The sequence below is a fragment of the Pseudomonas alkylphenolica genome, from assembly GCF_016009175.1.
In the GTDB taxonomy this organism is placed as follows: Bacteria; Pseudomonadota; Gammaproteobacteria; order Pseudomonadales; family Pseudomonadaceae; genus Aquipseudomonas; species Aquipseudomonas alkylphenolica_B.
Genome location: NZ_JADUCM010000004.1, coordinates 1 through 57,671, shown reverse-complemented (window position 1 = coordinate 57,671; position 57,671 = coordinate 1). Strand labels below are relative to the sequence as shown.

Sequence of the window (57,671 nt, the reverse complement as noted above, 5' to 3'; positions counted from 1 at the left end):
CGTCTTCTCACTGAAGACCCCCAGGCCTTTGAGCACCTCGGCGTACATCTGGGTGAACAACTTGATCGCCTCTTGCACGACCTTCATCAGCGGCTTGCTCACCTCACCCATGATCGATACCCCCGAGGCGTGCTCGACCAGCTTGTCGGTAGCCATCACGGCCAGACCTACCAGAGCGACGGCGACACCGGTCATGACTCCGGCCGAAGCTGCGGTGACCACTGCACCGACGATAGTTGCGGCAATGGCGATCAGCGGACCCAGCAATTTGCTCAGGCAATTGCCGGTTTTCTGCGCGGCTTCTGCCTTGCGCAACTCCTCGAGGTATTTTTCAGATTCAAGTTTCATGTGTTCCTGGATCTGCTTTTGCAGCTGCAGAAACAGCTCTTGGCTGAACCGCTCCATTTCCTCAGCGGACTCACCCAGCAGTTCGATGATCTGCAAGCGCATGAGCAACGCCTGGCCAGACGTGTTGAGCAAGCGCTGGGCAGCGCTTTTGACGACGTCCCCGGTGATCCCGGCCTGTTGCACCTGGGCGATTTTCTCTTGCGCCCTGATGGCAGCCTGGTCGGCGACCGCCACTAATTGGCGATGCTGCGCGAGCGTGGTCTGCAAGAGCCCCTCACCCGCTTGCAGCTGGCCCAGCAGCGACTGCATAAGTGCCCGCTCGGCCTCATGTTCAGGTGTTCCCGGCGCCAGGCCGGCCAGCCGTTCTTCGCTGGCCTGCACCTTCTGCCGGGTGTGTTCGACTCGCTCATGGGCCTGGGCCACCTGTTGCTGGCTGACCTGCACATCAGTTTCAGCCGCTTCCAGCGCTTCAACCGCCGCTGCAAAGTCAGCGGAAAGTTGTGCATACCCTTGCGCAGCGGTGCTGTACTTGCTCAGCTGCAGCTCCAGCCGTTGCTTGAGCTTGTAATTCTCAGACTCGCCCAGTAACTCGCTGATCGCCGCCATCAGCTCGATGTAGCTTGCCTGGCTACCAGGCTGCTGTGCTGCAGGCGGCGTCAACTGCGGGCGACCAGCGATCGACCGGCCGCTGCCGGCATGACTGACCGAAGCCAAGGCCTTTGCGGCGATATGCGCATATTCAAGCGTACGCGCTGCCGCGCTGGCAGCGCTGGCATAGACGGATGAGATATCGGCGACGCGACTCAAGGGGTTTATGAACACTTGTTACTACTCCTTTTCATTGGCACGCAGGGCATCCAGCGCTTCGAGCCCGGCTTGCGCTTGTGTCTTCAACTGAGGGTCGTCGCTGTCTTTGAGCACATATTCGAAGCACAACCGGGCTTTACCCGGCTTGCCCAGCGCCAACTGGCACTGGCCACTGTGAAACAACGGGCGGTAGTCCTTGCGACCCTGGGCAAAGGCAACGGCATACAGATCAACGGCCTTGGCGTAATCGCGTTTGAGTTGGTGCACCGCTGCCAGGCCCATCCAGTACTGCGAGTTGTAGAAGTCGTAGATACACAGAAAATGGAAAAGCCTCTGCGCATCGTCAAGACGGCCCTGCTCGTAGAACTGGTAGGCAAAGGCGTAGAGGTTGTCCATCTGCGCATCGTCCAGGCCATGCAGGTCTTTGAGACTGGCACCAGCCATCACCGCCTCCACCACCCCGACAGCAGTGGCCTCATCCAGTGTGTTATCGCCTTTCATCGAAACCTCCTCGAACCTGACCCTTGCATTGGGCCAGAACGTTGCACGGGTCGCTGCCAGATAACGCTCATTTCATGGGCTCAAGCCTGCTCGACCTGCTCGAGCCAGACCAATAGACGCAGCACCTGCTCGACCTCCTGAACTTGCAGGAAGCTGTAACGCCGATGGGTTTTGAAAATACGCCGGGCCAGATTGATGTCGGTAATCACCGGCACCCCGACTTCTTCAGCGTAAGTCCGCACCGCCAGGGCCCGCTGATTGGTCTCGATCAGCGAAATGAACGGCAGCAGGCTGACCTCTGGGCGAAAGTAGATGCCGATGGCGATATGGGTCGGGTTGGCGAGGATCATCCGTGAATTGCGGATGTCGGAACGAACCTGTTCGTTGAGCAGTTCCTGGTGCAGCTGACGACGTTTGCCCTTGATGTGTGGATCGCCGTCCTGCTCCTTGTGTTCGCGCTTGACTGAATGCCGGTCCATCTTCATCTCGCGCATGAACAGCCAGTACTCGAGCAGGGCATCGAGCACCACCACGAGCACGATACAACCCAGGATGGTCAGGAACAGGGCCAACAGCAGTTCGCCCCAGATCGCCAGCAACGCCAGCGGTGAGGCATGCAACTGGGCGAACAACAACGCCCGGTATTGCCACCAGACAATGCACAGGGCAAGGGCAAAGCAGCCCAGGTACAGCAGCGCTTTGAGCGTGTCCTTGACGGTTCGCACACTGAACAGTTTCTTGAAGCCGTTGATCGGGTTCAAGGCGCCCAGATTGAGTTTCAGGGCTTCGCTGGCCAGGCGAAAACCGCTTTGCAGCAGGGCTGGTATGGCACCACCAAGGATGCAAACCACGACCACAGGCACAATCAGTTCCAAAGCCAGGCGCAGCAGGCTGGCCGAGTAGCGCGCCAGATCATCCTCAAGGCCCCCGGCCAGGATACGCCGATACACCTCCATGATTTCCAGCAGCCTGGTGTCATTGAGCATGGCCGCAAGCCCCAGCAACATCATGCAGCTGGTCAGCACGTCACGCGCCTTGAAGGTCTGGCCTTTACGTGCGGCATCGCGCAGGCGCTTTGCGGTGGGCTTCTCGGTTTTCGAAGCGCTGGCCGACATCAGCGCAACGCCTCTGTCTGCAGGTACTGCGGCAGGTACCGGGGCGCATCTGCCATCCCCATGACCTCCGCGGGCACATGCGAGCCGAAGTACAGAAGCAGTACCACCAGGGCGACCAGGCTCTTGATCGTCAGCGAAACAGAGAACGCGTTCATCTGTTGGGCATAACGCGACAGCAGTCCGAGCAGGGCTTCGCTGAGCAGCATGGCTGCGACCACCGGCGCGCTGATCGCCAGGGTCTTGGCGACGATGGCATCCAGCAGCGCAGCCATCGCCGGCAAGGAAAATCCGCAGGCCCTCCCGGGATCACAGAGCTGGTAACTCAGGGTGATAGCGTCGAGCATCAGCAACAGCCCGCCCCCTTCAAGGTAGAGCACGGCGGCAAACAGCTGAAGGAAGGTTGCCAGCTCCGAGTTGTCGACACCGTTGGCCGGATCGAGGACGTTGCTGAGCATGGCCCCGCGCTGGTTGTCGATCAGGTTGCCCATGGCATGCAGGACCCAGAACGGCCAGCACAACAGGCAGCCCAGCAGCGTACCGATGCCCGCTTCGCATAGCAGCAGGCCGAGAAACGCCAGGCTGTCGAGCGCGGGCAATTGCTCACCGATCAGCGGTGTCAACGCCAGGGCCAGAAGAAACAACACGGCCTGGCGAGGTGCCCCGGTCAATACGCCACTGTTGAGAAAGGGCAACATGAAGAACAGCGGCGCCAGCCGCGCCACGCCCAGTAGCGCCGTCGCCATCAGGCCATACAGTTCAAAAAACAGCCCGGCGCCCATCAGCGCAACGCCAGCTGCAATACTTCGCGACTGAAGCCCAGCAACACCTCACCGTACCAGCCGGACAGCAAGAACAGGCAGATCGAAACCGCCAGCAGCTTGAAGCCGAACGGCAACGTCTGCTCCTGCAGTTGGGTGACGGTCTGGAACAGACCCACCAGCAACCCCACGACCGTGGCCACCACCACGGGCCAGGCCACCAACAACAGGATCAGGTACAGGGCCTTGTTGCCCGCGTACACCAGCTCACCCATTTTCAACCTGCCGACTCACCACCAGGTACTGTTCGACCAGCCCGGTGGAAAGCAGGGACCAGCCATCGAGGGCAACGAACAGCACCAGCTTGATCGGCACCGAAATGATCACCGGGCTCATCATCATCATGCCCAACGCCAGCAACAGGCTTGAGATCACCAGATCGACTATCACAAACGGCAGGTACAGGTAAAAACCGATCCTGAATGCGCTCTTGATTTCACTCAAGGCATACGCGGGCAGCAGGGCGAACAGCGACGGCTCAGACTGCTCGTCGTGCCATTCGTCCGCACCGTGCTGATCACTGTGCTGGGCTCGCTCGAAAAACTGCGCAAGCTCAGGATCCGTGTATTGACGCAGGTAACGCTTGTAGCTGCCCAGACCGTTCTCGGCAAAATCCACCACCGCCTCGATGTCGTCAAACGCGACCTGGTGCTCCTTGTAATAGCTGTAACCCTGCTGCACCACCGGGGTCATGACAAAGATCGCGAGCATCAGCGCGATCGCATTGAGGCTCATGTTCGACGGCACCTGCTGCAGGCCCAGGGCGTTGCGCACGATGACAAAGACAATGGAGAACTTCAGGTAACAGGTTCCGGCAGCCACTACAAACGGCAACAGCGAAGCGAAGGCCAGCAGGGCGATCATCGAGACATCATTCATCGCCGGGCATGTCCCTTACCTGATGCAGCTCAAGCGCCAGTTGCTCGCCCGCGCGCACCAGTTCGCCACAGCCCAGCCACTGACCGTTGGCACGTACCTGAACCTGCTGCAGTGCCTGCGCATCAAGATTCAGCAGGCCGGCTTCCAGGCTGGCGGCAAGCTCGGCCAAACTCAGGTCGAGGGCGGGTAGCGAGAACTCCAGGGTCACGGGCAATGCCGCCAGCTTCGTGGGTTCGGGTGCCTGCTCAGGCTCCATGGGCGGGACGGTAGTCATGTGTATTCCTTGCTCGATAAAACTGAATTCGCCAGCAAAACGGCCGTTCAAACGCCAATGCGGGGTAAAGTCGAGAATGCGCAGCAGATCATCCCTGGCAGGCGGTAGCCGGGGCCGCCACCGACTGAAGCCGAGCAACAGCTCAAGGCCCGCCGGAAGATCTGAACAACGCCCGAGTTTCGGCGCCGGCAATTGCAGCGCAGCGGGCAGCTCGGTCAGCCAGAGGGGGCCGGTGCCGGTGTCAACCATGAGCAACGGCCAAGGCGGAATTGCCCTGCCCGTCACCCGCTCGACGGCTTCCAGTTGGTCGTACGCCAGCACCGGTAACGGTGCAGGTACTGGCTGTGGCATTACCTCGAACAGTTGCCGGATATGTTCAGCGCAAGGTGGACGCACCAACAGGCCGGATAGCTGCGGCAGACGACCGTTGAGCCAGGCATGGGCCTCAACCAGGCCCGACCACTTACCTAAAGGGGAACGGGCTCGAAACGCCAGGTATTCAACATCCTCTGAAGGCTTGCTCATTTGCAGCTGCGCGTCATGGCGCAGCAGTCGTCGCTGCAACTCCGCTTGCGGATGTAGCTGACGCAGGGTAAGCGGGCTCAACGCGACTGCTCCGGCTCGTCTTCAGGCTCGTCGGCATGCGCCCGCCTATGCGCCTGATCGCGATCATCGGCACGCTCGGACAAGCGCCAGGCGGGTTGGTCCAGGCGCGAAAACGGCTCGCGCAGTTGCTCAAGCAGCACGCTCTTGTCGGGGGTAACCAGCATGCCCTGGGTGCTTTCGTTGCCCGTGATCAGCAGGGTGCCGCTGATTCGTCCGTTATCGAATGGCACCCGCAAGCCCTCACCAGGCGGGTTGGCCGGCGCCGAATCGATCGGCACCCGCGGCGTCGCAGGCAAGTATGGCGTGCGCATCGGCGACGGCTCGGCAGCAACCAATGCCGGCCGGGCAGACGCCACACGCTCCATGACCAGACTGGCCTCTGCCGGGACGTGTTCAGTGTACCGCTGATCGCCAGCTACCCCCTCCTGGACCGAATGCGCAGCGGCTGCTGGTGCTTGCGCCAGGTCGACAGCGGCCGCTGCCGGCAACCGTTGGGTACTCAAATGCGGCTGCGGGACCCGCAGGGTGCCGCTGATTCGTCCGTTATCGAATGCCACCCGCAAGCCCTCCCCAGGCGGGTTGGCTGGCGCCGAATCTATCGCCATCTGCAGCGTGGCAGGCAAGGATGGCGCGCGCATCGGCGACGGCTCGGCAGCAACCAATGCCGACCGGGCAGATGCCGCATGCACCATGACGAGACAGGCCTCTGCCGGTAAGTGTTCACTCTCGGCCTCGGTCACGCCAGTTGCCAGTTGAGTCAAGGGCGCCGCTCCAGGTGGCAGGGCTGGCGGCATGCGCCGCTGATCGCCAACTATCCTCTCCTGGGCCGAATGCGCAGTGGCGGTTGGTGCTTGCGCCAGCTCGACAGCAGGCGTTGCCGGTGACCTTTTGATATTCAAATGCGGCTGCGGGACCCATGGCGTCAGCGCCTGCAAAACGCCCTGGGGCAATTCCATCGTTTCAAGTGGCGGCAACAGCTCATCCATCGCCGGTGCAGGCTGATCCAGGGGTGTAACTCCGCCATGCCCGACCGATACTGTCATTCGTTCCATAACCTAGCCTTGAGCCTCTGCTCATCCAGTTCGTCGTCTTCACGGCGTTGACACTGCCACTGCCATTGCCGGTGCATCTGCTGCAGATACCGTTGATGTTTGTCATGACGACGCCGCAAGGCGCTCAATTTTTGCTGTTGATTGACCTGGTCCTGCTGCAGTTGCCGCTGCTGGAGGCTGATCTGCTCCAGCTCCAGGGTCCACACCTGGGCCTGGCGACGAAACATGGCCTGGCGACGCAACAGATCGAGCAGCTGGCTGTGGCTGAGTCGCTGCCCATTCTCCTCTTGCCGTAACGCGTGCAGCGCTGCCTGTCGCTCCTGCAGCTCGCCAGCCTGCTCCTTGAGTACCCGCGCCTGATGCACGGTGCTCGCCAGGTGCTGCTGTACCGCCTGCAAGCGCCCTTCCCCCAGCTGCAGCCACGCCTGCCACTCAGACGAGCAACGCATGCAGTGCCTGCTCGGCATCTTCGGCCGTGACTGCCTGTTCGGTACCCTGGCGCAGCCATTGATGCAAAGCATCGCGGCACGCCAGGGCCTGATCATTGAGCGGGTCGATACCACTCTGGTACTCACCCAGCTCCAGCAGCAGGCGCATGCCCTGAAGCCTGGCCAGACGCTCACGGGCCTGGTTGGCCAGGGCAATGCTCGCCGTACTGCACACCTGGTGGGCAACCCGACTGGTACTGCGCAACACATCGATGGCAGGGAAATGGCCTTTGGCTGCCAGTTCGCGGCTCAGGTAGATATGCCCATCGAGGATCGAGCGAATCTCTTCGGCCAACGGGTCAGGTTCGTCGTCAGACTCCAGCAGCACCGTATAGAACGCCGAGATACTGCCGGTGACCGTTGCTCCCGGACGCTCCAGCAAGCGCGGCAGGGCCTCGAACAGCGAAGCCGGATAACCGCGTCGCACCGGCGCCTCACCCGCAGCCAAGGCCAGGTCCCGGCGAGCCCGGGCATAACGGCTCAAGGAATCGATCAGCAGTACCACATGCTGGCCGCGATCACGAAAGTACTCCGCCACGCTAGTGGCGACCAACGCAGCATTGCAACGGTCCACCGCCGGGCTGTCGGAACTGGCCTGCACCACCACAGTACGGGCACTGCGCGGCGAACCACGCAGACGCTCGATGAACTCGGCTACTTCGCGGCCACGCTCACCGATCAGGCCGACAACGAACACATCCGCCTCGGTGTGTTCCACCAGCATGTCGAGCAATGAGGTTTTACCGGTACCGGCGGCGGCAAAGATACCGAGCCGCTGGCCAACGCCGCAGGTCAGCAAGGTATCGATAGTACGGATGCCGGTGCCCAGCCGCCGTCTGACAGGTCGACGCTGACTGTAGTGTGGCGGCGGGTTGTCCAGACCATAAGGAACGCTCGCCCGGCCATGGGCCGGCGCCAAACGCTCGACCACCTGACCACGGGCGTCGAGCACTGCACCGAGCAGGTCATCGCTGCAGTGCAGGCGCAAGGGGGCTCCGGTGGCCACAACCAGCGACTGACGCGACAAACCCTGCGGCTCACCCAACAGGCTAAGCAATGCCACCTCGGCGTTAAAGCCAACGACCTGCGCCCAGGCTTGCGGCCCGGGATCGCGCCAGTGCTGGAAGACCTCGCACAGTTCACCGATGGCCACGCCAGCCAGCGGCACTTCCAGCAGGGGCCCGAGCGAACGGCGCGGGTGCGCGCCTTGACGTGACAATTGCATCAGGTTCATCGCCGCACCGCAGTATATTCAATAGCTGCCATTGCCGTTCCTAGAGTGTCTTGATCACGTTGACTGAAATGTTCTCGGCGACCTCGGCGAACGACATCACGTCCAGCTCCCTGAAGCGGCCATCGATCAACTTTTTCATGTAGCGCCGGACATCCACCGAGCACAGCAGCACCAGGTCCTTGTGCGGGATGTACAGATCGCTCAGACCTGCGCCGACACGATCGAGCAACGCCTCGACCTGGGCTGCTTCGAGGTTGACGAAGTTACCCGCGGATGTCTGGCGCACGGCCGAACGCACCACCTCCTCGAACTCGGCACCGAGCAACAGCACGTTGAGCGTGTCCTGCCGGGCGAACTTGTTGCTGATGTAGCGCGCCAGAGCACCGCGCACATGCTCGACCAAGGCCAGGGTGTCTTTCTCCCGGGACGCCCAATGCGCCAGGGTTTCCATCACCAGTTTCATGTTGCGCACCGAAATACGCTCACTGATCAGCCTTTGCAGCACTTCACTGATCTTCTGCACGGTGACATAGCGATAGACCTCTTTGAGCAGGTCGGGATACTGCCTTTCCAGCTCATCGAGCAGTGTCTTGGTTTCCTGCACACCGAAAAATTCCTGGATATTGCGCGCCAGCACCACCGCCAGGCTGTGGTAGAGCTCCTGCTGGGCCGCCCGTAGCGGATAGCCGAGCGCGGCGATAGCCTGGCTCTGACTGTCGCTGACCCACAGGCTCTCGACTTTGTTGCTGTCGCGCCCGCGCCTGATCTCGACCCCTGAGTCCTGCAATTGCTCACCGAAATCGAGCAGGCGGTGGTGCTCGAAGAACAGGTCGAACTGATCGGCTCGCACCTCATTGATCAGGATCGTGACCTGGTGTTCGGGCAATGTCTGGGCCGCACGCAGATGCGGCTGGGAGATGCGCAAACCATAATCGATGAAAAACTGGCTGCGCAGGCGTTCGGCAAAGCGTGCCTGCTGTAATTCACCCAGCCGGTTCGGCGGCACCAATAGCAACAGGGGCAGGGTTTCGGTGCTCAGGCTGTCGATATCGACCAAGGTTTCTACCGGCCTTTGTTCACGACCTGCTTCCAGGCTCGCACCCTCGCCCCGCTCCGCCTGCTCAGGCCGCCGTCGGCGCCAGAGCACTGCGGCCATGACGCTGCTGATGAACACGAACACCAGCAGCGGAAAGCCCGGTAGCAATCCCACACCCAACGCCAGCAATGCGCACACCCCGAGCACGAATGGGTTGCCCAGTACCTGGCTGAGCATGTTGCGCCCCAGGTTCTGCTCGTCGCCATTGACCCGGGTGACGATGAAGCCTGCGCCAATGGCAATCAACAGCGCGGGAATCTGCGCGACCAGACCGTCACCGATCGTCAACAGGGTAAAGGTCGACAGCGCAGTGGACATATCCATACCCAACTGGCCGACACCGACGGCCATGCCACCGATAAAGTTGACGAAGATGATCACAATGCCTGCAATGGCATCGCCCTTGATGAACTTCATGGCACCATCGAATGAACCGTACAGCTGGCTCTCACGCTCAAGCTCACTGCGCCTGGTCCGGGCCTGGGCCGCATCAATGGCACCCGCCTTGAGGTCGCCATCGATGCTCATTTGCTTCCCGGGCATGCCATCCAGGGAAAACCGCGCGGCGACTTCCGCCACCCGCTCCGAGCCCTTGGTAATGACAATGAACTGAACGATGGTGACGATCGAGAAAATCACGAAGCCCACTACCAGGTTCTCGCCGATCACGAACTCACCGAAAGAGGCAATGATCTCGCCGGCGTCGGCCTGGGTCAGAATCAGCCGGCTGGTGCTGATCGACAGCGCCAGGCGAAACAGTGTGGTCAACAGCAACAGCGCCGGAAAAGTCGAATAACTGAGGATTCGCTCGATATAGAACGAGCCCATGAATATCAACAACGACAGGACGATGTTCAGGCCGATCAGAAAATCCACCAGCATTGTCGGCAAGGGGATGATCAACATGGCGATGATCATCACCATCAACGCCAGAATGAGCAGTTCCGGGCGTGCGGCGCACCTGGCCAGCCATAGATTCAGCAGGGTCATGGCATCATCCTTGTTGCGCCTTATGCAGTCCGTACAGGCGACGCTGCAACAAGACCTCAATGGCAAAACTGCTGTCGGCCAACTGGGTGAAGCGCTCTGCCAGGTACAACAGGGCATGATCCTCGGCGAACAGTTGTTCCGGCAACGCCAGGCATGCCCGGCGCAAGTGCTGCAGCAGGCTGGCGCGCCCCCGTGCATCGACCTGCAGCAGGATCGGACCGACCGCCTCCTGCAACAGGTCATCCAGCGCGTGGGGATAACGCAGTATCCCGAGCAGTAGCACCAGGCAGTCCAGTTCGCTGACGTCGAAATGCCCGACCAGGGTGCCGACGAACAAGCGGTCGGCCGAACGCAGCCTTTTCAACTGACCAAGCAGGATCAGCAACGGGCCGAATTCATGCAGACTGCAACTGGGATCCTGACCCTGGATATCAGTGAGCAGGCTCTCTTCCAGAAAACCCAGAACGCAGTGACGGTGCTCGGGACCATACAGCGCGATCCACTGTTCGTAGTGGTCCGCAGCGCCGCGCTCGGACTCGAGGAAGTCGCGGTAGTTGTCCCGCAGCACGCTGGCGCGCACAGCCATGCGCTGACCATACAGCCTGGCCTTGAGTGCACTGTTGATGCCTGCTTGCAGGCGTTTGGGGTTGGCGCGCTCGCGCAGCGCCTGCTCCAGCTGAAGCAGGCGCTTGCGGGTTTCACTGTGCAAATCGCTCTGACGCAACAACAACGTCAGGATCAACGCCAGATCGCTGTCATCGGCAAACAACTGCGATACCTGTTGCAACAGCATCGTCAGCGGCAGTCGCCGGTCCGCCGTCAGGGCCAGGACCTGCCGGGCCTTGGGCGGTGCGTCGTCTTCGAGGACCCGTTCGAACAAATCGCTGGCCGACTCGCTTTTGAGCTCGAACTGACGGCGGCGAAACTGCGCCATGACCTGGGCCAGGTCGTCGCTGCTCTGTACCGCGTGCTGCAACAGGTTGCTGCCCGGGTCCCGGTTGTCTTCCTGGTTGTCAATCGCCGGCGCCTGGCGTTCGGCCGCCAGCTCACGGCTTAGCCGTGCCTGTGCGGCGCGCCCACCCAGGCTGCCCATTCCAGGGATCACAGCGACACCGCACGCATGAAAGCGTTGCGCAGGCGCTCATGCTGCTGGTCTTCGAAAAGTTCCGATTTCAGACCCTGCGGATCGAAGGCCAGAGCCTCGCCAATTTCCCGCGGCTGGATGAGAAACACCCGCACTGTGTTGGACGAACGCTCCAGTCGGTAGCTGAACAAACGACCGATCCAGGGCAAGGCGCCGAGCCCCGGGACTCTGCCGATCTGCTCGGCGTTCTCATCTCGGCTGAAGCCACCGACCAACAGGCTCTTGCCCTGCGGGACCCGGGCGACCGTGCTGATGCGGGTACGGCCGACTGTCGGCAATATCGAGGGATACTCGTCACTGCGTGGCTCAAGCTCGTTGCCATCTTCGATGTTCAGCGACATCTCGATTTCGTCGCCCAAGGCAAAGCGTGGCAATACGCTGACCAGGGTGCCATAGGTGACGTGCTGCAGATCGACGCTGCGCTCACCCACCAAGGGGGCATAAAACGTGCGGTTGTTGTCGAAGATCGCCGGAACGTTTTCCTGAGTGAGAATCACCGGCCGCGCCACCACATTGGCCAGATCGCTGCGGGCCAGCGCCGACACCCGGGCGATGAACGACAGGCCATCGAGCGTGGTGGCCGAGCCGCCGTTGAGTGCAACGGAAAGCTGCCTGCCGATGTTGACCTGGCCTTGCCAGTCGATGCCCAGGTGCTCCAGCGCCTCTTTTTGCAGGTCGATAATCCACAGCGACAACTCGACATGGCGCTTGGGTGTGTCCAGAGCGGCGACCAGGTTCTCGATAAAGCGCACTTGCTCGGGCAGGCCCTTGACCAGCAAGCTGTTGGTGTCCGGATAGGCGACCACACGAATATTTGCCGCAGCTGCCTGCTCCGGCGCCAGCCGGGCGTTCTCCCAAGCCTCTTCAATCAGGTTGTCATCCAGCGTCGACACCAGCAGGCCCGGAACCGCGTCGCCCTGACCCGGCTCGCTACGCACGTCGACCCGGGCCTTTTCGCCTTGCAGCAGACCTTCGATAACGCTGGCGATACCCGGGATGTTGACGGTCTGCTCGCGCAGTTCATAACGTCGGTCTCCAACAAAGGTATTGATCAGGCGAATGACCCCCACCTGCTGGCGGCCCAACGTGATCTGTGACGGCTCCCGATCGACCATGGTCGCCAGTCGCTGTACCAGATCGACATACATCGGCGGCCCGGAAACATAGAAGGTGCGCCGGCCATCGCCCCGCAACGGATAGCGTGGGTCAAACAGGCCGGAGCGACGCAGAAACGCCTGCACGCCTTCGACGCTGGTGTTCTGTAGCGAGACCATCACACTCTTGAGCTCGGCACTGTCGTAGAGATAGATCGCCTGGCCGTCGCTGTACCAGATCAGGCCCATTTGCCGGACGACCCGATCGAACACCTGTTGCGCCGAAGTCATGGCAAAGTCACCGGAAATACGCTTGCCCGCGGCCATCTTGCTGACAATGATCGGCTTGCCCAGGGGCTCGGACAGGGCAACGAAAAACCCGCGCAGGCCCTCTTCCTTCGCCCGGTAGCTGTCAGCCACCGAGTGGATGCTGTGCGACAGACTGAGCAACACGGTGCACCAGCAGATCAGCCTGCGCACATCGGTGCGCTTTCCCAGGCCAATCATGAGCGCATGACGCCGGTAATGTTACCCAGCTGGCTTGGCGCCACGCCCAGTAACTCGCGCACATCCCGCGAGAGGTGCGAGGAAGAACAATATCCCTGGTTTTGCGCGACCTCGGTCAACGAGCGCCCTTCACGAATAACCTCCAGTAACGCCCGCGCCACCCGCCAATCGCGCAGTGCCGGCTTGGTCGCACCGCCCAGTGCCTGACGGCAGAGCCTGCGAAAATGCGAGACTGACACCCCGTAGCGTCGCGCCAGCATTTGCAAGCTGTCCTGCCTGCCGCCCTGCTCAAGCAGATAATGGACCAGCCGGTATTCCTCGCTGCTGCGCAAGGCAACGGCGAACCGCTCATAGTCGGCATTTGCGCCCAGTGCCTGGTGGATGTACCAGGGCTCCAGCCGTTGCGCATCGCGGGCCATGGCCCGTGGCACTGACAAGCTCGCCACAGGGAGCGCGGCATCCTGCACCCTGGGCACGTCCCAGCCCTGGTCAATGAACACTTGCAACCTGATCAGTGACGGGCAGCGGATCGCACGAAGATTTGTTGGCATTCGGTTCAATTGACGACGGTCGGTGATCGCCAGCAACCCCTCCCACCCTGCTGGCAGGCTTGGCGCAGCTGCAAACTGCTGCCCGTGCTCCGGGCGACTGCCGACAGTCACGTGCCAGACGCCGTCGGCCAAGTACGCGGTCGATAAAGTGTCGGGGAGCGGGTGAGACACCAGGGCCTCCTTGAGCGTCGGCTTATGAGAAGGAGGCCAGCGTGCACCAGCCCTGCCCTGCAATCCTGATGAAAAACTGATGAGCACTGGCACAAGCCTTGCTCCAGTACCCGAACACGCCCACAGGAGAACCTCACAGATGCCGAGCGCCGATCCGCTGGCCTGGGTCCATGGCAGCGACGCACCGGAAAAACCGCTGCTGGAGCTGGGCTTCATGGCCCTTACCGATTGCGCACCACTGGTGGTCGCGGCCACCCAGGGATTTGCCCAACCCTACGGCCTGAGCCTGAACCTGCGACGTCAGAGCTCCTGGGCAGGCCTGCGCGACAAACTGTTGAGTGGCGAACTGGACGCTGCCCACAGCCTGTACGGTCTGATCTACGCGCTGCAACTGGGCATCGGCGGAGCCGGCGCTACTGACATGGCGGTGCTGATGGGCCTGAACCAGAACGGCCAGGGCATCAACCTGTCTTCGGCGTTGCAGCGCAAAGGCGTGACCAGTTCCGAAGCGCTGGAGCGCTTTGTGCACCAAAGCAGGACAAAACTGACTTTTGCCCAGACCTTCCCGACTGGCACCCACGCCATGTGGCTGTACTACTGGCTCGCCAGCCAGGGCATCCACCCGCTGCACGATGTCAACAGCGTGGTGGTGCCCCCCGCGCAGATGCTCGCGCACCTGCAGGCCGGGCGTATCGACGGCTTTTGTGTCGGCGAGCCCTGGTCGGCCGATGCCGTCGCGCAGGGTCAGGGTTTCACCCTGGCCACCAGCCAGTCGGTCTGGCCCGACCACCCGGAAAAAGTCCTCGGTTGCACCCGTGTCTTTGTCGAGCAGTACCCCAACACGGCCCGGGCACTGATCCAGGCGATCCTGGCCGCCAGCCGCTTCATCGAGCAAAGCCCGGAAAACCGTCACAGCACCGCTCAGTTGCTGAGCGGCAAAACGTACCTGGACACCCCGGTGAGCTGCATCGAACCGCGCCTGCTTGGCAACTATCAGGACGGGCTTGGCAATCAATGGCACGACCCCCACGCCCTGCGTCTGCACGATGAGGGCCGCGCCAATCTGCCTTATCTCTCCGACGGCATGTGGTTCATGACCCAGTTCCGCCGCTGGGGCTTGCTGCAAAGCGATCCCGACTACCTCGCCGTGGCGAGCCAGGTGCAACAACTGGCGCTGTACCGCGACGCAGCCAGCGCCATGGGCGTGCCCTGCAGTGAGCAAAACATGCGCCGCAGCCAGCTGATCGACGGCAGTTGGTGGGACGGCAGCGACCCGGCGGGCTATGCACGCAGCTTTACCCTTCACGCGCTGGCCGAAACGCCTGCTGCCCTCGCCCGCCGCTGACAAGGGAGCGCCACCATGCTGCGAATCCTGTTGATCGACGACACCGAGAAAAAAGTCGGGCGCCTCAAAGCCGCACTGACCGAAGCGGGCTTTGACGTCATTGAGGTTTGCGGGCTAACCATCGATCTGCCTGAACGCGTCGAAACGGTGCGCCCTGACGTGGTACTGATCGATACCGAGTCACCGGGCCGGGATGTGATGGAACAAGTCATCCTGGTCAGCCGTGACCAGCCGCGACCTATCGTCATGTTCACCGACGAGCATGACCCTGGGGTTATGCGCCAGGCCATCCAGGCCGGCGTCAGCGCCTACATCGTCGAAGGCATCCATGCCGCGCGGCTGCAGCCGATCCTCGATGTGGCCATGGCCCGCTTCGAGAGCGACCAGGCGCTCAAGGCCCAATTACAGGCCCGCGACCAGCAATTGGCCGAACGCAAGCGCATTGAACTGGCCAAGGGCCTGCTCATGAAAATGAAGGACTGCAACGAAGAGCAGGCCTACACCCTGATGCGCCGCCAGGCCATGAGCAAGCAGCAGAAGCTGATCCAGGTGGCCGAACAGATCATCGCCATGAGCGACTTGCTGGGCTGAATGCAACGCCCTGCCTCACGGCCGGGCAGTATCAGCCTTGCGGTGTTGATGCCGCACTCAATTGCTGCGCCAGCCGAACAATCTCATGATTGACACGGAGTTTATTGCACACGACTTCATTAAATTCCCAGGTTTTTTCAAATGCTAATGCAAGCGGGCTGCCTTGGCTCGTATCGCCAAATACGGACTGCATGTTAATGTCCGCAAGCGTCGGCATAAACTTCTGCAGTTCTTCGACGTGATACCCGGCCATCACTTCTTCGAGATTATGGCCGCCCGTGAGAAAAACCAGCCCAGCGCTCAAGACACCAAACAGTTTATTCTCCTCTATACCTGAACTACCCAACTCCAACAGCAACCGAAATTGCATAAATGCAAAACCAGAAGTCGAATTGACGAAAGATTGAACCTCTGAGGCCGCAACCGCGGTCGGCCAGCCAGCTGACAAATTGGGTATGCTGCGATCTGTCGTTTTCAACAAGGGTTGGGAAAACATTAAATCACTATAAGGTGCCGTCCTGTTAATGGTCCCCGGATAAAGCGACTCGGACCATTCGTTAATCGACTCCTGGCGCCCACGAAATTCATTTGAAAATGTTTTGGCTTGCCAGTACAGGCCTTGAAATGCTGTTCGATCCGCTGCGTGGGCAGCACTGAAGACAATGTTGCTCACGTCCCGTAAAAAGCGCTGAACCCGATCATCATCCAGCGTTTCCTGTTGCCCCAGGTCAATCCTGTAACCGCCGGCTTCAAGGTGTCGAATAACCGCAGCGTGCTCGGCCAATGAGCCACATAATGCGTGGTGACGCTCACCCCGGGCTGCCATTTCAATCAGTTTTTCCTTCTGTTCATATTGAAGCAACAGGTCCTCGTCGATATCACCGAAGCTACGCATATCACCAATTAATTTCACGGCTTTCTGTAATGCCTCGATACGCGCTGATATTAACTCAACCTGACATTCAGGTACCGGGTTATCGCCACCTGCCGCTTCCCGGGCAGCAATCAAACCCTCCAATTTAGTCTCAAGATGCTCCTTGGAAATATACAGGTCTCTCACGTACTCCCTGGTCGCCCGAGCCAGACCAGCGATCTGGGAGTTTAACCCATCGTTGAGTGCGGCCTGTCGAAGGTACTCAGCCGACAAAGTTGTTTCAAAAAAGCGCCTTACCGGATCTTTGTATTGACTATGCTGGCTGGCATCAAGTTTTGAAATATCCACGCCCTGGTTAACTAGATAGTCACTCACCGTACACTCAGGCGTGCTTCCCAACAGGTACAAGCTCATGACCTGAATCCAGTTTTCCTTTCCCGGCGCTGTCAATGTTAGCAGCGCCTGTCCTTTAGTCAGCCCTTCAACCCGACAGGCATTTTCGGTGCTTGCACTACTTACTGCGTGGCCGCAAAGAGATGGCACAATTTGCATATTCCTCACCCTTACTCTGATACAGGGAGCTGCCTGATGCAGCTGACCTGTGACCCTGCATTTCCCATCGCCAACAATCATGATGAAAACCTGATGATGGAGTGAACATTCTGGTCCGGCATTTGCAGGAGAATATTCAACGGTAGCCAACGGCGGTTGCCCCTCCACGACAAAGACGTCGCCCCCTCACTCGCACACGCGGGTCGGGAGGCGACGTCTTTTTCGTTTCAGCCCCTGTTCAACGAGGTGTTCGATGAATACGAGTTTCTGGAAGTCCGGGCATGTCCCCACGCTGTTCGCCGCCTTTCTGTATTTCGACCTGAGCTTCATGGTCTGGTACCTGCTCGGCCCCATGGCGGTGCAAATTGCCACCGACTTGCAACTGACCACCCAACAGCGCGGCCTGATGGTCGCCACACCGATCCTGGCAGGCGCCATCCTGCGGTTTGTCATGGGTATCCTGGTGGATCGCCTGTCACCGAAAACCGCCGGCCTGATCGGCCAGGTGATCGTCATCGCCGCCCTGTTCTGCGCCTGGAACCTGGGCATCCACAGTTATGAGCAGGTGTTGCTGCTGGGCGTATTCCTCGGCGTCGCCGGCGCCTCGTTTGCCGTCTCACTGCCGCTGGCCTCGCAGTGGTACCCCGCCCAGCATCAAGGCAAGGCCATGGGCATTGCCGGCGCCGGCAACTCCGGTACGGTGTTTGCCGCGTTGCTGGCGCCTGTACTGGCAGCAAGTTTTGGCTGGAATACGGTTTTCGGCTTCGCCGTGATACCGCTGACCCTGACCCTGGTGCTGTTCGCCCTGATGGCGCGCAACGCCCCCGAACGCCCCAAGCCCAAGGCCATGGCCGACTACCTCAAAGCCCTGGGCGACCGTGACAGCTGGTGGTTCATGTTTTTCTACAGCGTCACCTTCGGCGGTTTCATAGGCCTTGCCAGCGCCCTGCCCGGCTACTTCAACGACCAGTACGGCCTGAGCCCGGTCACTGCCGGCTACTACACCGCCGCCTGCGTCTTCGGCGGCAGCCTGATGCGCCCCTTGGGCGGCGCCCTGGCCGATCGCTTTGGCGGCACCCGCACCTTGCTGGCGATGTACTCCGTGGCCGCGATCTGTATTGCCGCCGTGGGCTTCAACTTGCCCAGCTCGGTCGCCGCCCTGGCCTTGTTCGTCAGCGCCATGTTGGGCCTGGGTGCAGGTAACGGCGCGGTGTTCCAGCTGGTGCCACAACGCTTTCGTCAGGAAATAGGGGTGATGACCGGCCTGATCGGCATGGCCGGCGGTATTGGCGGGTTTCTGCTTGCAGCCGGTCTTGGTGCAATCAAACAGCACAGCGGCGACTATCAACTGGGCCTGTGGCTGTTCGCCAGCCTCGGCGTGCTGGCCTGGTTCGGCCTGCATGGCGTAAAACAACGCTGGCGCACCACCTGGGGTTCTGCTGCCGTAACTGCAGCACGGGTCTGAGGCGCCGCCATGAGCCTGCAACTGAGCTACGCCCAGGCCAGCGCCACCGGCCCCCGGGAAGAGAACCAGGACGCGCTGCGCCTGGTCACTCCCAACCCGGAACTGGCCGCCAGCAAAGGCTACCTGTTTGCCCTCGCCGACGGTGTCAGCCAGTGTGCCGACGGCGGCCTGGCGGCACGCACCAGCCTGCAGGCCTTGGCACTGGACTACTACGCCACGCCGCCCACCTGGGGCGTGGCGCAGGCTTTGGATCGTCTGCTGCTGGCCCAGAACCGCTGGTTGCGCGCCAATGGCGGCGGCCAGCCGTTGCTCACGACCCTCAGCGCGCTGGTGCTACGAGGGCGGCGCTTCACCCTGGCACATGTTGGTGACTGCCGGATCTACCGCTGGGGCGCAGGGCAACTGCAGCGTATCAGCGAGGACCATGTCTGGGACCAACCCGGTATGCAGCACGTTTTGAAACGCGCCCTGGGCCTGGACCAGCACCTGCAGGTCGACTACCTGGAGGGCGAACTGCACCCCGGCGAGTGCTTTGTGCTGCTGAGCGACGGTGTCTGGGCCAGCCTCAGCGAATCACAGATCAGGGCCGTGCTGCGCGAGCAGATCGACCTGCAGGACGCTGCCCAGACCCTGGTCAGCTCGGCGCATTACAGCGGTAGCCAGGACAACGCCAGCGCCCTGCTGGTGCGCGTCGATCAGCTGGGTGAAAGCAACCTGGGTGACTCACTGGCGCAGCTTCAGCAATGGCCATTGCCTGCGCCACTGCGCAGTGGCCAGGCAATCGATGGCCTGACGGTCGAGCAGACGCTCTGCCAGAGCCGGCAGTCCCTGCTGTACCGCGTTCACGACCACGAACAGCAGGCCTGGCTCCTCAAAACCCTGCCTCAAGCGCGCAAGGATGAAGCAGGTGCATTGCAAAGCTTGCTGCTTGAAGAATGGTTCTTGCGTCGCGTAGCCGGACGCTACTTCCCCGAAGTGCATCCGGCCGGCCAGCGCCAGCACTTGTATTACCTCATGCGTGAATACCCGGGCCAGACACTGGCCCAGTTGTTCACCCGTGACGGCCCGCTTGCCCTGTCGCAGTGGCAAGCACTCGCCCAACAACTGTTGCAGGCGGTCGGGCAGTTGCACCGGCGCAATATCCTGCACCGCGACATAAAGCCCGAAAACCTGCACCTGGGCGACGACGGTCAGCTGCGCGTGCTGGATTTTGGTCTGGCGTTTTGTCCGGGCCTTTCCGAGGACCGCACCCATGAACTACCGGGCACACCCTCCTTCATTGCCCCGGAAGCCTTTGAGGGCGAGCCGCCCAGCCCACAACAGGATCTCTACAGCGTCGGCGTCACCCTCTTCCACCTGCTGACCGGGCACTACCCCTATGGCGAAATCGAAGCTTTTCAGCGCCCCCGCTTTGCCCAGCCCACCAGTACCGCGCGCTATCGCCCGGACGTGCCCGAATGGCTGGAGCACAACCTCAACCAGGCACTGGCCGCCAACCCGCAACAACGCTTTGAAACCGCCGAGCAATGGCTGTTGCTGCTTGAGCAAGGCGAACGCCAGCACCTGAGCGTGCGGCCGCGGCCGTTGCTTGAACGTGAACCGCTGAAAGTCTGGCGCGGCCTTGCATTGCTCTCTTTGCTACTCAACCTGATCCTGCTGATCTGCCTGCTAAACGGCTGACAGCCCCCTGCCGATGAGGAATACCCGATGAACGCGAAAGTCTGGCTGATTGGTGCAGGACCTGGAGACCCAGAACTGCTGACTCTCAAGGCCGCGCGCGCCCTCAGTGAGGCCGATGTGGTGCTGATAGATGACCTGGTCAACCCCGAAGTACTGGTGCACTGCCCCGCAGCGCGGGTGATAGCCGTTGGCAAGCGCGGCGGTTGCCGCTCTACCCCGCAGGCCTTCATCCAGCGCCTGATGCTGCGCTATGCCCGCCAGGGGCGCTGTGTGGCACGCCTCAAAGGCGGTGACCCGTGCATTTTCGGCCGTGGTGGCGAAGAAGCCGCGTGGCTGCAGGCGCACGGAATCGAAACGGAACTGGTCAATGGCATAACCGCCGGCCTGGCGGGCGCAACCCAATGTGGTATTTCTCTGACCTTGCGCGGAGTCAGCCGCGGCGTAACGCTGGTGACGGCACACACGCAGGATGACAGCCCGCTGAACTGGCAGGCGCTGGCACAAGGCGGCACCACCCTGGTGGTGTACATGGGGGTCAGTAAACTGGCGGAGATTCAGCAAGGCTTGCTGGAAGGAGGCTTACCGGCACAGACACCGATTGCCATGATTGAAAACGCGTCCTTGCCGCAGCAGCGCGAACAGCGTTGTACCCTGGGGCAACTGACCGATGCGGCCAATCGCTTCAAACTGAACAGCCCGGCGATTCTGGTGATCGGCGAAGTGGCGTCGCACGACGCTGCAGCGCTGATCCAGCTCAGCGCCTGAATCGCAGGCAAAGAAAAGCCCGGCCTAAGCCGGGCTTTTCAGTAGTGCCTGGACCAATTACTTGGCTTGGGCTTCTACTTGTGCTTCTACGCGACGGTTAACAGCGCGACCAGCGTCGGTGGCGTTGTCGGCAACCGGACGGGTTTCACCGTAGCCAACCGACTCAACACGGCTCGATTCTACGCCGTACTGGTTGGTCAGAACCTGCTTAACGGCGTTTGCACGACGCTCAGACAGCTTCTGGTTGTAAGCGTCAGGACCGACGGAGTCAGTGTGACCTTCAACAGTGGTGGTGGTCTGTGGGTACTGCTTCATGAAGTCAGCCAGGTTCTTGATGTCACCGTAGCTGTTTGGCTTGACGACCGACTTGTCGAAGTCGAACTTGACGTCCAGCTCAACACGTACGACTTCGGCAACAGCCGGGCAGCCGTCAGCGTCAACGGTAACGTTGGCTGGGGTGTCAGGGCACTTGTCAACGTTGTCGCAAACGCCGTCGTTGTCGCTGTCGGAGCAGACTTCAGCAACTGGAGCAGGAGCAGCTACTTTGCCGCCGCTACCACCGAAGTTCAGACCCAGACCCAGGGATGGGCCCCACTCGGTGTTGCCGTTGTCGATGTTGTACATGGCTTCAACGCCAGCACGGGCGAAGAACATGTCGGTGATGTACCACTTGGCGCCAGCGCCAACGTTGGCGAAGGTGGAGTGGTCACGACCGTTGTTGAAGCTCTGGCCCAGGCTCTCGTGAGCAAAACCTGCGGAAACGTAAGGACGTACTGCGTCGCCTACGGTGCCCAGGTGGTAGGTAGCGTCGAGTTTAGCTTTCGAGCCTTTGATGTCCTTGTTGAAGACATCGCCACGAACGTTGTGAGTTTCGTTGTAGCCCAGGTCCAGGGACAGGTCGTCGGTCAGGAAGTAACCGAGGCGAACACCAGGGTTGGTGCCGTCGTTCTTGAAATTGCGCTCGCTATCGTAGTACTGCTTGGTGACGTTGCCTTCAATTTCGACCGCGCCTTGGCCTTGTGCCAGAGCGCCGAAGGAAGTTGCGGCTACAAGAGAACCAATGGCCAAGCCCAAGGTGTTTTTCAATTTCATCCGTTAAATCCCCATCTGGTGATAGTTAAGCAGTCCCACCAACATCCGGGGGACAACTCGACGGCAAGTTTAGCAGAACTTGCCGGTACGTTAGAGATATTTGCGCGCTACTAAGTTTCAGCAAGGCCCGCAAATTTCTCACGTAGCTTGTCTAGCGCACGTTTATACCGCATTTTCGTTGCGCTAAGGCCCATATGCATGATATCGGCGATCTCCTGAAATTCCAGCTCTGCGACAAATCGTAGCACCAGAATTTCACGGTCAATCGGATTTACATGCACTAGCCACTTGTCCAGCCCGCCTTTCTCTTCCGCTTTCGGTGCCTTTTCTTCAGAGGCCTCCTCAAGGGGATCCAGACTCAACGCGTCCATTAGACGGCGTTTACGTCGCTCCTTGCGGTACTGGGTGATGCATTCGTTATAGGTGATGCTGTAAAGCCAAGTCTTGAATTTCGACTTGCCCTCGAAATTCTTCAGGCCATAGAGCACCTTGAGCATCACCTCCTGACAGACATCGTCAGCGTCCCGATCGTTCCCCAGATAACGTGCGCACACATTAAAAAGAGTTCGCTGGTAGCGGCGCATGAGCTCCTCATACGCGCGAGTAACATGAAACAGCTCCTCATGCGAACGCGCCACCAACTCCTCATCAGTGAGCTCGCGGGGGTCGTAACGCATGGGCAGCGAGTGAACTTTATTCAAAACGAATCTGGCCGACAGTCAGGTCAATGTCGCCGCTTACCCCTGCCTGGGGTAATTTCGCGGCGGCATACATTAGCAGGATTACCCGGTTAGCGGCTATTGACTCGCTGCTCCAGGAGAATCCGGTTGGACAACGAAACCAGCTCGCCGTCATCGGTCAGCAGGGTCGTCTTGACCGTGCCGATCTCCTCGATTTGACCTTCGACCTCTCCAACCTGCACCTGTTGGCCCACCTGATAGAGCTCTCGCACATAGATCCCGGCCAGAATCTGACCGGCAATTTCACGGCTACCGAGGCCCATCGCCAAGGCAACGGCCAGACCAACGGTAATCAATCCGATGACGATAACGTGGTTCAGCAGGTCGGTTTTGACCTCAAGCTGGCTGATTGCCACTGAAATGCTGATGATGATCACCAGACCCTGGGCAATGCGCCCGACACCGGCTGCATACTCCAGACCGATGCCTTCGGCCGCACCGCGCACCAGGCCGTTGACCAGCTGCGCCAGCAATACACCGGCCAGCAGTACCAGCGCCGCACCAAATACCTTGGGCAGGTACAGGGCCAGCATGTCCAGGGTTGCCGACACCCGCTCAAGGCCAAGCGATTCAGCCGCCGAGACCAGGAAGATCAACAGCACGAACCAGTAAACGATCTTGCCGATCAGGGTCGAGATGGGGACCTGGATGCCGACCCGGTCAAGCATCTTGGTCAGCCCGGTGCCGCCCATCAAGCGGTCCAGCCCAAGCTTGGCCAACAACTTGGACAACAGGGTGTCGAGCAACTTGGCCACGACAAAACCGAGCAGCACCACAACCAGCGCGCCGAACAGGTTGGGGATAAAGTTCGCCACTTTGGTCCACAACGCAGTCATTGCGGTGAGCAAGCTCTGCGTCCAGAGATTAAGTTCCATAGTCAATCGGCCTTATCAGCTTTACGAGCGGTAGCATTACGCCGGACCGGCGCAACATGCGCCGAGCCATTATTGACAGCGATCATCAACGCCTGGCTCCAGCGGCCAAGCAGGCTGAACAGATCGCCCGCGCCGACCTGGCGGTTGGCGGTTTTCAGCACCCGCCCAAGGCAGGCATCGTCGTCGCGGTCCTGGCCGGACGGCGAGGCCTTGAGCAGGTCTCGCAGGGATTCTTCAAACGGATCGTGCATAGGCACCTCGCGCAATATCAGTCAAAGACGAGGTCGTTACGGCGCGGGTCACATGAACCGGGCGGACAGTTGGTGACTGAATGTTCACAACGTGCACCCCGTCACACCCAGCGCAGGCGGCGAAACAGCCACCACTGCCCGAGCGCCAGGCCCAGTACCAGCAGGCTGGCGAACAGGAAACCATAGGGGCTGTCCGACCCGGGAATCCCCCCCACATTGATACCCAGCAAGCCGGTGACAAAGCTCATCGGCAGGAATATGCAGGTGATGATGCCGAACCGGTACATGGTCCGGTTCATCCGCTCGGCACGCCGGCGGTCTTCACTTTCGAGCACCAGCGCCGCACGCTCACGGGTCAGTTCCAGCTCTTCGAGGTAGCGGATCAGGCTGTTGTTCAGCTCGTTCCAGTAGTCGCCATCGTCTGCGGCGAACCAGCTCCACTTGTTGCGTGCCAGTTGCGCATACAGCTCGCGTTGCGGTGCGAGAAAGCGGCGCAGGCCTGCTGCTCGCCGGCGAATCTGCTGCAGTGAGCCCTGTTCGGGTGCATACCGTTTGTCGGCCTCGAGCTTTTCTTCTTCCAGATCGACCACTTCCGAGAGGTCGCTGACCAACGCCTGGACCTTCTCGGTCAACAGTTGCGCCATGCTCAACAACAGCTCGGAGGCCGTTTTCGGTCCGCGTCCCTCAGCCAGTTGCTGCAGCAACTCGTCACTGGCGCGCAACGGCCGCAAACGCAGGGAAATCACCTGTTGAGCACGGGCGAAAATGCGCACCGACACCATGTCTTCGGGCTCGGCCCCCGGGTTGAGGTTGACCCCACGCAAGAACAGCAGCATCTGCTCGTCAGGCAAGGCCAACAGCCGCGGGCGGGTGTTTTCTTCCAGGAGCAGGTCGCAGGCAAATTCGCTCAGGCCACTGTCCTGACGCAACCAGGTACGGGTTTGCGGATGACTGCGATCCCAGTGCAACCAGAGGCTCTGCTCCGGTTGCAGCTGCAGGTCGTCCAGTTCAGTTCGAGCGATCGAGCGTGCACCGCCTTTGCCATCGAGCACCAGGGCATGCACCAGCCCCCACTGCGCGTTTTCTTCCTCGAACATTCCTGCTCCACTTAGCGGTTTCAGTGCTTATTCCGGCATTTTAAGCGGGCTTGGCGAAACAATCACACCGTTGTTGTCAGCGTAGATGTACTCGCCCGGGCGGAACGTCACCCCGGCAAAGGTCACGACCACATCAAGGTCACCAATGCCGCGCTTGTCGGTCTTCATCGGGTGACTGGCCAGGGCCTGAACACCAACGTCGGTTTGCGCCAGGACATCGACGTCACGCACGCAACCGTAGATCACCAGGCCTTCCCAGCCATTCTTGGCGGCCTTCTCGGCCAGCATGTCACCCAGCAGCGCGCGGCGCAGCGAGCCGCCACCGTCAACCACCAGCACTTTGCCCTTGCCGTCCAGATCAACCTGCTCCTTGACCAGCGAGTTGTCCTCGAAGCACTTGATGGTGACAATTTGCCCACCAAAAGAATCGCGGCCACCAAAGTTGCTGAACATTGGCTCCACCACCTGCACCAGGTCCGGGTAGGCGTCGCACAAATCGGGCGTGAGATAATGCATGGGTAACTCCTGTCGATTGCCAAGACATTGGATGTGAAGTCGCAGTGCCATTGAAGAGACGAGGTGCAGCGATGCGGCTTTACCCCCAAGGCTACACCGTCGACACCGACCCGGTCACCCGCTGTCGTGCCGATTGCCTTACGGTCAGCGAACGATACGCCAACCAATACCCCTTAAATGACCGAAACCGAAACAATCGTCATATCTTAGCGATAACTGGGTGCTGGCGAAACGCCTTCGGGCGTCTCTTCACGCAGCGGCGCCAGCGGGTTGAGCAGCCAGCGCTCGACCAGCGGCCAGACCTGCACCTGCGCCGGCTTGCTGACGAGCATGTCGACATGACCGAAGTTGTCGAAACCCTCCTCGCGCCCCAGCCGGATAAACTGCTTTTGCTCACTGCCCAACTGCTCGAACAGCTTGCGGCATGCCCACACCGGGTCCTGGTGATCCCCCGCCGCAGCCACAGCCAGCACCGGCACATCAATCTCGGCCAGCCCTGCCCACCAGTCGCGATCCTTGTCGCCAAAGCGGCCGAACAGGCCAAACCAGCGCATGCTTTCCAGGGCCAGGCCTATCGGCTCGTCCTCGGGGCCGCGCTTGAGCCGGGTACCCGACAGTTGCGCAAAGCGCTTGAGCAGCAAGCGCCCGCCCCACTCCACCGGCGGAATTTTCAACGGCCAGTAGGTGCGGCTGACCTGCGTGCCGAAAAACGCCGCACTGGCCACCAGATCGGTCGCCAGGTATTCGCCGCCCAATGCCGCCGCCAGTGTTGTGCCCCCCAGCGAATGGCCGACCCAGTGCGCGGCGCGACCGCATTTTTCACTGACAAAAGCACCAATCACAGGCAGGTCGTAGCGGGCATAATCGGCAACGCGATTGCTGCGGTAGTCGCGGTTGCGCGGTGACAGGCCGTGACCGCGCATTTCCGGGATCCACACATCGAAACCGGCGCGTGCCAGATAAGCGCCCAGGCCGATGCCACGGGGCGAATACCAGAAGCGCCGGTTGGAAAAGCTGCCGTGCAGCAGAATGACCGGGGTGCCGCGCACTTCGGCCTGATCAGCCATGCCCAAGCGGGTAACCGCCAGTTCAACCGTGCGATCCGGGCTGTTTCCGGCTTTGATCCGGTACACATCCTCGCTCAGATCACCCCGGCGCTCAGCACTGAGCAAGGCCACGGGAAATAGAGTACTGCTGCTTTGCATAGGGTTCTTGCACGAAAAAGGGCGGGAACCATCACTGGTACACGCCCTGGAAAACGGTCGGAACCTTCACCGCGCCCGAGGCGGGTGAAGGTTCCGGTTCAGCGTATCAGTTCGCAGCCTCGCCTTCGGCGAGGAAGAACCAGGTCTCGAGTACCGAGTCCGGGTTCAGCGAAACGCTTTCGATACCCTGCTCCATCAGCCACTTGGCCAGGTCCGGGTGGTCGGATGGCCCCTGACCACAGATACCGATGTACTTGCCCGCCTTGTTGCAAGCCTGGATGGCATTGGCGAGCAGCTTCTTGACTGCAGGGTTACGCTCGTCGAACAGGTGAGCGATGATCCCCGAGTCGCGGTCCAGGCCCAGGGTCAGCTGGGTCAGGTCGTTGGAGCCGATGGAGAAACCATCGAAGTACTCGAGGAACTCTTCGGCCAGGATGGCGTTGGATGGCAGTTCGCACATCATGATCACGCGCAGGCCGTTGTCGCCGCGCGCCAGACCGTTTTCGGCCAGCAGGTCGACCACCTGGCTGGCTTCGCCCAGGGTACGCACGAACGGCACCATGATCTCGACGTTGGTCAGGCCCATTTCGTTACGCACGCGCTTGAGTGCGCGGCACTCAAGCTCGAAGCAGTCACGGAAGGTTTCGCTGATGTAACGCGAAGCACCACGGAAGCCCAGCATCGGGTTTTCTTCTTCCGGCTCGTAGAGCTTGCCGCCGATCAGGTTGGCGTATTCGTTGGACTTGAAGTCCGACAGACGCACAATCACCTTTTTCGGCCAGAACGCTGCGGCCAGGGTGCTGATACCCTCGACCAGCTTCTCGACATAGAAGCCCACCGGGTCGTTGTAACCGGCGATGCGCTTGTCGACGCTCTCTTTGAGCTCCTGCGGCAGGCCCGCGTAGTTCAGCAGTGCCTTGGGGTGCACACCGATCATGCGGTTGATGATGAACTCCAGGCGCGCCAGGCCGACACCGGCGTTGGGCAGCTGGGCGAAATCAAAGGCACGGTCGGGGTTACCGACGTTCATCATGATCTTGAACGGCAGATCGGGCATGGCGTCGACAGAGTTCTGCTTGACGTCGAAGCCCAGTTCGCCTTCGAAGATGAAGCCAGTGTCGCCTTCGGCGCAGGAAACGGTCACGCCCTGGCCATCCTTGAGCAACTGGGTGGCGTTGCCGCAACCGACCACTGCCGGGATACCCAGCTCACGGGCAATGATCGCCGCGTGGCAGGTACGTCCGCCACGGTTGGTGACGATGGCGCTGGCGCGCTTCATCACCGGTTCCCAGTCCGGATCGGTCATGTCCGATACCAGCACGTCACCGGCCTGGACCTTGTCCATCTCCGAGACGTCCTTGATGATCCGCACCTTGCCGGCGCCGATGCGCTGGCCAATGGCACGGCCTTCAACCAGAACGGTACCGGTTTCCTTGAGCAGGTAACGCTCCATGACGTTGGCCTGGGCGCGGCTCTTCACGGTTTCAGGACGGGCCTGAACGATGTACAGCTTGCCGTCGTCGCCGTCTTTGGCCCATTCGATGTCCATCGGGCACTTGTAGTGCTTCTCGATGATCATCGCCTGCTTGGCCAGCTCGCTGACTTCGGCGTCGCTCAGGCAGAAGCGTGCGCGGTCGGCCTTGTCGACATCAACGGTCTTGACCGAACGACCGGCCTTGGCTTCTTCGCCATAGATCATCTTGATCGCTTTGCTGCCCAGGTTACGGCGCAGGATGGCCGGACGGCCCGCCTCCAGCGTGCCCTTGTGGACATAGAATTCGTCCGGGTTGACCGCGCCCTGAACGACGGTTTCGCCCAGGCCGTAGGCGCCGGTGATGAACACGACATCACGGAAGCCCGACTCGGTGTCGAGAGTGAACATCACGCCGGCTGTTCCGGTTTCCGAACGCACCATGCGCTGCACACCGGCAGACAGGGCCACCAGCTTGTGGTCGAAGCCCTGGTGCACACGGTAGGAAATGGCGCGATCGTTGAACAGAGAGGCAAACACTTCCTTGGCGGCACGGATGACGTTGTCGACACCGCGAATGTTCAGGAAGGTTTCCTGCTGGCCGGCAAACGAGGCGTCTGGCAGGTCTTCGGCGGTGGCCGAAGAACGTACGGCGACGGCCATGTTCGGGTTGCCTTGGGACATTTCAGCAAACGCGGTACGGATTTCGCTGTTCAGCCGCTCGGGGAACTCGGCTTCCATGATCCATTGACGGATTTGCGCACCGGTACGGGCCAGGGCGTTGACGTCATCGACATCCAGTGCGTCGAGCGCAGCATGAATCTGCGCGTTCAGGCCACTCTGTTCGAGGAAGTCACGGTACGCCTGAGCCGTAGTGGCAAAGCCGCCGGGGACCGATACTCCGGCACCTGCGAGGTTACTGATCATCTCGCCCAGGGATGCGTTCTTGCCCCCCACATGCTCCACATCATGGACGCCGAGCTTATCGAGGGAAACTACGTACTCTACCAAGGTGATCTCTCCACTAACTGTGTTGGAAAAGCTCAGGTCGCCCGCCTGCCTGCTCTGGCTTGACCGGGCGCTTGTGGCCTGGACCTGGAAAATAAGTGAGAATGCCGACAACCAGCGTTCGGCAAACCGAACCTATCATAAACAAGATTTGTCACCAGCTTAAGGCCCAAGGCGCAAATGAAACGATCTGCTTTCTTTATCTCCGATGGCACGGGCATCACCGCCGAGACGCTGGGACAGAGTCTGCTGGCCCAATTCGATAGCATTCCGTTCAATAAATTCACGCGTCCGTATATCGACAGCGTGGAAAAAGCGCGGGCCATGGTACAACAGATCAATAGCGCAGCTGAACGCGATGGCATGCGCCCGATCATCTTCGACACCATCGTCAACCAGGATATCCGTGAGGTGCTGGCCACCTCCAACGGCTTCATGATCGACATTTTCTCGACCTTCCTGGCGCCGCTGGAGCAGGAGCTGACCGCCCACTCGTCGTATTCGGTGGGCAAGTCCCACTCCATTGGCGGCAATTCCAACTACATGGAGCGTATCGAGGCGGTCAACTTCGCGCTGGACAACGACGATGGCGCCCGCACCCACTACTACGACAAGGCCGACCTGATCCTGGTCGGTGTGTCACGTTGCGGTAAAACCCCGACCTGCCTGTACATGGCCATGCAATTCGGCATTCGCGCAGCCAACTACCCGCTGACCGAAGACGACATGGAACGCCTGCAACTGCCCGCCGTACTGAAAAAGCACCACAACAAGCTGTTCGGCCTGACGATTGATCCGGACCGCCTGACGGCCATCCGTCATGAGCGAAAGCCCAACAGCCGCTATTCGAGCTTTGCCCAGTGCGAATTCGAGGTGCGCGAGGTGGAGAACCTGTTCCGTCGCGAGAACATTCCCAACATCAACTCCACACATTTCTCGGTGGAAGAGATCTCGGCGAAGATTCTTGTCGAGAAGGGTGTAGAACGCAGGTTCAAGTAACCCCCTACAAGGTCAAAAAAAGCCCCGGCAATTGCCGGGGCTTTTCATTTCAGCTCAGACTCAAGACGGCACCACCGCCGCCTGACCGCTCAGGGCCAGATCCACCAGCTCACGGTTCGCCACCGCATACATGGCGTAATCGTTACCGGTCGCGGCACGCAGTTCGTCGAGCATCGCACGCCAGCGCTCGACCATCACACGGTGCTGCTCCAGCCACAACGCCACCCGCGCATCCATGTCGTCGGGGGCATTGGCCATCTGCAGTACCGAGATGGTGATCGCCCGCTGCTGCAGGTCGATGTCATCGCGGAAGGCCTCGCGCGCCAGCGCCTGCCAGTTGCTTTCCACCGACAGGTTGCTGATTTCCTGCAGGTACCAGGTCAGGTCCAGGGCACTGCCGACCGCAAAGAAGGCCTTGGCCACTTCCGCCGGATCCCGGCCAGTGACATCGGAGGCTTCGATGATCGGCAACAAGGTGTACAAGTGCGTGGTGCCTGCAACCATGCGCGCCAGCAGCTCCGGCACACCCGCTTCAACGAAGCTTTGGTAACGGGTCATCCAGCGCTCGCGGGTCGGCCCTTCCAGCAGCTCATCAAGCTTGAGCCCCAATTGCGCGATCTTCGGCCCGAAATGCGCAACATCACGCCCGGCATCCTGCTCATTGCGACGGCTGCGCAGGAACCAGCGCGTAGCCCGACGCCCCAGGCGCATCAGCTCATCCATCAGGGTCAGCTGGATGTCGGCCGAGACCTGGTAATCCAGGGCTTCGATCTGACGGAACCAGTGCGGCAGGTGGAAGATGTCACGCACGATCACGTAGGCACCGGCGACATTCGCCGGGCTCATGCCGGTGGACTCTTTCAGGCGCTGAACAAAGGTGATGCCCATGTTGTTGACCAGATCGTTGGCGATCTGGGTGCTGACGATCTCGCGCTTCAGGCGATGGCGACGCATGGCCTCGGCGAATTTGCTCACCAGCGACGGCGGGAAGGCCGTTTCCATGTCACGGGTCAGGTAGTCGTCATCCGGCACCAGCGACTTGAGCAACTGCTCCTTGAGGTCGATCTTGCTGTAGGAGATCAACACCGACAGCTCGGCACGGGTCAGCCCCTGATTGGCGGCCAGACGCTCCACCAACTGCTCTTCGGTGGGCAGGAATTCGATGGCCCGGTCCAGCTTGCCACGGCTTTCGAGGTCAGCCATCAGGCGCTTGTATTCGGCGATCCGCTCACGGGCACGACGCGCCGCCAACGACAGCGCCTGGGTCTGCTTGTAGTTGTTGCCCAGCACCAGGCCAGCAACTTCATCGGTCATGCTGCCCAGCAGCTGGTTACGCTGCTTTTCGGTCATGTCGCCAGCCTGCACCACTTCGTTGAGCAGGATTTTGATATTGACCTCGTGATCGGAGCAGTCCACACCACCGGCGTTGTCGATGAAGTCGGTGTTGGTGGCACCGCCATTGAGGCCGAATTCGACGCGCCCCAACTGGGTCATGCCGAGGTTGCCGCCCTCGCCCACCACTTTGCAGCGCAACTCGTTGCCGTCTACGCGCAGCGCATCGTTGGCCTTGTCGCCGACATCGGCGTGGCTTTCCTCGCTGGACTTGACGTAGGTGCCGATGCCGCCGTTCCACAGCAGGTCAACCGGCGCCTTGAGCAAGGCGTTGAGCAGCTCGGTCGGGGTCAGCTTGTCGGCGTCGATGGCGAAGCGTTCTTTCATCTGCGGCGTGATCGCGATGCTCTTCGCGCTACGCGGGAAAATCCCGCCACCTTCGGACATGATGCTGGTGTCGTAATCGCTCCAGGCCGAACGCGGCAGGTCGAACAGGCGCTTGCGCTCGGCGAAGCTGCTGGCGGGCTCCGGATTCGGATCGATGAAGATGTGCAGGTGGTTGAACGCGGCCACCAGTTGCAGCTTCTCGGACATCAGCAAGCCGTTACCGAACACGTCGCCGGCCATGTCGCCGACGCCAACCACAGTAATCGGGTCTTCCTGGACGTTGATGCCGCGCTCACGGAAGTGACGCTGTACGCCCACCCAGGCACCGCGGGCCGTAATGCCCATCTTCTTGTGGTCGTAACCGGCCGAACCACCGGAGGCAAAGGCATCCCCCAGCCAGAAGCCGTAATCGATGGCAATGCCGTTGGCGATGTCGGAGAAGGTCGCCGTGCCCTTGTCGGCCGCAACGACCAGGTACGGGTCGTCATCGTCGTGACGCACGACGTTGGCCGGCGGCACCAGGGCGCCGTCCTTGAGGTTGTCGGTGATGTCCAGCAGTCCGGAAATGAAGATCCGGTAGCAGGCGATGCCTTCAGCCTGAATATCATCGCGGCTGCCACCCAGCGGCAGACGACGCGGCAGGAAGCCACCTTTGGCACCCACCGGGACAATGACCGAGTTCTTCACCTGTTGGGCTTTTACCAGACCCAGCACTTCGGTGCGGAAGTCTTCTTCACGGTCCGACCAGCGCAGACCGCCACGGGCCACGTTGCCGAAACGCAGGTGCACGCCTTCGACCCGCGGCGAGTAAACGAAGATCTCGAACTTGGGCACCGGCTTGGGCAGCTCGGGAATCAGTTTGGGGTTGAACTTGAAGCTGAAGTACGACTTGGCCTGGCCCTGGGCGTCGGTTTGATAGAAGTTGGTCCGCAGGGTCGCCTTGATCAGGTCCAGATAGCGACGCAGGATGCGGTCTTCGTTGAGTACCTGAACATCATCGAGCGCGGTGAGAATCGCTTGTTCCAGGCGCAGTTGCTTGTCGTCCAGGTCTTCACTGGAGAGCTTGCGCGCCAGGTAGAAGCGGGTCTTGAACAACCGGGTCAGCTCGCGGGCAATGTCGGTATGGTTGTTCAGGGTGCTGGCGATGTAACCCAGGTCAAAGCCCAGACGGATCTGCTTGAGGTAGCGTGCATAGGCTCGCAGCAAGGCGACATCGCGCCATGGCAAACCGGCAGTCAGCACCAGGCGGTTGAATGCGTCGTTTTCCGCATCGCCCTTGACGATGTGGACAAAGGCATCCTGCAGGGTGTCGTTGAGCTGCTGGATATCCAGGTTCAGGCCTTCGCTGTAGGTGAAGGCAAAGTCATGAATCCAGAATTCGCGGCCGTTGGCGTGGCGCAGGCGATACGGGAACTCACCGAGCACGCGCAGGCCGAGGTTTTCCAGGATCGGCAAGACGTCCGAGAGCGCCAGCGGCGTATCAGCGTGGTAGAGCTTGCAGTGCAACTGCTGTTTGCCGGCCTGGGTCAGCGGCTGGTAGAAGCTCATCACCAGCGGCTTGCGATCGGACAAGGTCAGCACATGCTGCATGTCGACCACCGCCGAGTGCGCAGCAAAGCGTTCGCGGTAGCCAGCAGGGAAGCCTTTCGGGAAGTCGGCGAGGATATTGGTGCCCTGGGCTTCGCCGAAGCTTTCGACGGTCAGGGTGGCGTAATCGTCCTGCCACGAACGGCAGGCCTGGATGACTTCGTTTTCCAGCTGCAGCGGGTCGATATCGATGCGGTTTTTCGGGTCGACGCGCAGAATCAGCTGCACGCGCGCCAGCACCGACTCGGAGAAGAAGGTCCAGAACTCGCAATCGCTGGCTTTCAGGCGATCCATCAGCACCTGCTGGATCTTCTGCCGCACTTCGGTGGAGTAGATGTCACGCGGCACGTAGGCCAGGCAGTAGCAGAAGCGACCGTAGGGGTCTTTGCGCAGGAACACGCGGATCTTGTTGCGCTCCTGGATCTGCACGATCGACATGACAGTGGTGAACATCTCATCCACTGGGGTCTGGAACAGATCATCGCGCGGCAGGACTTCTAGGACTTGCGCCAGTTCTTTGCCCAAATGGGCTTTCGGATCAAAACCGGAGCGGCGCTCGACTTCGGCCACCTTGCCACGGATGTAGGGGATGTTGCGCACGCTTTCGCCGTACACCGACGAGGTGTACAGGCCCATGAAGCGGCATTCCTTGATGACCTTGCCGTCGGCATCCAGCTGGCGGATCGACACATAGTCCGGGTAGGCCGGACGGTGCACGCGGCTCGGGTAAGCGGCCTTGGCGAACGACAGCAGCAGCGGCTCGTTGAGGTAATTGACCGCGTAATCTTCGATGCGCAGGTCTTCGGCGGTGAGGCCGGCGCGCAGCAAGCGGGTCAGCCCCAGGAACGACTGCTCGTCATAAACCAGCTGGCCGCCCTCGGCATCCGCCTGGACCACAAATTCTTCATAACCGAGGAAGGTGAAGTGGTTGCCCACCAGCCATTGCAGGAAGTCCTTGACCTCGGATTTCTCCGCCTGAGCCGGGGCATAAGCGGTTTGCTCGACCAGCGTCAGCAGATCGCGCAGCTTGGCTTTCATCGGCTCGAAATCGGCAACCGCAACGCGCACTTCGGCCAGCACCTGTTCCAGCTCGCGGGTCAGCACATTGAGCTCGGCAGCGTTTGCACAGCGGTCGATTTCCAGGTACATCAGCGATTCTTGCGAAACGCCCTCGCCGTGAGTGCCCTTGGGCAGGATTTCCAGCAGCTCCCCCTTGGCCCCGCGACGCACGCTCAGTACGGTGGTTTGCAGGGTATGGATGCTGTAGCCGCGGCGGTTCAGCTCGGTACGTACCGAATCGACCAGAAACGGCAGGTCATGGTGCAGGACTTCCACAGCCGTGTGGGTCGACTGCCAGCCATGACGCTCGTAATCGGGGTTGTAGACATGGACCTGCGGCTGGGCAGGGTCGAAACGCTCGATAATCCGCCAGGCAGACAGGGTGCAACCGGCCAGGTCGGAAAGGCGGCGCTGGGTCAATTCGTCAAGAGAGATGATGCCGAAGAACTGTTCGGCGAACAGCGCCACTTGTGGCAGTGCCTGTTCGCTGATGTGCTGCGCCAGGGCCGCTTGCAGTTGATGCTGGAAGTCGGCTTTGCTGGCTGCGGTGAAAAACGCCATCTGTGGTACTCCGCTTGGGCTTTGTTTTTGAGTGAAGCGTCGCGCGCGTCCGCCATCTACGGATCAACGATAGCCAACCCGTAGCAGGAGGACAGTAAAACCACCAGGAACGGGTGCAAAACGCGACTCATGAGTCACATACCCCGTCCCCAAGATGGGCATCTGCAAAAACGACTGCGCCGCACGGCGCTGTGTCTTTACGGGTGACCATCGACAGCGCAGCTTAACGAGACCCCGCCCGCCCCTGCTTGCGGTGCTGCGACATATTCGGTCATTGAGGTGCAGGTCCTCGTTTATCCAGGCGCCGAAGACTGGCAGAATCGTGTTTCAACTTATTTATCGAGCCGCTCATGCAACTGACCACCGCCCTGCTCTTCGCCACCCCCTGCGATGATGAAGAAGACAACATGGCCACCTTGTGCTGCCACAGCGACAAGGGCCAGATGTTCCTCATGACCCGCTACCCGGACGAAGATCGCGTGGACATCACCCTCGACGACCATTACGCCCCCGTCGAAGGATTGAAGGTCACCCTGAGCAAAACCCGCTTGCTGGTCGAGGTGGCGCCACTGGATGCCGACGCGCTGGGTGGCGACGATCACCTGGAAATCATCCTGAGCAGCGACGGCACCGACTTTGCCGAGGTCGAAGAAACCCTGCAGAACATCCTCAAGGGCACGGGTACCTACGTCAGCGAGCTGTAGACGTGTTGGCGGTTTCTTGACAAGAGGCCGCCTCGAAGGCATTGTCTGACAACCTGATTAATGAGCAATACCCCATGCTTGAGCTTCAGCGCCCTGACACGCTGGTCGAACGCGTCGTCGGTGCCATCCGTGCAGAGATCGATTCCGGACGCCTGGCGGCCGAATCGCGCCTGCCCACTGAACAGCAACTGGCCGAACAGCTGAACGTCAGCCGTTCGGTGGTGCGCGAGGCAGTGGCCCAGCTCAAGGCCGATGGTGTGTTGATTGCCCGCCGCGGCCTGGGTTCATACATTTCCCAGACGCCGACCGGCACCGTGTTTCGCTTTCCCCAGGGACAGGGCCGGCGCCCGGACCTGGTGCAGATGTTCGAAGTGCGCCTGTGGATCGAAACCCAGGCTGCCTCGGTGGCCGCCCAGCGCCGCGACGCCGCGGACCTGGCACGGATGAACAAGGCCCTGCAGGAGATGCTCGACAAGCGCAGTGATTTTGCTGCTGCGGCGGCTGCCGATGTCGAGTTCCACCGTGCCATCGCCGACGCCAGCAAAAACGATTACTTCGTGGCCTTTCACGACTTCCTGCGTGGTCAACTGGCCGCTGCGCGCAAGACCGCCTGGGAAAACTCCGCCGCGCACTCGGTGGGCGGCTCGGCGGATGCCAACCGCGAGCACCAGGCGCTGTACCAGGCCATCGCCGATGGCGATCGCCACGCTGCCGCCGCTTGCGCCGAGGCACACCTGCGCGCATCGGCCAAACGCCTGAAACTGGAATTGCCAAGCATCGATTGAACCCTTGATGTGCACGTATTAGCGGGCGCTTGTATAGAGCGCCCTTTTGTTTGACCTACTTAGTCTGACAACCTGATAAGCAGACTCTCTGATAAGAACAAACCAAGGTGACACCTGCATGATTTACGACTACTGCATCATCGGCGGCGGCATCGTCGGCCTCGCCACCGCCATGGCGCTACTGGAGCGCCAGCCCGGTGCCTCGCTACTGATCCTGGAGAAGGAAGCGAGCCTGGCCCGGCATCAGACCGGGCACAACAGTGGTGTCATCCATGCGGGCATCTACTACGCCCCGGGCAGCCTCAAGGCCGACCTGTGCAAGCGCGGCGCCGAAGCCACCAAGGCGTTCTGCACCGAGCACAAGATCAAGTTCGATGTCTGCGGCAAGCTGCTGGTGGCTTCCACACCGCTGGAAGTCCAGCGCATGCATGCACTGTACGAGCGTTCGCAGCAGAACGGTTTGAAGGTCGAGCGCCTCGATGCCACCGAACTGCAACGCCGTGAACCGAACATCGTTGGCCTGGGTGGCCTGTTCCTCGATGCCACCGGCATCGTCGATTACAAACAGGTGTGCCAGGCCATGGCCCGGGTCATCCAGGCCGCCGGTGGTGAACTGCAGCTGTCGACCACCGTGCGCGCGATTGTCGAAAGCGGCGACTGCGTCACCATCAGCAGCGACGACAAGGTCTGGCAGGCCCGTCAACTGGTAGCCTGCGCCGGCCTGCAATCGGATCGCCTGGCGGCGCTTGCGGGGGTGAAGATCGATCACCAGATCATCCCCTTCCGCGGCGAATACTTCCGCCTGCCGGCCAGCAAGAATGACATCGTCAACCACCTGATCTACCCGATCCCCGACCCGGAACTGCCGTTCCTTGGCGTGCACCTGACGCGGATGATCGACGGCAGCGTGACCGTCGGACCCAACGCCGTACTGGGCCTGGGCCGTGAGAACTACAAGAAGTTCTCGGTGAACTGGCGCGACGTGGCCGAGTACGCGCGCTTCCCCGGGTTCTGGAAAACCATCTGGGCCAACCTGGGTTCCGGTACCACCGAAATGAAGAACTCGCTGTTCAAGGGCGGCTACCTGGAGCAATGCCGCAAGTACTGCCCGTCCCTGAACATCGAAGATTTGCTGCCCTACGAAGCCGGCATCCGCGCTCAGGCGGTGATGCGCGACGGCACCCTGGTCCACGACTTCCTGTTCGCCGAGACGCCACGCATGGTGCATGTCTGCAACGCCCCCTCGCCGGCCGCCACCTCGGCGATCCCGATCGGCCAGATGATCGCCGACAGGATCTTCAAGACACGCTGAAACGCTGCTGCACACCATAACTACAAAGACAAAAAGGAAACCTCCGATGTCGGTACATGAGGCGGCCGTGGCCGCGACAGAAACCCCGGAACAGACTAAAAAGCGCCTGCGCAAGGTTGCTGCTGCGACTATCTTCGGCTCGATGCTGGAGTGGTATGACTTCTACCTGTACGCCACCATGGCGGCGATCGTCTTCTCGAAGGTGTTCTTCGACCCCAGCAACCCGGCCGTGGCCTCGCTGCTGGCGTTCTCCACCTTCGCCATCGGTTTTATCGCCCGCCCCTTCGGCGGCATCCTGTTCGGCTACCTGGGCGACCGCTTCGGCCGCAAACAGGTGCTGGTCATCACCTTCTGCCTGATGGGCGTGTGCACCACCGTCATCGGCTTGATCCCCAGCTACGCCTCCATCGGCATCTGGGCACCGATCATCCTGGTGCTGGTGCGAATCATTCAGGGCCTCGGGGCTGGCGCCGAACTCTCCGCCGCAGCCGTCACTTCCTATGAGCATGCCAGCGAAGGCAAGCGCGGCAGCCAGGGTGCCTGGCCGGCGCTGGGCCTGAACCTGGGCCTGCTGCTGTCGTCGCTAACCGTCTACGTGCTGACCATGAACGGCAACGACTTCCTGCTCTCGGGCGGCTGGCGCATCCCGTTCATCTGCAGCATCGTGCTGGTTGCCGTCGGCCTGTGGGTACGCAGAAGCATCCCGGAAACCCCGGACTTCAAAGAGCTCGACAAAACCCCGAGCAAAGCCCAGGTGTCGCCGCTCAAACTGCTGTTCAAGAACGACCTCAAAGGCCTGGCCGTGGTGTTCTTCGTGGCCATCGGCTACAACGCCCTGAGCTACATCTTCAAGACTTTCTCACTGGCCTACCTGACCCAGTACAAAGGTGTTGAAGCTCATGTCACGTCGCTGTCGGTGACCATTGCCAGCCTGGTGGCGATCATCGCCGTGCCGTTCTTCGGCTGGCTGTGCGACAAGTGGAGCAGCAAGACCGTGCTGATGCTTGGCGGGATTTTTTCGGTGCTGTTCGCCTACCCGTTCCTGGCGCTGCTCAACACCGGCGAACCGATGATGATCTACCTGGCCATCGCAATTGGTACCGGCCTCCTGGCGCCGATGATGTTTGCCCCGCAGGGTTCGTTCCTCAGCCGTCAGTTCCCGACCCAGACCCGCTCTTCGGGCTTCGGTACCGGCCGCGAGATCGGTACCGCCGTGGCCGGTGGCCTGGCACCGCTGGGCGGCCTGGCGCTAGTTGCAAGCTCCACCACCCACTCCACCGACGGTGTGGCAGTCATCCTCGCGGTAGCGGCGGTGCTGGTGGTGGTGTTCGCCCTGTGTGACCAGGGCCGCAAGCACTCAAGCTTCAAGAACTGATCACCTGTAGGAGCCAGGCTTGCCGGCGAACCAGGCACCGCGGGGCCCCTGATGCACCGCGTCATCTTTTTTCGCGGGCAAGCCACGCTCCTACAAGTTTGGGTGCACCGCAGACCTGTAAGCGGATTGACCGGCACGCCAGTTATTCGCACAAAATTACGTGTCGCCGTTAGTCGCCAGGGCCCCGGATAGATTAAAGTGTCATCCCCTGCCCGGGCGCTTTTACGCCGCACGCCCTGGCCTTAGTCCAGGAACCTTCATCGATGGAACACCGTGAGGCACTGATCGCGCTGCGCACCTTTCTTTCCACCCAGATCCTTGGCCAGGAAAAACTCGTCGAGCGCCTGCTCATCGTGCTGCTGGCCGACGGCCACATGCTCGTCGAAGGCGCCCCCGGGCTGGCCAAAACCAAGGCCATCAAGGAACTGGCCGAAGGTGTCGAAGCCGAATTCCATCGCATCCAGTTCACCCCCGACCTGCTCCCGGCCGACATCACCGGTACCGAGATCTACCGCCCGGAAACCGGCAGCTTCGTGTTCCAGCAGGGGCCGATCTTCCACAATCTGGTGCTCGCCGACGAAATCAACCGGGCTCCGGCCAAGGTCCAGTCAGCCCTGCTTGAAGCCATGGCCGAGCGCCAGGTCAGTGTCGGGCGCAGCACTTATGAGCTGTCGCCATTGTTCCTGGTAATGGCCACACAAAACCCCATCGAGCAGGAAGGCACCTACCCCCTGCCTGAAGCCCAGCTCGACCGTTTTCTCATGCACGTGAAAATCGGCTTCCCGGACGCATCGGTAGAGCGGCGTATTCTCCAGCAGGCCCGTGGCGAAGCACTCAATGGCGAAGCCAAGCCCGAGCGCCGGGTGAGCCAGCAAGCGATCTTTGCCGCGCGCAAGGAAATCCTCGGCCTGTACATGGCCGATGCGGTGGAGGAATACCTGGTCCAGCTGGTGATGGCCACTCGTACCCCGGCCAAGTTCGACCTGGAACTGGCCGACTGGATCGCCTATGGCGCCAGTCCACGCGGCTCCATTGCCCTGGACCGCTGCGCACGGGCCCACGCCTGGCTGGCAGGGCGCGACTTCGTCAGCCCGGAAGATATCCAGGCAGTGCTGTTTGACGTACTGCGCCACCGCATCATTCTGTCCTTCGAGGCCGAGGCCGCCGGGATCGACCAGGACCGGGTGATTCAGCGCATCCTCGACGTCGTCGCTGTCGCCTGACGCCATGCCCGAGCAACTGCTGGCCGCACCCGGCATTCGCATCAGCCTCGCCGAGCTGATCGAAATGCGCCATCGCGTCCGCGAAGTACAATTGTTCTCCCGGCCCGGCCAGCGCAGCCCGCTGGTGGGTCTGCACCACTCGAAACTGCGGGGGCGCGGGGTCGATTTCGATCAGGTGCGGGTCTACCAGGCCGGCGACGACGTTCGCAACATCGACTGGCGAGTAACGGCACGTACCCAGGAACCGCATACCAAGCTCTTCCATGAGGAACGCGAGCGGCCGATTTTCATTCTGGTCGAGCAGAGCCAGCGCCTGTTCTTCGGCTCCGGGCTGATGTTCAAGTCGGTGCTCGCCGCCCAGGCGGCCGCCTTGATCGGCTGGGCCGCACTGGGTCATAACGACCGTATCGGCGGCCTGGTGTTCGGCGACAACGAGCACTATGAAATCAAACCCCGACGCAGCAAGCAAAGCCTGTTGCAGTTGCTCAACCGCCTGGCCCGGGTCAACCAGTCGCTGCACACTGAAGCCCAGCCCCAGGCCGACAGCCTCGGCCTGGCTCTGCGCCGCGCCCGCGAAGTACTGCGCCCCGGCAGCCTGGCCATCATCATTTGCGACGAGCGCGCCCTGACGCCTGCGGTTGAACAACAGCTGAGCCTGCTGTCCAGGCATTGCGACCTGCTGTTGCTGCCGCTGTCCGACCCGCTTGACCATGCCCTGCCAGCGGCCGGCCTGCTGCGTTTTGCCCAACACGGCGCACAACTGGAGCTCGATACCCTCGACCCCACCCTGCGCCGCAGCTACCGTCACCAGAGCGAGGCCCGCATCGAGCGCTGGGAGTTGCTGGCGCAAAAACTGCGGGTGGTGCTGATGCCCTTGAGCACCCAAAGCGAAATGATCGAGCAACTGCGCGAATACCTCAACGCGCAACGACCGGGGAAAGCCCCGTGAACGAACTGGAACAACTGCAGCCACTGATCACCCCGCCGCCCATCGGCTGGTGGCCACTGGCACCTGGCTGGTGGCTGCTGCTGGCGTTGCTGCCGGTGCTGGGCTGGGGCTTGTGGCGCTTGCGCCACTGGCTACCCGGCAAAAAGCCGATTGTGCGCGCCGAACTGCCACTGGACCCGATCCGCATCGAAGCCCTGGCTGAACTGGCACGCCTGCCCAAGCCCTATGACGGTGAACCGGCCGGCGCCTGGTTGCAGCAAATCAACGCCCTGCTCAAACGCCTGTGCCGTAACCATTACCCCGGCAGCCACAGCCATACACTCAATGGCCGCCAGTGGCTGGCGTTTCTCGACAACCGTTGCCCCGCTGCCGGCCTGACCCGCTGGATGGTGCTGGTCGAAGGCGCCTACAAACCTGAATGCAAGCTCGACGACAAAGCTATTGCCGGGCTCTATCAGGCAGTCGACACCTGGATCCGCAAACATGTTTGAACTGGCCTGGCCGTGGGTTTTCCTGTTGTTGCCGCTGCCCTGGCTGGCGCGGCTGCTGCTGCCGGCTGCCGATAGCGGCGAACCGGTGCTCAAAGTCAGCTTCCTCAACGAACTGGAAGGCCTGGCCGGGCGCCGCGCGCGCCTGAACCTGCCGACCTGGCGCCAGCAGGCGCCCTTCGTGCTGGTCTGGTTACTGTTGCTGTGCGCCGCCGCCCGACCGCAGTGGCTGGGCGAACCGCTGCCGGTTTCGGCCAGCGGCCGTGACTTGCTGGTGGCCGTGGATGTCTCCGGCTCGATGGATTTTCCCGACATGCAGTGGCAAGGCGAAGAAGTCAGCCGTCTGACCCTGGTCAAAGCGCTGCTTGGCGACTTCCTCGAGGCGCGCCAGGGTGACCGTGTCGGTTTGATCCTGTTTGGCAGCCAGGCCTACCTGCAGGCGCCGCTGACCTTTGACCGGCGCACGGTGCGCACCTTTCTCGACGAAGCTCAGGTCGGCATCGCCGGCAAGAACACCGCCATCGGCGATGCCATTGGCCTTGCGCTCAAACGCCTGCGCCAGCGCCCGGCACAGAGCCGGGTGCTGGTGCTGGTCACCGACGGCGCCAACAATGGCGGCCAGATCCACCCGCTGACCGCAGCCCGCCTGGCGGCCCAGGAAAGCGTGCGCATCTACACCATCGGCATCGGTGCCGACCCGCAGGCGTCCGGCAACGCCGGCTTGCTCGGAATCAACCCGAGCCTGGACCTGGATGAAGCCTCGCTCAAGGAAATCGCCGAACAGACCGGCGGCAGCTATTTCCGCGCCCGTGACGGCGAAGAACTCCAGGCCATCGACGAAGCACTCGACCGCCTCGAGCCGGTGGCTCAGCAACCGACCCAGGCACGTTCGGCCCAGGCTTTGTACAGCTGGCCGCTGGCATTGGCCTTGCTGCTCAGCCTGCTGCTGGTGGCGCGCGAACAATGGCCGGACAATCCCCTGCAACGCCTGCTGCGCCAGCCGCACTTCCTGGCGCCGCACTGGCAGTGGCGTGAACGGCTCAAGCGCCTGCGCCTGAGGAAACGCCGATGATTGCCCTTTGGCCGCAATGGCTACGCCCGGCCTGGCTGATTGTGCTGCCGCTGCTTGCCTGGCTGCTGTGGAAACTGTGGCACCGGCAAAAACGCGCCGGGCGCTGGCAGATGATCCTGCCCCCCAGTTTCCATGCCGTGCTGCTGGGCGGTGGCAATGGCCGCGACAGTAAATTACCGTGGATCGCCCTCGGCCTGGCCTGGCTGCTGACCGTACTGGCTCTGGTCGGCCCCAGCTGGCAGCGCCTGGAAGAAACTCGCCAGCGCCCCGCCGACCCACTGGTGATCCTGCTCGAACTGACCCCGCAGATGCTCGCCGAGGATGCCGCGCCGACCCGCCTGGAGCAGGCACGACGCAAGGTACTCGACCTGCTCGAACATCGCCGCGACAGTCAGACCGCAATCATCGTCTATGCCGGCAGTGCCCACACCCTGGTGCCGCTGTCAGACGACCTGGCGACCAGCCGCAACCTGCTCGAGGCCCTCACCCCGTCGATCATGCCCCAGGCCGGCCAGCGCGCCGACCTTGCCGTCCGCAAAGGCCTGGCGCTGCTGGCTCAGGCGGGCCTGGGCCAGGGTCGCCTGCTGCTGATCGGCTCGTCCTTGAGCCCTCAGGAACGCGAAGGCATCAAACAGGCGCTCGGCCGACAGGGTCCCGGTTTGCTGATGCTCGGTGTCGGCTCGGCTGAAGGTGCGCCGGTCAAACAGGCCAATGGCGAGTTTCTCAAGGACGACCAGGGTGGCATCCTCATGCCGCGTCTGGACAGCGCCAGCCTCAAGGCCTTTGTCAGCAGCACCGGCGGTCGCTACCGCAACGCCCGCATCGATGACCTCGACCTGCGCGGCCTGCGCCTGTTCGACAACCCCAGAAGCCTGCGTGAAGACGGCCAGGCGCTGCAGCTCGACAGCTGGGCAGACCAGGGCTACTGGCTGCTGTTGCCCCTGCTGCTGTTGGCCGCCTGTGCCGGTCGACGCGGCTGGCTGTTCTGCCTGCCGCTGTTGCTGGCGCTGCCGCAACCGGTGTATGCCTTCGAGTTCAATGACCTGTGGCTACGCCCAGACCAGCAAGGCCAGCGCCTGCTCGAACAACAGCGCCCGAACCAGGCCGCCGAGCATTTCCAGCACCGCCAATGGAAAGGTGTGGCGCTCTATCAGGCGGGAGACTACGACGGCGCCGCGCGGCTGTTTGCGCAAGGCAGCAGCGCCGCCGACCACTACAATCGGGGTAACGCCCTGGCCCGCAGCGGGGAACTTGAAGCCGCGATTGATGCCTATGAGCAGGCCCTGGAGCTGCAACCGGAGCTGCAGGTGGCTTTGGCCAACAAGGCCTTGGTTGAACAGGTGCTGCAACAGCGTCAGGCCGAACAGGCCGAGCAGCCGCCCAAGGACGACCCGCAGAGCGACAGCAACGCCCAGACCGACGCCAACAGCAGTGCCCAGCGTGCCGAGGGAGAAACCCGCGAGCAATCGGCGCAGCAACCCAGCGACGCCAGCAAGGACGAAAACGCCGCGAGCGAACAGGCGCAGCAACTGGCCGGCAACGGCGATGATGAAGAAACCACCCGACCGCCCCAACGCCCGCAAGGCAGTACCCTGGATGCCGAACAACGCCAGGCCCTGGAGCAATGGCTGCGGCAGATTCCGGACAACCCGGCGGAGCTGCTGCGGCGTAAATTCTGGTACGAACAGCAACAACATCAGGAACCCCATCGATGAGTCGCGTCTGCGTCTTTGTGCTCAGCCTCTTCATTTGCCTGCAGGTGCAGGCCGCCGTGCTGCGCGCCAGCGTCGACCGTACCCGCCTGAACGCCGGCGAAACCCTTGAACTGACCCTGCAGACCGAAGACGTGACCCAGTTCGGCAAGCCCGACCTGAGCCCGCTGGACGCCAATTTCGAAGTGCGTGACACCCGCCAGGTCAACAGCCTGAACAACGTCGGCGAACAGAACAGCGCCGGAACCCGCTGGATCATCACCTTGCTGCCACGCCAAAGCGGCAGCGTGGAGATTCCAGCCCTGCAGATCGGCGATCTGCGCAGCGAGCCGATCAGCCTGCAGATACTCACCCAGGACGCCAGCAGCGAAAACCATGGCCCGGTGTTCATTGATGCCAGCCTCGACCAACCCGAGGTTTATGTGCAGGCACAAGCCGTGCTGACCCTGAGCATTTATCACTCGGTCCCGCTGTACGACGACAGCAGCCTGAGCCCGTTGCAGATCGACAATGCCAAAGTCGAGCCTCTGGGCGAATCGCGCACCTTCGAGAAAGACATCGACGGCGTGCGCCACGGCGTCATTGAAATGCGCTACGCGATCTACCCGCAGCAAAGCGGCGACCTGACCATCCCGGCCCTGACATTCACTGCCACCGCCGCCCAGAACGATGCCGAGCAGGAACTCAACACGCCTCGGGCAGGCAAGCAGGTACGCGTCAGCTCCACGCCACTGGTGCTGACCGTCAACCCGATTCCCGCCGACTACCCCGCCAATGCGCCTTGGCTCCCCACCAGCAGCCTGACCCTGGAAGAGCACTGGAGCCCCGACCCGGCCGAGCAGCAAACCCAGATCGGCGACTCCCTGACCCGTACCGTGACACTTCAGGCCGAAGGCTTGTCCAGCGCCCAGTTACCCCCGCTACCTGCGACCGAGGTAACGGGCCTGCGCCGGTACCCGGACCAGCCGCAATTGCGCAATCAGGTCAACGACCGCGGCTTGCTGGGTGTACGTGAAGAGCGCGAGGCCCTGGTGCCGACCCACAGCGGCACACTGGAGTTACCGGTTCAGGAAGTTTTCTGGTGGAACACCCGCGAAGACCACCTCGAACACAGCAGCCTGCCGGCGCGCAGCCTGCAGATTCAGGACAACCCGGCCCTGAGCGCCGACAAACCGGCCAATATCGACCCGGTCAGCATCACCACGCGCCCGCTCTGGCCCTGGCAACTGAGCACCTTTATCTTTGCCCTGACCACCTTGCTCGGCTTTGCCTTGTGGTGGCGCGCCCGTTCGCAACCGGCGGTGCTGCGCGCCGCGCAAACCGGCCCCAGCCCACGCACCCTGCTGGACGACCTCAAGCGCGCCTGCCAGGCCAACGATCCACAGGCTACGCGCCAGGCCCTGGACGCCTGGGCGCGCCAGCAACCGGAAACCCTGGCCGAAATGGCCGCCCGTTTCATCCCCTTGTCCGATGCCCTGGATGGCCTCAACGGTGCCCTCTACAGCGAAAGCGGGCACTATTGGCAGGGTGATGAACTCTGGCGTGCCATCGGCACCATCCCGGCGGCGGAACAGATTCTGCCGGCCGCAAGCGAAAACGGCAGCCTGCCACCGCTGTACCCCAAATAACCTCAAGGCGTGACGCCCTGCGCGTTACGCCGGCAATCTGCGGAACCCTTCATGCGTCTGTTTCACACTTCCGACTGGCACCTGGGACAAACCTTGCACGGCCAGGAACGCGACTTCGAACACGCCTGTTTTCTCGACTGGCTGCTTGGCCAGCTCAAGCTGCGCCAACCGGATGCGCTGCTGATTGCCGGCGACATCTTCGACACGGTCAACCCGCCGGTCAAAGCGCAGGAGCGCCTTTACGACTTCATCGTCCAGGCCCACGAGCAGCAGCCGAAGCTGAACATCGTGATGATTGCCGGCAACCACGATTCGGGCTCGCGCATCGAACTGCCGGCACCGCTGATGCGCCGTTTGCGTACCCACGCCCTGGGCCGGGTGCAGTGGCTGGATGACGGCGTGCTGGATAGCGAGCGCTTGCTGATCCCGCTGACCAACGCCCGTGGCAAAGTGACTGCCTGGTGCCTGGCCCTACCCTTCCTGCGCCCGGCCGAGGTCACCGGCGCTCACCTCGGCGACGACTACCTGCAAGGTATCGCTCAAGTCCATGAACGCCTGATCGCAGCCGCCCTGGAACGGCGCAAACCCGGACAGGCGCTGATCGCCGTGAGCCATGCGCACATGGCCGGCGGTTCGGTATCGGAGGATTCCGAGCGCAGCCTGATCATCGGCAATGCCGAAGCGCTGCCCGCCAGTTTGTTCAGCAAAGACATCAGCTATGTCGCCCTCGGTCACCTGCACAAGCCGCAGCGGGTCAATCGCGAGGAGCGCATCCGCTACAGCGGCTCGCCGATTCCATTGTCGTTCTCGGAAATCGCCTACCCGCACCAGATCCTCGAAATCGAGCTCGACGGCAGCACCCTGACCAGCGTCGAATCACGCCTGATTCCCCGTGCCGTGCACCTGCAACGCCTGGGGCCGGCGCCACTGGCAGAGATACTGGAGCAACTGGCCGACCTGCCGGTGGTCGACCTGCTCGAAGATCCACAACGCCAGCCATGGCTGGAAGTACGGGTACACCTGGACGAACCGCTGCCCGATCTGCGCCAGCAACTGGAAAGCGCCCTGCAGGGCAAGGCCGTGCGCCTAGTACGCATCGGCGCCGAATACGCCGGCAACCGCGAAGGTGACGCGATCGATGATGCGACCTTTATGGAGCTGGGCCAGATGACCCCGCAGGAACTGTTCAGCCGCGCCTGGACCCAGGCGTACGGCAACGCCGTGGATGAACAGACCCTGGCCGACTTCGCCCTGTTGTTGCAGGACGTTCAGCAGCAAGAGGAGCAGCCATGAAAATTCTCGCCATCCGCCTGAAAAACCTGGCCTCGCTGGCGGGCCCGTTTGAAATCGATTTCACCGCCGAACCGCTGGCCAGCGCCGGCCTGTTTGCCATTACCGGCCCCACCGGCGCAGGCAAAAGCACCCTGCTCGATGCCCTGTGCCTGGCCCTGTTCGGCGCCGTACCGCGCTTGAGCAACATTGGCCGGGAAACCAAACTGCCGGAAGTCGACAGCGAGATCCTTACCAGCGACCCCCGGACCCTGCTGCGCCGCGGTACCGGCAGTGGTTTTGCCGAAGTCGATTTCGTCGGCATCGATGGCCGCCGCTACCGCGCGCGCTGGGAAGCCAACCGTGCCCGCGACAAAGCCAATGGCAAGTTGCAAGGCAGCCGCCAGAGCTTGCATGACCTGGACAGCGACCAACTGCTGAGCAACCAGAGCAAGGGCGAATACAAGCAACTGATCGAAGCCTGCCTGGGCCTGAATTTCGAGCAGTTCACCCGCGCCGTAATGCTGGCCCAAAGCGAGTTCAGCGCCTTTCTCAAGGCCGACGACAAAGACCGCAGCGAACTGCTGGAAAAACTCACCAACACGGCGATCTACAGCCAGCTGGGGCGTCGTGCCTACAGCAAAAGCAAAGAGGCTGAAGACACCCATAAGGCCCTGCAGGACCAAGCGGCGGGGGTCATGCCGATGGCCCCCGAAGCGCGTGCCGAGCTCGACCAGCGCTACGCCGGGGCGCTTGAGCAACTCAAAGGCGAACAGGCCAGATTGCGTCAGCTCGAACTGCAACGCGCCTGGTTGACCGAGCTCAAGCAACTGCAAGCCCAGGTGCACAGCAGCAACGAACAGCTGCACAGTGCCCGGCAGCACAGCGACAGCCTGCAGGGCGAACGCCTGAACCTCGCACGCCTTGAACACCTGGCGCCGCAACGCCATCAGTTTGCGCGCCTGCAGACCCTGAGCAGCCAGCTTTCGCCATTGGCCGCCAGCATCAGCGCGCAACGCCAGCAACACGACACCTTGCAGACAACACAGCACCAGCTGCAAACCGAGCAGCAACTGGCGCATCAGGCGCTGGCCGAGGCCCTGAGCCAGCAGGCTGAACGCGTGCCCCTGCTGCGCCAGGCGTTTACCGAGCAGAGCAATCTGACCCGCCTGTCGCAGGAACTGGCCAATTGTGCCGCGCTCAAGCAGCAAGCCGAACAGGCCAGCGCTGAAGGCCAGCAGCAGTTGGCGAACCTGGCCGAACAGCAACAGCTGACGCAAACGCGCCTCGGCCAGATCAGCGAGCAACTCACCCAGAGCGCTGCACTCGCAGGTCTGAGCGACGCCTGGAGCGCGTACCGCGACCGCCTGCAACAGCTGATGCAGCTGGGCAACCGCCTGAACCAGGGGCGCGCCGAACTGCCCGGCCTGCAGGCACGTGCCCAGCAGGCAAACGCCGCACTGGACGAACAGCGCGCTGCCATTGCCCTGCTCTATCACGAAGCCCAGGCCGAGCCCGAGGCCCTCGCCGAACAGATCGGCCTGCTGGGCGAGCTGCTGCAAAAAAACCGCCAGCAGCAACGCCAGGTAGAAGACCTGAGCCGCCTCTGGCACCAGCAGCAGGACCTCGAGCTGCGCCTGACGACTCTGCGCGAACGCCAGCAAGCGGCGCTCAAACAGCGCGAGCAACTGATCAGTGAAGGCCTCAACGGCAAGAGCCAGCTGACCGCCGCCGAACAGGCGCTGAACGTCACCCGGCAACTGCTGGAACGCCAGCGCCTGGCGCGCAGCCAGAGCGTCGAGGAACTGCGCGCGCAATTGCAGGACGACCAGCCCTGCCCGGTCTGCGGTAGCCAGGAGCACCCTTATCATCAGCCCGAAGCCTTGTTGCAGAGCCTGGGCCGCCATGATCAGGATGAAGAGCAAAATGCCCAGCAACAGGTCGATGCGCTGAAAAAGCAGCTCGACGAACTGCGCACCCAGCTGGGTGGTGTCAACGGCCAGATCAAGGAGTACCTGCACCAGCAGGAGCAGTTGACCGAGCAGCTCCAGCGCCTGGCCCCGAGCCTGCAGGCACAGCCGCTGTTTGCGCAATTGACTGGCCAGGACAGCAGTCAGCAAGTGGGCTGGCTCGAGCTGCAGGAGCGTCGCCTGGCCGATGACATCAGCCGCGACGAACAGCGCCAGAACGCCCTGTTGACCCTGCAAAAAGACGCCGCACGCCTGCAACAGCAACTGCAGGCGGCGATCGAAGCCGGCCAGCAGGCCAGCCAGCACCTGACTCAGCAACAGCAAGCGCTGGACAGTGACGAGCAACGCCTGGAGCAGGAGCTAACGAGCTTCGCCAGCCTGTTACCGGCCGACGTGCTGGATGACCTGCGTCGCGAACCGACGGACACCTTTCTGCGCCTGGACCAGCAACTGGCGCAACGCATGGACCTGGTACAACGCCACAAGGACGAACAACTCGAACACAGTGAGCGCCAGCAGGCGCTGGACAAGGCCCAAGTACTGCAACAGGCCCGGGTGCAGAAGCACCAGGAACTGCAGCAGCAGCTCATCGAACGCGAGCACCAGCAACACAGCACTCAGGTCAGCCTCAGTGGCCTGCTTGGCGAGCACGCCGGCGCCGAACAGTGGCAACTGCACCTGGAACAGGCCGTGGAGCAGGCGCGCCAGCAGGAAGCACTCAAGGTCCGGCAGTTGCAGGAAACCCAGGCGCAACTGATCGAGCTGGCAACCGACCTCAAGGCCAAGGACGAGCGATTGATCGCGCTTGAACAGGAGCACAGCGAGGTTCGTACGCAGATCGAGCAGTGGCGCCAGCGTCACCCCGAACTGGATGACAGCGGCCTGGAACAATTGCTCGCCCTCGATGACAACGCCGTTGCCCAGTTGCGCCAACGCCTGCAAGACAGCGACAAGGCCCTGGAACAAGCACAGGTGCTACTCAACGAGCGTCAGCAACGCCTCGACCAGCACCAGGCCCTGGTAACGCTCGAGTTACCGGAAGATGAGCTGGAGCAATCACTCGAGGTCCTGCAAGGTCAACTCGCCACCAGCGAGCAACACTGCGCCGAACTGCGTGCCGAGCAGGCCGATGACCAGCGTCGCCAGCAGGCCAACCAGGCCCTGGCCGAACAGATCACCCAGGCCCACGGCGAATGGCAGCGCTGGGCACGCCTCAATGCCCTGATCGGTTCGGCCACCGGTGACACCTTCCGCAAGATCGCCCAGGGCTACAACCTCGACTTGCTGGTGCATCACGCCAATGCCCAGCTGCGTCAGCTGGCCCGCCGCTATCGCCTGAAGCGCGGCGGCAGCCTGCTTGGCCTGCTGGTGCTGGATACCGAGATGGGCGACGAGCTGCGCTCGGTGCACTCCCTGTCCGGTGGCGAAACCTTCCTGGTGTCCCTGGCCCTGGCCTTGGGCCTGGCGTCGATGGCCTCGAGCACTCTGCGTATCGAATCACTGTTTATCGACGAAGGTTTTGGCAGCCTTGATCCGGAGTCGCTGCAACTGGCTATGGACGCCCTTGATGGCCTGCAGGCTCAAGGACGCAAGGTCGCGGTGATTTCCCACGTACAGGAAATGCATGAACGCATCCCGGTACAGATCCAGGTGCGCCGTCAGGGCAATGGTTTGAGCTCGGTGGAGGTCAGCGGATGATTCTCTACTCGTTCCGTCGCTGCCCCTGGGCCATGCGCGCGCGCCTGGCCTTGCGTTACAGCGAGTGTACGGTGGAAATTCACGAAGTCAGCCTCAAGGCCAAGCCGCCCGAGCTGCTTGCGCTGTCGTCCAAAGGCACGGTGCCGGTGTTGAGTGCGGACGGTCAGGTCCTCGATGAAAGCCTCGACATCATGCGCTGGGCCCTGGCCCGGCATGATCCGCAGGACTGGCTACTGCGTGCCGATCCGCTGGCAGCGCAAGCCGCCGATGTGCTGATCGGGCGCAATGACCGCGACTTCAAGGCCCAGGTCAACCTCTATAAATACGCCGAGCGCTACCCGCAACATACGCGTGAGGATTATCGCCATCAGGCGCAAGCCTGGCTGGAGGAGCTTGAGGGCTTACTGGCTCAAACTCCCTACCTGTTCGCCGATCACCCGAGCCTGGCCGATGCCGCGTTGCTGCCGTTGATGCGCCAGTTCGCCGGAGTCGAACCGGACTGGTTCGCCAGCGCACCCTACCCGCACCTGCGTGTGTGGCTGCAGGGCTGGCTGGAGTCGGCGCTGTTCAAGGCAATCATGGCGCGTTGACTGTAGGAGCTGGCGACAGCCTGCGATCGACCGCGTAGCGGTCGCAGACGGTTGCAGCCAGCACCGGCAACAGATTACAGCGCCAGAATCGGCGAAGAATAAAGGAACAGCAGTACCGCCAGGATGCGCCATTTCATGTCTTTATCCCCTAAGGACAAGTGTCAATAAATTAGCGTCAAATTCAATCACATGGCGGTATGCCATTACCAGAATATTTACACGTCTCAGTGCTGTGACTTGTGGTCCAGCGCCGCGTAGAAATTGGCACTTTGTTGCAGGTACTTTTGCGTGTAGCTGAGGGTGGAGGATTTACGCTCGCTGATTTCAACCTGCGCATGGGCAGGCAATGCCACCGAAGCAGAAATGGCAGAAGCGGCAATGACGGGGAAGAGATTGAAGTTCATGGCGCTGACCTCGAAGTCTGTGGTTTGAAGTGGCCGTTGCCGGCCGTGGTTCAAACGTACGCCGCTCACGCGGCGCACAGAAATTCATTGCAGCAGTAGCTATTATCGAGGCGATTGATAGTCAATCGAGAAACTTGAGATCGGACGGCGCATCCTGGGCCAGCTTCTGCACTGTTTCACCGAGCATGCCACTACGCGGATCGCGACGGATGACCACGATTTCGTTGCTCTTCTGGTTGGCCACCAGCAGGAACTTGCCCGTCGGATCGATGGTGAACTCCCGCGGATGGTCGCCCTCGACACTACGGCGCTGCACCTGCATCAACTTGCCGCTGTCGTCATCCACCGCAAACACCACCAGCTCATTGGCCGTACCGCGGTTACTCACATACAGGAAGCGACCATCGGGCGACAGGTGCAAGGCGCCAGCGGCTTTGGCCGAAGCATCGTTCTGTTCGGTCAACGGCAGGCGCTGATGTTCGGTCAATTTGCCATCTTCATGATCAAAGACCACGACCTGCGCGCTCATTTCCAGCGTCAGGTAAGCATGCTTGCCATCCTTGCTGAACAGCAGATGCCGCGGTCCGCTGCCCGGCGGCAGATCAACAGCAGGCGTTTTGGCAGGGCTCAGGGGGTGCTTGGGGCTGGCGCCGTCGTATTGGTAGACGAACACCTTGTCCGCCCCGAGGTCGCTGGCAAACACGTAATGCCCATCTGGTGATGACACCACCGAATGCACATGGGGCCCGGCCTGGCGCTGCGGATTGGCACCGCTGGCCTTGTGCTGGTCTTGCTGCACCGAGGCGTCGAGTTTTCCGTCCTTGGCGACCGGCAGCACACTCAGGCTGCCGCCGGGTGTCGGTTGCACACCGTAATTGGCCACGAACAGGTAACGCTGGTCATGGCTGAGGCTGGCATGCGTGGGTTCGTCGCCTGCACTGCTGACCTGATTGAGGGGCTTGAGGGTGAAGTCCTTGGCGCTGATGGAAAAGCTGCTGGCGTGGCCCTTGCCCGCACCATTTTCGTTGACCGCAAACAGCAGCTTCTGGTCAAACGACACGGTCAGCCAGGACGGGTTATCGCTCTTCAGCACCTGCAGCGGCGGAGTGCCGATCTGGCCGCTATCGCTGTCGAACGTGTAGCGATAAAGACCTTCACTGGCACCGTCGGTGTAGCTGCCCACCAGCAACTGCGCGCCGTGGGCGGTAGCAAACACACTCATGGCACTAGCGATCAGCAGGGTCGTCAGCTGGCGTTTCATCGTCATCCTCGTCCGGTGCACGAAAGGCACTCATACAGACTAGTCGATGCTCGGCGGTGTCGGCAGCGATCAACCAGTCTTCACCCTCGGCACGCGCCGCAGCGATCTGTTCCGGGCTGAACGACCATTTTTTCAGGGCACGACCGTCCATGCACTCGATGTGCAGGCCGGTATCGTCGTAGGTGAAGTCAAAGGCATGCAAACCGTCGACAAGGAGCATGTCGCAGGATTGCAAGACGTGGGAAAGGGTGGTCATCGGGCGTCGCCATCAACAAACAAAGAGCGACAGTGTAAGCGCTGAGCCCCAAGCTGCAAGCGGCAAGTGAGGCCTCCCCACTTGCCGCTCGCGGCTTGACGCTTGAAGCTGCCCTCTTCGTCAGTGGGCGAAAATCGACTTGCTCTCCTTGCCTGCCATTTTTTCCGGCTTGATCAGGAACCGCGCCAGCGCCGGCAACAGCCACAGGGCGCCGAACATGTTCCACAGCAGCATGAACGTCAGCATCAAGCCCATGTCAGCCTGGAACTTGATCGCCGAGAAGATCCAGGTGCACACGCCGATGGCCAGGCACAGGCCGGTGAACAACACCGCCTTGCCGGTGGACTTGAGCGTCTGGTAGTAGGCTTCCTGCAGCGGCATGCCCGCGCGCAGGAAACTCTCCAGGCGGCTGTAGATGTAGATGCCGTAGTCCACGCCGATACCCACGCCCAGGGCCACCACCGGCAAGGTCGCGACCTTGACGCCGATGCCCATGAAGGCCATCAGGGCGTTGCCCAGTACCGAGGTCAGCACCAGCGGCAGGACAATGCACAGGGTCGCGGCAAACGAGCGGAAGGTGATCATGCACATCACCGCCACGCAGATGTACACCAGGATCAGGATGGTCAGCTCGGCCGACTTGATCACTTCGTTGGTGGCCGCCTCGATACCGGCGTTACCCGCTGCCAGCAAGAACTCCAGGCCTTCCTTGTTGTGGGTGCTGGCAAATTCCTTCACCGCGTTGACCGCACGGTCCAGGGTCTCGGCCTTGTGGTCGTTGAGGAAGATAAGTACCGGCGCCAGCGAGCAGTCGGCGTTGTACAGGCCATCGGCACGGGAAATGGAGCTGTTGAGCACGTCCGGGTTACGCGACAGGCTTTCCCATTTCAGGTTGCCCTCGTTCATGCCCTTGATCATCTGCTTGGAGACGGTGACCAGGGAGATGGCCGACTGCACGCCCGGGGTGTTTTCCATTTTCCACATCAGTTCATCTATCGGCGCCATGGTCGAGTACACCGAGCAGCCTTCAGTCGGAGTCTTGACCATCACCACCAGCACGTCGGAACTGGTCGAGTAGTTATCGATGATGAAACTGTTGTCTTTGTTGTAGCGCGAGTCCGGACGCAGCTCGGGCGCGCCCTGGTCAAGGTCGCCGATCTTCAGGTTCTGGCTGTACCAGAGGCCGCCACCGAAGGCCAGCAGCGCCAGCACGATAGACACCGGTGCCACCTTGGCACTGGCGAAGTTGGACAGCAGACGCCAGAACGGGTGTTCGCGGGTCGCATCTTTCTTGCTGCGCTCGATGGCCTTCTTGCTGATCCCGACGTAGGAAATCGCTACCGGCAGCAGGATCAGGTTGGTGAACACGATCACCGCCACACCGATGGAGGCACCGATGGCCAGCTCGCGGATCACGCCGATGTCGATGATCAGCAGGGTGATGAACCCCACTGCGTCGGCGAGGATGGCGATCATCCCCGGCAGGAACAGTTGACGGAAAGTACGGCGCGCAGCGGTCAGGGCGTTGTCGGCGTCGCTCGACTGCAGGGCGATACCGTTGATCTTCTGTACCCCGTGGGAAATACCGATGGCGAAGATCAGGAACGGTACCAGCATCGAGTACGGGTCAAGCCCGAAGCCCACCGCGTGCATCAGCCCCAGCTGCCAGACCACTGCCACCAGCGTGGTGATCAGCACGGCGATGGTGCTGCGGATACACCAGGTGAACCAGTACAGCAGCACCCAGGTAATCACCAGGGCGATACCAAAGAACATCGCCACCATCATCAGGCCATCGATCAGGTCGCCGACTTTCTTGGCGAAACCGACGATATGCACCTTCACATTGGGGTTCTGAGCCTGGAACTTGTCGCGGATCTTTTCTTCCAACTGGTGGGAGAACTTTTGGTAGTCGAGCTTGATCAGCTTGCTCTGGTCCTGCGGGTCCGGGTAAGACTCCAGCAGCGGGATATCGATAATGCTCGACTTGAAGTTGTTGCCCACCAGGCGACCAACCTGCCCGGACTTCAGCACGTTGTTACGCAATTGATCGAGGCTGTCTGCCGAACCGTCGTAGGTGTTGGGGATCACTTCACCACCGGCAAAGCCCTCTTCGGTCACCTCGGTCCAGCGCACACTGGGGCTCCACAACGACTTGAGCCCGGAACGGTCGACGCCCGGAATGTAGAAGACCTCGTCGTGGATCTGGCGCAAGGTCTCCATGTAGTCCTTGCTGAAGATGTCGCCATCGGTGGCTTCCACCGAAATGCGCACGGTGTTGCCGAGGTTGGCCAGGTCGTTGCGGTGTTCGAGCATCTTCTCGATGAAGGGATGCTCAAGCGGGATCATTTTCTCGAAGCTGGTCGAGGGACGAATCTGCGTGGCCTGCCAGAACAGGAAGACGCTGACCAGCAGGCAGATGAGGATCACCACCGGGCGATTGTTGAAGATCAGACGCTCAAGCAGCGTCGCCTTGTCCTGATGGTGCTGCTGCTGATTCATATTGAACTGCTCCTGATGCGTCATGGCTGCACTCCTTCGGCGCCTTGGGCCGAAGCCAGATGCACACCACCCTGGCCCACCAGCACCAGGCCCCCTGCGCCCTGCCCGCTGACGCCCGCCAGGGCGATGCGATCGGAGCGGTTATAGATGCTGAAGGTCTGGCCGTCGTCACTGCTGCGCAATACGCTGCCGCCATTACCGACCAGTACCACGGTGCCATCATCCAGTAGCGTAGCGTTTGCAAGGCCAAATTCGAGGGCCCCGCGCGCTGCCTTCAGTTCGATCTTCTGCCAGTTGTCACCAAAATCGGTGGAGCGGTAGAGATTGCCGCGCAAGCCATAGGCCAGCAGCGTGTGCGGTTGCGCCGTACCGATCACACCGAACAACGAGCCTTCGTATGGGCCTTCAAGCTTCTGCCAGGTCTGGCCGTCGTCGCTGGAGCGGAACATGCTGCCCTGCTCGCCGACAATGAACAGGCCGGCATCTTTGACCTGGGCAATGCCGTTGAGGTGGAACTGGTCTTCGTTGTCCAGGCGGTCGCTGACGTCGGCCCAGTCTTTGCCACCGTCAGAGGTTTCAAGCAGTGCGCCGTAAGCGCCGACGGCAAAGCCGTTGCTGGCGTCCTTGAACCAGACATCGAGCAACGGCGCTTCGCGTTTCAGGTCTTCAAATTGCTTGGTCCAGGTCACACCGCCATCGCTGCTGACGAGGATCTGTGCGTCATGGCCAACAGCCCAGCCATGTTTGTCATCGACAAAGTACACCGCCGTCAGCAGTTGCCGGGTGGGGACTTTGGATTGGGTCCAGGATTTGCCCTGGTCATCAGAGAAGAGGATATGGCCGCGATCGCCGACAGCAACCAGGCGATTGCCCGCATGCGTCACGTCGAGCATGAGGCTTTTTTCGGCTTTGGCCGATTCAGTGGAGTAGACCTGGGCCGTCGGCGTTGCCGCCTCGACCGTGTTGGCCCAAAGCCCCATTGCCAGCAACAGCGCACCGCTGGCGGCCATTGCCCATGGGCGCACGCGCAGTGCGCCGCCAGTACCTGCCATGAACGGCTCGGTCATAGATCTGTCCCCCGGTTTTTTGTTATTTGGGTCAATCTATTTGCAGGTACTGCCAAAAACCGTGTTCCAGAGCCCCGCAATAGCTGGGAGCCATCCTATCGGTGTTTGTGAAGGGCTGACAACGAACGGGACGTTATCTTTTGTTAAGCGGGAGGAATCGACTGCAGGAGCCAGGCTTGCCGGCGAAGAACGATAACGCGGTGTGACAGCTGCATCGCGGGGTCCAGTTCGCCGGGCCACAGCACGGCGACCAGAAGACGAAAGGGACGCCCCAGCCCC

48 protein-coding genes (1 of these 48 running past the window's edge) are annotated in these 57,671 nt (G+C 61.5%); 19 read left to right on the top strand and 29 right to left on the bottom strand.

The features are described from left to right. The 14 genes from sctE to I5S59_RS06150 all read right to left on the bottom strand — a co-directional run. Positions 1 to 1,170: the 5' portion of a type III secretion system translocon subunit SctE gene (gene sctE / locus I5S59_RS26575; RefSeq protein ID WP_197875839.1), read on the bottom strand. It extends 558 nt beyond the left edge of the window; only the first 1,170 of its 1,728 coding nucleotides appear in the window; its start codon is at positions 1,168 to 1,170; its stop codon lies beyond the left edge, outside the window. Between the two features lie 6 nt (positions 1,171 to 1,176). Next, positions 1,177 to 1,656, bottom strand: coding sequence for a type III secretion system translocator chaperone SicA (gene sicA / locus I5S59_RS06210; protein ID WP_197875838.1), 480 nt, complete (start codon positions 1,654 to 1,656; stop codon positions 1,177 to 1,179). Between the two features lie 80 nt (positions 1,657 to 1,736). Then, positions 1,737 to 2,771 (bottom strand): EscU/YscU/HrcU family type III secretion system export apparatus switch protein, encoded by a 1,035-nt coding sequence (locus I5S59_RS06205; protein WP_197875837.1) that lies wholly within the window; start codon positions 2,769 to 2,771, stop codon positions 1,737 to 1,739. Further along, on the bottom strand, positions 2,771 to 3,550 hold the full coding sequence (gene sctT / locus I5S59_RS06200) for a type III secretion system export apparatus subunit SctT (RefSeq protein ID WP_197875836.1): 780 nt from the start codon (positions 3,548 to 3,550) through the stop codon (positions 2,771 to 2,773). Before sctT ends, I5S59_RS06205 begins: the two co-directional genes overlap by 1 nt. Next, entirely contained in the window at positions 3,550 to 3,804 is a 255-nt protein-coding gene (locus I5S59_RS06195; protein ID WP_197875835.1) for an EscS/YscS/HrcS family type III secretion system export apparatus protein, read from the bottom strand. The genes sctT and I5S59_RS06195 overlap by 1 nt, the downstream gene beginning before the upstream one ends. Next, on the bottom strand, positions 3,797 to 4,468 hold the full coding sequence (locus I5S59_RS06190; RefSeq protein WP_197875834.1) for an EscR/YscR/HrcR family type III secretion system export apparatus protein: 672 nt from the start codon (positions 4,466 to 4,468) through the stop codon (positions 3,797 to 3,799). Before I5S59_RS06190 ends, I5S59_RS06195 begins: the two co-directional genes overlap by 8 nt. Then, complete coding sequence (locus I5S59_RS06185; RefSeq protein ID WP_197875833.1) at positions 4,461 to 5,348, bottom strand: FliM/FliN family flagellar motor switch protein; 888 nt, start codon at positions 5,346 to 5,348, stop codon at positions 4,461 to 4,463. The genes I5S59_RS06190 and I5S59_RS06185 overlap by 8 nt, the downstream gene beginning before the upstream one ends. Beyond that, positions 5,345 to 6,109: a hypothetical protein gene (locus tag I5S59_RS06180; RefSeq protein WP_197875832.1), complete on the bottom strand. Its 765-nt coding sequence runs from the start codon at positions 6,107 to 6,109 to the stop codon at positions 5,345 to 5,347. The genes I5S59_RS06185 and I5S59_RS06180 overlap by 4 nt, the downstream gene beginning before the upstream one ends. A gap of 278 nt (positions 6,110 to 6,387) precedes the next feature. Next, on the bottom strand, positions 6,388 to 6,849 hold the full coding sequence (locus I5S59_RS06175; protein ID WP_197875831.1) for a hypothetical protein: 462 nt from the start codon (positions 6,847 to 6,849) through the stop codon (positions 6,388 to 6,390). Next, positions 6,833 to 8,122 (bottom strand): type III secretion system ATPase SctN, encoded by a 1,290-nt coding sequence (gene sctN, locus I5S59_RS06170; protein ID WP_197875830.1) that lies wholly within the window; start codon positions 8,120 to 8,122, stop codon positions 6,833 to 6,835. The genes I5S59_RS06175 and sctN overlap by 17 nt, the downstream gene beginning before the upstream one ends. A gap of 40 nt (positions 8,123 to 8,162) precedes the next feature. Continuing rightward, positions 8,163 to 10,208 carry an EscV/YscV/HrcV family type III secretion system export apparatus protein gene (locus tag I5S59_RS06165; RefSeq protein WP_197875829.1) on the bottom strand — a complete coding sequence of 682 codons (2,046 nt, stop codon included), beginning with the start codon at positions 10,206 to 10,208 and terminating at the stop codon, positions 8,163 to 8,165. 4 nt (positions 10,209 to 10,212) lie between these two features. After that, positions 10,213 to 11,313: a type III secretion system gatekeeper subunit SctW gene (gene sctW / locus I5S59_RS06160; protein WP_332262067.1), complete on the bottom strand. Its 1,101-nt coding sequence runs from the start codon at positions 11,311 to 11,313 to the stop codon at positions 10,213 to 10,215. Further along, positions 11,310 to 12,953, bottom strand: coding sequence for a type III secretion system outer membrane ring subunit SctC (gene sctC, locus I5S59_RS06155; protein ID WP_197875828.1), 1,644 nt, complete (start codon positions 12,951 to 12,953; stop codon positions 11,310 to 11,312). Before sctC ends, sctW begins: the two co-directional genes overlap by 4 nt. After that, complete coding sequence (locus tag I5S59_RS06150) at positions 12,950 to 13,675, bottom strand: helix-turn-helix domain-containing protein (RefSeq protein ID WP_332262066.1); 726 nt, start codon at positions 13,673 to 13,675, stop codon at positions 12,950 to 12,952. Before I5S59_RS06150 ends, sctC begins: the two co-directional genes overlap by 4 nt. A gap of 139 nt (positions 13,676 to 13,814) precedes the next feature. Here I5S59_RS06150 and I5S59_RS06145 point away from each other — a divergent pair, with 139 nt between their 5' ends. Then, entirely contained in the window at positions 13,815 to 15,020 is a 1,206-nt protein-coding gene (locus tag I5S59_RS06145) for a CmpA/NrtA family ABC transporter substrate-binding protein (protein ID WP_197875827.1), read from the top strand. Positions 15,021 to 15,035: 15 nt separating this feature from the next. Continuing rightward, positions 15,036 to 15,611 carry an ANTAR domain-containing response regulator gene (locus I5S59_RS06140; RefSeq protein ID WP_197875826.1) on the top strand — a complete coding sequence of 192 codons (576 nt, stop codon included), beginning with the start codon at positions 15,036 to 15,038 and terminating at the stop codon, positions 15,609 to 15,611. A 31-nt stretch (positions 15,612 to 15,642) separates the two neighbouring features. On the opposite strand, the gene I5S59_RS06135 is transcribed toward I5S59_RS06140, so the two are convergent. Continuing rightward, entirely contained in the window at positions 15,643 to 17,037 is a 1,395-nt protein-coding gene (locus tag I5S59_RS06135; protein ID WP_197875825.1) for a hypothetical protein, read from the bottom strand. Positions 17,038 to 17,290: 253 nt separating this feature from the next. Here I5S59_RS06135 and I5S59_RS06130 point away from each other — a divergent pair, with 253 nt between their 5' ends. The 3 genes from I5S59_RS06130 to cobA are packed head-to-tail and all read left to right on the top strand — an operon-like array spanning position 17,291 to position 20,947. Next, the gene (locus I5S59_RS06130) at positions 17,291 to 18,502 is read left to right on the top strand and encodes a nitrate/nitrite transporter (RefSeq protein ID WP_197875824.1); all 1,212 of its coding nucleotides are present in this window, start codon (positions 17,291 to 17,293) and stop codon (positions 18,500 to 18,502) included. A 9-nt stretch (positions 18,503 to 18,511) separates the two neighbouring features. Beyond that, on the top strand, positions 18,512 to 20,182 hold the full coding sequence (locus I5S59_RS06125) for a bifunctional protein-serine/threonine kinase/phosphatase (protein ID WP_197875823.1): 1,671 nt from the start codon (positions 18,512 to 18,514) through the stop codon (positions 20,180 to 20,182). Between the two features lie 27 nt (positions 20,183 to 20,209). Continuing rightward, positions 20,210 to 20,947: a uroporphyrinogen-III C-methyltransferase gene (cobA, locus tag I5S59_RS06120; protein ID WP_197875822.1), complete on the top strand. Its 738-nt coding sequence runs from the start codon at positions 20,210 to 20,212 to the stop codon at positions 20,945 to 20,947. 57 nt (positions 20,948 to 21,004) lie between these two features. Here cobA and I5S59_RS06115 read toward each other — a convergent pair whose 3' ends face one another. The 8 genes from I5S59_RS06115 to ppsA form a co-directional block, all read right to left on the bottom strand. Next, positions 21,005 to 22,039 (bottom strand): OmpA family protein, encoded by a 1,035-nt coding sequence (locus I5S59_RS06115; RefSeq protein ID WP_197875821.1) that lies wholly within the window; start codon positions 22,037 to 22,039, stop codon positions 21,005 to 21,007. A gap of 110 nt (positions 22,040 to 22,149) precedes the next feature. Then, positions 22,150 to 22,716 carry an RNA polymerase sigma factor SigX gene (gene sigX / locus I5S59_RS06110; RefSeq protein ID WP_128326429.1) on the bottom strand — a complete coding sequence of 189 codons (567 nt, stop codon included), beginning with the start codon at positions 22,714 to 22,716 and terminating at the stop codon, positions 22,150 to 22,152. Between the two features lie 113 nt (positions 22,717 to 22,829). Beyond that, on the bottom strand, positions 22,830 to 23,654 hold the full coding sequence (locus I5S59_RS06105) for a mechanosensitive ion channel family protein (RefSeq protein ID WP_128326090.1): 825 nt from the start codon (positions 23,652 to 23,654) through the stop codon (positions 22,830 to 22,832). Between the two features lie 2 nt (positions 23,655 to 23,656). Then, positions 23,657 to 23,911, bottom strand: a complete 255-nt coding sequence (locus tag I5S59_RS06100; RefSeq protein ID WP_371128640.1) for a CrfX protein — start codon at positions 23,909 to 23,911, stop codon at positions 23,657 to 23,659. Between the two features lie 95 nt (positions 23,912 to 24,006). Continuing rightward, complete coding sequence (locus tag I5S59_RS06095; RefSeq protein WP_197875819.1) at positions 24,007 to 25,002, bottom strand: zinc transporter ZntB; 996 nt, start codon at positions 25,000 to 25,002, stop codon at positions 24,007 to 24,009. A gap of 27 nt (positions 25,003 to 25,029) precedes the next feature. Then, positions 25,030 to 25,518: a ribonuclease E activity regulator RraA gene (gene rraA / locus I5S59_RS06090; protein WP_197875818.1), complete on the bottom strand. Its 489-nt coding sequence runs from the start codon at positions 25,516 to 25,518 to the stop codon at positions 25,030 to 25,032. Between the two features lie 206 nt (positions 25,519 to 25,724). Beyond that, complete coding sequence (locus tag I5S59_RS06085; RefSeq protein WP_197875817.1) at positions 25,725 to 26,723, bottom strand: alpha/beta fold hydrolase; 999 nt, start codon at positions 26,721 to 26,723, stop codon at positions 25,725 to 25,727. A gap of 106 nt (positions 26,724 to 26,829) precedes the next feature. Beyond that, positions 26,830 to 29,205 (bottom strand): phosphoenolpyruvate synthase, encoded by a 2,376-nt coding sequence (gene ppsA / locus I5S59_RS06080; protein WP_128326086.1) that lies wholly within the window; start codon positions 29,203 to 29,205, stop codon positions 26,830 to 26,832. 177 nt (positions 29,206 to 29,382) lie between these two features. On the opposite strand from ppsA, the gene ppsR reads away from it, so the two are divergent. Continuing rightward, positions 29,383 to 30,201, top strand: coding sequence for a pyruvate, water dikinase regulatory protein (ppsR, locus tag I5S59_RS06075; RefSeq protein ID WP_128326085.1), 819 nt, complete (start codon positions 29,383 to 29,385; stop codon positions 30,199 to 30,201). A gap of 60 nt (positions 30,202 to 30,261) precedes the next feature. Here ppsR and I5S59_RS06070 read toward each other — a convergent pair whose 3' ends face one another. Next, the gene (locus tag I5S59_RS06070) at positions 30,262 to 35,127 is read right to left on the bottom strand and encodes an NAD-glutamate dehydrogenase (protein ID WP_197875816.1); all 4,866 of its coding nucleotides are present in this window, start codon (positions 35,125 to 35,127) and stop codon (positions 30,262 to 30,264) included. Between the two features lie 350 nt (positions 35,128 to 35,477). Here I5S59_RS06070 and I5S59_RS06065 point away from each other — a divergent pair, with 350 nt between their 5' ends. From I5S59_RS06065 to I5S59_RS06005, 13 genes are all read left to right on the top strand, one after another. Then, a complete protein-coding gene (locus I5S59_RS06065; protein ID WP_128326083.1) occupies positions 35,478 to 35,831 on the top strand; it encodes a hypothetical protein in 354 nt (117 codons plus the stop codon). Between the two features lie 74 nt (positions 35,832 to 35,905). Next, positions 35,906 to 36,616: a FadR/GntR family transcriptional regulator gene (locus I5S59_RS06060; RefSeq protein WP_128326082.1), complete on the top strand. Its 711-nt coding sequence runs from the start codon at positions 35,906 to 35,908 to the stop codon at positions 36,614 to 36,616. Between the two features lie 118 nt (positions 36,617 to 36,734). After that, the gene (lhgO, locus tag I5S59_RS06055) at positions 36,735 to 37,928 is read left to right on the top strand and encodes an L-2-hydroxyglutarate oxidase (RefSeq protein ID WP_128326081.1); all 1,194 of its coding nucleotides are present in this window, start codon (positions 36,735 to 36,737) and stop codon (positions 37,926 to 37,928) included. A 46-nt stretch (positions 37,929 to 37,974) separates the two neighbouring features. Continuing rightward, positions 37,975 to 39,303, top strand: coding sequence for an MFS transporter (locus tag I5S59_RS06050; protein ID WP_197875815.1), 1,329 nt, complete (start codon positions 37,975 to 37,977; stop codon positions 39,301 to 39,303). Positions 39,304 to 39,566: 263 nt separating this feature from the next. Next, positions 39,567 to 40,526: an AAA family ATPase gene (locus I5S59_RS06045; RefSeq protein WP_045187310.1), complete on the top strand. Its 960-nt coding sequence runs from the start codon at positions 39,567 to 39,569 to the stop codon at positions 40,524 to 40,526. Between the two features lie 4 nt (positions 40,527 to 40,530). Next, positions 40,531 to 41,475: a DUF58 domain-containing protein gene (locus tag I5S59_RS06040; RefSeq protein ID WP_197875814.1), complete on the top strand. Its 945-nt coding sequence runs from the start codon at positions 40,531 to 40,533 to the stop codon at positions 41,473 to 41,475. Then, on the top strand, positions 41,472 to 41,966 hold the full coding sequence (locus tag I5S59_RS06035; RefSeq protein ID WP_197875813.1) for a DUF4381 domain-containing protein: 495 nt from the start codon (positions 41,472 to 41,474) through the stop codon (positions 41,964 to 41,966). Before I5S59_RS06040 ends, I5S59_RS06035 begins: the two co-directional genes overlap by 4 nt. Then, positions 41,959 to 43,035, top strand: coding sequence for a vWA domain-containing protein (locus tag I5S59_RS06030; RefSeq protein WP_197875812.1), 1,077 nt, complete (start codon positions 41,959 to 41,961; stop codon positions 43,033 to 43,035). Before I5S59_RS06035 ends, I5S59_RS06030 begins: the two co-directional genes overlap by 8 nt. Next, the gene (locus I5S59_RS06025) at positions 43,032 to 44,750 is read left to right on the top strand and encodes a vWA domain-containing protein (protein WP_197875811.1); all 1,719 of its coding nucleotides are present in this window, start codon (positions 43,032 to 43,034) and stop codon (positions 44,748 to 44,750) included. The genes I5S59_RS06030 and I5S59_RS06025 overlap by 4 nt, the downstream gene beginning before the upstream one ends. Beyond that, positions 44,747 to 46,375 carry a BatD family protein gene (locus I5S59_RS06020; protein WP_197875810.1) on the top strand — a complete coding sequence of 543 codons (1,629 nt, stop codon included), beginning with the start codon at positions 44,747 to 44,749 and terminating at the stop codon, positions 46,373 to 46,375. Before I5S59_RS06025 ends, I5S59_RS06020 begins: the two co-directional genes overlap by 4 nt. 51 nt (positions 46,376 to 46,426) lie before the next feature. Beyond that, entirely contained in the window at positions 46,427 to 47,668 is a 1,242-nt protein-coding gene (locus I5S59_RS06015; RefSeq protein WP_197875809.1) for an exonuclease SbcCD subunit D C-terminal domain-containing protein, read from the top strand. Next, complete coding sequence (locus I5S59_RS06010) at positions 47,665 to 51,312, top strand: AAA family ATPase (protein WP_197875808.1); 3,648 nt, start codon at positions 47,665 to 47,667, stop codon at positions 51,310 to 51,312. The genes I5S59_RS06015 and I5S59_RS06010 overlap by 4 nt, the downstream gene beginning before the upstream one ends. Further along, positions 51,309 to 51,902: a glutathione S-transferase gene (locus I5S59_RS06005; RefSeq protein ID WP_197875807.1), complete on the top strand. Its 594-nt coding sequence runs from the start codon at positions 51,309 to 51,311 to the stop codon at positions 51,900 to 51,902. The genes I5S59_RS06010 and I5S59_RS06005 overlap by 4 nt, the downstream gene beginning before the upstream one ends. A 224-nt stretch (positions 51,903 to 52,126) precedes the next feature. Here the strand turns inward: I5S59_RS06005 and I5S59_RS06000 are convergent, their stop codons facing one another. The 5 genes from I5S59_RS06000 to I5S59_RS05980 all read right to left on the bottom strand — a co-directional run bounded on the left by I5S59_RS06000 (position 52,127) and on the right by I5S59_RS05980 (position 57,392). Next, positions 52,127 to 52,306: a hypothetical protein gene (locus I5S59_RS06000; RefSeq protein WP_038616324.1), complete on the bottom strand. Its 180-nt coding sequence runs from the start codon at positions 52,304 to 52,306 to the stop codon at positions 52,127 to 52,129. Between the two features lie 121 nt (positions 52,307 to 52,427). Further along, positions 52,428 to 53,567, bottom strand: a complete 1,140-nt coding sequence (locus I5S59_RS05995) for a lactonase family protein (protein ID WP_197875806.1) — start codon at positions 53,565 to 53,567, stop codon at positions 52,428 to 52,430. Next, the gene (locus I5S59_RS05990; protein WP_197875805.1) at positions 53,533 to 53,823 is read right to left on the bottom strand and encodes a DUF5629 family protein; all 291 of its coding nucleotides are present in this window, start codon (positions 53,821 to 53,823) and stop codon (positions 53,533 to 53,535) included. The genes I5S59_RS05995 and I5S59_RS05990 overlap by 35 nt, the downstream gene beginning before the upstream one ends. 120 nt (positions 53,824 to 53,943) lie before the next feature. Further along, positions 53,944 to 56,325, bottom strand: a complete 2,382-nt coding sequence (locus I5S59_RS05985; RefSeq protein WP_197875963.1) for an efflux RND transporter permease subunit — start codon at positions 56,323 to 56,325, stop codon at positions 53,944 to 53,946. A 20-nt stretch (positions 56,326 to 56,345) separates the two neighbouring features. Beyond that, on the bottom strand, positions 56,346 to 57,392 hold the full coding sequence (locus tag I5S59_RS05980; protein ID WP_197875804.1) for a WD40/YVTN/BNR-like repeat-containing protein: 1,047 nt from the start codon (positions 57,390 to 57,392) through the stop codon (positions 56,346 to 56,348). Positions 57,393 to 57,671: the final 279 nt, after the last annotated feature.

Excerpts from the sequence above, each read along its gene's own strand:
- I5S59_RS05990 (WP_197875805.1), bottom strand. The coding sequence starts at position 53,823 with ATGACCACCCTTTCCCACGTCTTGCAATCCTGCGACATGCTCCTTGTC.
- I5S59_RS06065 (WP_128326083.1), top strand. The coding sequence starts at position 35,478 with ATGCAACTGACCACCGCCCTGCTCTTCGCCACCCCCTGCGATGATGAA.
- I5S59_RS06070 (WP_197875816.1), bottom strand. The coding sequence starts at position 35,127 with ATGGCGTTTTTCACCGCAGCCAGCAAAGCCGACTTCCAGCATCAACTG.
- I5S59_RS06015 (WP_197875809.1), top strand. The coding sequence starts at position 46,427 with ATGCGTCTGTTTCACACTTCCGACTGGCACCTGGGACAAACCTTGCAC.
- I5S59_RS05985 (WP_197875963.1), bottom strand. The coding sequence starts at position 56,325 with ATGAATCAGCAGCAGCACCATCAGGACAAGGCGACGCTGCTTGAGCGT.
- I5S59_RS06205 (WP_197875837.1), bottom strand. The coding sequence starts at position 2,771 with ATGTCGGCCAGCGCTTCGAAAACCGAGAAGCCCACCGCAAAGCGCCTG.
- I5S59_RS06010 (WP_197875808.1), top strand. The coding sequence starts at position 47,665 with ATGAAAATTCTCGCCATCCGCCTGAAAAACCTGGCCTCGCTGGCGGGC.
- I5S59_RS05980 (WP_197875804.1), bottom strand. The coding sequence starts at position 57,392 with ATGACCGAGCCGTTCATGGCAGGTACTGGCGGCGCACTGCGCGTGCGC.
- I5S59_RS06045 (WP_045187310.1), top strand. The coding sequence starts at position 39,567 with ATGGAACACCGTGAGGCACTGATCGCGCTGCGCACCTTTCTTTCCACC.
- I5S59_RS06195 (WP_197875835.1), bottom strand. The coding sequence starts at position 3,804 with ATGGGTGAGCTGGTGTACGCGGGCAACAAGGCCCTGTACCTGATCCTG.
- I5S59_RS06175 (WP_197875831.1), bottom strand. The coding sequence starts at position 6,849 with ATGCGTTGCTCGTCTGAGTGGCAGGCGTGGCTGCAGCTGGGGGAAGGG.
- I5S59_RS06095 (WP_197875819.1), bottom strand. The coding sequence starts at position 25,002 with ATGTTCGAGGAAGAAAACGCGCAGTGGGGGCTGGTGCATGCCCTGGTG.
- I5S59_RS06030 (WP_197875812.1), top strand. The coding sequence starts at position 41,959 with ATGTTTGAACTGGCCTGGCCGTGGGTTTTCCTGTTGTTGCCGCTGCCC.
- I5S59_RS06115 (WP_197875821.1), bottom strand. The coding sequence starts at position 22,039 with ATGAAATTGAAAAACACCTTGGGCTTGGCCATTGGTTCTCTTGTAGCC.
- I5S59_RS06165 (WP_197875829.1), bottom strand. The coding sequence starts at position 10,208 with ATGACCCTGCTGAATCTATGGCTGGCCAGGTGCGCCGCACGCCCGGAA.
- I5S59_RS06140 (WP_197875826.1), top strand. The coding sequence starts at position 15,036 with ATGCTGCGAATCCTGTTGATCGACGACACCGAGAAAAAAGTCGGGCGC.
- I5S59_RS06020 (WP_197875810.1), top strand. The coding sequence starts at position 44,747 with ATGAGTCGCGTCTGCGTCTTTGTGCTCAGCCTCTTCATTTGCCTGCAG.
- rraA (WP_197875818.1), bottom strand. The coding sequence starts at position 25,518 with ATGCATTATCTCACGCCCGATTTGTGCGACGCCTACCCGGACCTGGTG.
- I5S59_RS06050 (WP_197875815.1), top strand. The coding sequence starts at position 37,975 with ATGTCGGTACATGAGGCGGCCGTGGCCGCGACAGAAACCCCGGAACAG.
- I5S59_RS06125 (WP_197875823.1), top strand. The coding sequence starts at position 18,512 with ATGAGCCTGCAACTGAGCTACGCCCAGGCCAGCGCCACCGGCCCCCGG.
- sctN (WP_197875830.1), bottom strand. The coding sequence starts at position 8,122 with ATGAACCTGATGCAATTGTCACGTCAAGGCGCGCACCCGCGCCGTTCG.
- sctT (WP_197875836.1), bottom strand. The coding sequence starts at position 3,550 with ATGGGCGCCGGGCTGTTTTTTGAACTGTATGGCCTGATGGCGACGGCG.
- lhgO (WP_128326081.1), top strand. The coding sequence starts at position 36,735 with ATGATTTACGACTACTGCATCATCGGCGGCGGCATCGTCGGCCTCGCC.
- I5S59_RS06130 (WP_197875824.1), top strand. The coding sequence starts at position 17,291 with ATGAATACGAGTTTCTGGAAGTCCGGGCATGTCCCCACGCTGTTCGCC.
- ppsR (WP_128326085.1), top strand. The coding sequence starts at position 29,383 with ATGAAACGATCTGCTTTCTTTATCTCCGATGGCACGGGCATCACCGCC.
- I5S59_RS06025 (WP_197875811.1), top strand. The coding sequence starts at position 43,032 with ATGATTGCCCTTTGGCCGCAATGGCTACGCCCGGCCTGGCTGATTGTG.
- I5S59_RS06085 (WP_197875817.1), bottom strand. The coding sequence starts at position 26,723 with ATGCAAAGCAGCAGTACTCTATTTCCCGTGGCCTTGCTCAGTGCTGAG.
- sctC (WP_197875828.1), bottom strand. The coding sequence starts at position 12,953 with ATGATTGGCCTGGGAAAGCGCACCGATGTGCGCAGGCTGATCTGCTGG.
- I5S59_RS06145 (WP_197875827.1), top strand. The coding sequence starts at position 13,815 with ATGCCGAGCGCCGATCCGCTGGCCTGGGTCCATGGCAGCGACGCACCG.
- I5S59_RS06135 (WP_197875825.1), bottom strand. The coding sequence starts at position 17,037 with ATGCAAATTGTGCCATCTCTTTGCGGCCACGCAGTAAGTAGTGCAAGC.
- I5S59_RS06005 (WP_197875807.1), top strand. The coding sequence starts at position 51,309 with ATGATTCTCTACTCGTTCCGTCGCTGCCCCTGGGCCATGCGCGCGCGC.
- I5S59_RS06040 (WP_197875814.1), top strand. The coding sequence starts at position 40,531 with ATGCCCGAGCAACTGCTGGCCGCACCCGGCATTCGCATCAGCCTCGCC.
- sicA (WP_197875838.1), bottom strand. The coding sequence starts at position 1,656 with ATGAAAGGCGATAACACACTGGATGAGGCCACTGCTGTCGGGGTGGTG.
- I5S59_RS06000 (WP_038616324.1), bottom strand. The coding sequence starts at position 52,306 with ATGAACTTCAATCTCTTCCCCGTCATTGCCGCTTCTGCCATTTCTGCT.
- sigX (WP_128326429.1), bottom strand. The coding sequence starts at position 22,716 with ATGCGTTACGACCCCCGCGAGCTCACTGATGAGGAGTTGGTGGCGCGT.
- I5S59_RS06105 (WP_128326090.1), bottom strand. The coding sequence starts at position 23,654 with ATGGAACTTAATCTCTGGACGCAGAGCTTGCTCACCGCAATGACTGCG.
- I5S59_RS06190 (WP_197875834.1), bottom strand. The coding sequence starts at position 4,468 with ATGAATGATGTCTCGATGATCGCCCTGCTGGCCTTCGCTTCGCTGTTG.
- I5S59_RS05995 (WP_197875806.1), bottom strand. The coding sequence starts at position 53,567 with ATGAAACGCCAGCTGACGACCCTGCTGATCGCTAGTGCCATGAGTGTG.
- cobA (WP_197875822.1), top strand. The coding sequence starts at position 20,210 with ATGAACGCGAAAGTCTGGCTGATTGGTGCAGGACCTGGAGACCCAGAA.
- I5S59_RS06060 (WP_128326082.1), top strand. The coding sequence starts at position 35,906 with ATGCTTGAGCTTCAGCGCCCTGACACGCTGGTCGAACGCGTCGTCGGT.